This window comes from Polaromonas sp. OV174 (genome assembly GCF_900112285.1).
GTDB lineage: Bacteria > Pseudomonadota > Gammaproteobacteria > Burkholderiales > Burkholderiaceae_C > Polaromonas.
Map to the genome: position 1 here is coordinate 1 of NZ_FOKZ01000026.1, position 50,733 is coordinate 50,733.

Sequence of the window (50,733 nt, forward strand, 5' to 3'; positions counted from 1 at the left end):
CTGGTCGACAAACTCAAAAACGAAGCGAAGGTGATCTAAATGACTGCACTGGTAATTGCCGAACACGACAACAAGGCCATCAAGCCCGCCACCCTGAACACCGTGACCGCCGCCGCTCAGTGCGGTGGTGAGGTGCATGTGCTGGTGGCCGGCCTGAATGCCGCAGCCGCGGCCCAGGCCGCCGCGCAAATCGCCGGCGTGGCCAAAGTCATCCACGTCGATGGCGCGCACTTTGAACATGGCCTGGCCGAAAACATGGCCGCCCAGGTGCTGGCCTTATGTGGCGATGGGGCCAGCAACTACTCGCACATCCTGTTCCCGGCCACCGCCTCCGGCAAAAACATCGCGCCGCGCGTGGCCGCCACGCTGGATGTGGGCCAGATCTCGGACATCACCAAGGTGGATAGCCCCGACACCTTCGAGCGCCCCATCTATGCCGGCAACGCCATTGCCATCGTGCAAAGCCTGGATGCCACCAAGGTCATCACCGTGCGCACCACCGGCTTTGACGCGGCAGCGGCCAGCGGCGGCTCGGCCGCCGTTGAAACCCTGGCCGGCGTGGCCGACAGCGGCAAGTCCACCTTCCTGGGCGCCGAGATCGCCAAGAGCGACCGCCCCGAACTGACGGCGGCCAAGATCATCGTCTCCGGTGGCCGTGCCCTGGGCAGCGCCGAGAAGTTCATGGAAGTGCTGACGCCGCTGGCCGACAAGCTGGGCGCCGCCCTGGGCGCCAGCCGCGCCGCGGTCGATGCGGGCTACGCGCCCAACGACTGGCAAGTGGGCCAGACCGGCAAGATCGTCGCGCCCCAGCTCTATGTGGCCGTGGGCATCTCGGGGGCCATCCAGCACCTGGCCGGCATGAAGGACTCCAAGGTCATCGTGGCCATCAACAAGGATGCCGAAGCGCCCATCTTCGGCGTGGCCGACTACGGCCTGGAGGCCGATTTGTTCACGGCTGTGCCGGAGCTGCTGGCGATCATTTAGACCAGGTCTCGCGACTGGACTTCACCCGCTCCCGTAGGCTGATCAGGCGCCATCGCGCCTGTAGCCGTGATCCTCCTGGATTGAGGGGCGGCTAATGATTTTCGCGCCCCTGATAAAATTCGAGTCTGCAGCAACACGGCAGACCGAGAAAACCTGCCTGTACTGGCTCCGCATTTCATCCGATGAAATGCCCGGCAGGGTGGAATGCAGCATCTCAATGAAGATATGTCCCTCCTGTTGGCGAATTTAATTGCTCGCAATAGCAGTCAGCGGCCTGCTCCAATCCCCCATAACTCAGCCAGTCAATGCCATTTGAATGAAAGATAAGAAGCAGAGTGGGCCTCAAGCCTTGTCGCGTATTAACTTCAACAGTTCAAGGCTCATTCGGTTTCTCGCTGATCTGGCCATTGCGGATGGAGCCGAATCAAAGCAAACTTTTCCACAGAGACTCGGCCAATGGGTGAGTTTTACTGACGCCAATACGCTCTACACCGCGCTTGGCTCCAAAGCGGCGCAAGCTACTGTTAAGCCCTCAAAGGCTCAAGCCGGGGCAAAATCGGCGGCCTATCTCGTCGTTAACGAAGAATTGACGCGGGTACGTACTGCTTTGGTGGATTTGATCAAACGCAGCTGTTCGCCCGCGCTTGGTACGGCTCGAATAAACTTTCCCACTCCCACGTCTGACACACCGCCGGAAATTGCGGCTTCCTATTTGCCGTTTCATAGGTTCTACCTGGCGCTGCAAAGGGATATGGATGCAAGGGTCGCGCCCTTGCGCGTCATGGTGCGGGATACGCTGATGACAGCCAGCCCCGCGCTCAAGCAGCTTGCCGCACTGGACACAGCGCTTGACGGGATTCTGGGTGATCGCGAGCGCCGCCTGTTCGGGGCAGTGCCTCTGTTGCTCGAAAAGCGCTTCGAGCAATTGCGCAAGGTTCACCAGCAGCAGCTTGTTGGTAGCGGGAAAACCGATGACCCTGCGACCTGGATGGAGCCCAGAGCCTGGCTGGCTGATTTTCGTGATGAATTAGTCGAAATTTTGCTCGCGGAACTGGACGTCAGGCTGCAACCCACAATGGGACTTATTGAAGCGTTTAGCAACGAGGTTAATTGATATTCATGAATAGAATTTTTTTCGCAGCAGCCTTTTTTCTAGGCGCAATAGCGATAGCGTGGGTAGGCGTTGGCTTTTTCGGTACCAATTCGCTGGCGCTGGTAATGACATTGCTGATTGGTGTGGTGTATGGGGTCGGTGCGCTGGAATTACTAAAGTTCCGCCGGGCAACCACCACCTTGACCCATGCGCTGGCGGATATCCCCGGCAACCTGTCGCCTGGTTTCGGCGCCGGGTCACCCCCTGACGAAACCAGTCCCCCTGAAGGGCTAAGAGGAGCGCCAAGCGACGAGCGCGGGGGCCTGGATGCTTGGCTGGGCAAACTGCATTCCTCACTGCAAGACGTCGTGCGCTTGCGTGTTGAAGGCGAGCGCATAGGTCTGCCCGGCCCCGCACTGACGCCCTATTTGGTGGGGCTGCTGGTGATGCTGGGGATGTTGGGTACCTTCCTGGGCATGGTGGTGACGCTCAATGGTGCAGTCTTTGCGCTGGAGGGCACCACCGATCTGCAAACGATCCGTTCCTCCATGGCGGCACCGATCAAGGGCTTGGGGCTGGCATTTGGCACATCCTTGGCAGGCGTGGCTTCGTCCGCCATGCTGGGTTTGATCTCGGCGCTGGTGCGCCGTGAGCGCCTGCAAGCGGGACAACTGCTGGATCGCAAGATTGCGACGGTATTGCGTGGTTTCTCCCTCACCCACCAGCGTCAGGAAACCTTCAAAGCCCTGCAGCTTCAAGCCCAGGCCTTGCCCAGCGTGGTTGACAAGTTGCAGACCATGATGACGATGATGGAGCACCAGAGCAAGCAACTCAATGAGCGATTGCTGACCAATCAGGAAAGCTTTCATGGTCACATCAAGGGCGTCTATACCGAGCTGGCTGGCTCCGTGGACAAGTCGCTCAAAGACAGCCTGACAAGCAGCGCGCGCGTGGCCGGCGAGACCATCAAGCCGCTGGCTGAAGCCACGATGACGGGCATGGCGCGGGAAGCCACGCTGATGCACGAACGCATGATCAGCACCACGCAGACACAACTGGACGAGCTCTCAACCCGGATAGGCGCCAGCGCGATCGGCATGGCACAGTCATGGAGTGCCGCGCTGTCCCAGCAAGAAGGCAGCAACGACAAGCTGCTCAGTCGTGTGGGCCAGGCTCTGCACGCCTTTGGCGAAACTTTCGAGCAACGCTCTGCTTCGCTGGTGAGCTCTATCGGAGAGTCTTACGCGTCCTTGCAGGCGGAGCAGGCCACGGGTAATCAACAGCAGCTGGCAACCTGGACGCAATCGCTGGAATCCATTGGGGCCACGCTCCAGCGCGAATGGCAACAGGCCGGCGTGCAAACGCTAGCCCAGCAGCAACAGATCTGCACTGCGCTGGACCAGACCGCGCGCCAGATGACCGAGCAGGCACAGACGCAGGAAAAGGGCAGCGCCGAACTGCTGGGCCGTGTCGACCAGTCCCTGCAGGGTTTCAGCGCAACCTTCGAGCAACGTTCCGCGTCGCTGGTGACCACGGTCAGCGAGGCCTATGCGACTTTGCAGGCGAATCAGGCCACGGATAGTCAACAAAGGTTGGCAACCTGGACGCAATCGCTGGAATCCATGGCGGCCACGCTCCAGCGCGAATGGCAACAGGCCGGCGTGCAAACGCTAGCCCAGCAGCAGCAAATCTGCACTGCGCTGGAGCAGACCGCGCGCCAGATGACCGAGCAGGCGCAGACGCAGGAGAAGGGCAGCGTCGAACTGCTGGGCCGTGTCGACCAGACCCTGCAGGCCTTCAGCGAAAACTTCGAGCAACGTTCTGCTTCGCTGGTGAGCTCGGTCAGCGAGACCTACGCGACTTTGCAGGCAAATCAGGACACGGATAGTCAACAAAAGTTGGCAACCTGGACGCATTCGCTGGAATCCATGGCGGCCACGCTCCAGAGCGAATGGCAACAGGCCGGCGCGCAAACCCTGGCCCAGCAGCAACAGATCTGCACCACACTGGAAAAAACCGTGCAGCAGGTCATTGAGCAAACTCAAACCCATTCCAGCCATACGCTGACCGAGATCACGCACTTACTGGACACAGCTGCCCAAGCGCCACGCGCCGCTGCGGAAGTGATAGCTCAATTGCGTCAGGAACTATCGAGCAGCATGGCGCGTGACAACGCCATGCTGGAAGAGCGCAGCCACATTCTTGAAACGCTCAGCGCCCTGCTGAACACCATCAACCATGCGTCTACCGAACAGCGCTCGACGATTGATGCGCTGGTCGCCTCCTCGGAGGAACTGCTGAGCCGCGTCGGTAATCAGTTTGCCGAAAAGCTAGACGCCGAATCGGCGCGCTTGTCAGACTCGGCTGCGCATGTCATCAGCAGTGCGGTCGAGGTATCGAGTCTCAGCGAATCATTCAATTTCGCGGTGCAACTCTTCAACGAGTCGAATGAGAAACTCATTGCCAACCTGCAGCGCATTGAAGCCTCAATGGACAAGTCCATGGCGCGAAGCGACGATCAGCTCGCCTATTACGTGGCGCAAGCCCGCGAAATCATTGATCTGAGCATCATGTCGCAAAAAGAAGTTTTTGAAGATATGCGCCAGCTCAGCGGTCAACAAGCATCGCTGGGTGAAAAGGTGAACTGATGGAGGACATGGACTGCACAGTTGAGCAAAGCGCGCCGATATGGGCTGTATTTGGCGACCTGATGTCAGGCGTGCTGGGCGCATTTGTTCTGATCTTGGTCGGCGTGCTGGGCGTGCAACTGGAGCTCGCGACCAAGCTCGAAACCGAGATCAATAAGCGCCAAATCGAAGAGAAACGTCGCATGGCCCTGGAAGTGGCCCTGGCCATACCGCTAGCGTCTGGACGGGTCACTTTGAGCAATGGACGCATTGGCATCAGCGGCAGCGTCCTGTTTGCCACCAATTCCGCTGCGTTGCAGCCCGAAGGTCGGCAACTCCTGAAGAGCCTGGTAACACCGCTGCGCGCCTACCTCAGTGCGCGCGAAGAATTGTTGATGGTGAGTGGTTTTACCGACGACAAAAATATAGTGGGTGGCAAGGACAGCTTTGCAGACAACTGGGAGCTTTCAGCGCAGCGGGCCTTAACCGTGACACGCACCTTGATCGAAGAAGGCATGCCCGCCTCGTCGGTCTTCGCCGCTGCCTTTGGTGCAGAACAGCCGGTGGCATCCAACGCCGATGCCAAGGGACGCTCGAAAAACAGGCGCGTTGAAATGGCACCCGTGCCCAAATCCACCAATGCAAACGTCGGGCAATGAGCCACGAGCCTGACCCCGTAACAGCCATCGCATCATTGCGCGATGGCGGCGCCGACCAGTTCGACCCCGTTCGCCTGCATTTTCTTGAAGCATTGGCCAGACGCACGCGAGATCGCGAAGGCGCAGTCAAACGCATTCTTGAAGACAAGCTGAACCATGCCTTGGCGGCCTACCAAAAGCGCTTTGAGCAGACGAACAAGGCGCTCCATGACGCCGCCCTGCGCCTGATTGAGCAGCGCCCGGATGCATCAAGCGATTTGAGGCGCTTGTTGGAGTCCGGAAACTTTGGAGAGTTGCGGCAGTGCGTAGCGCGAGTGGAAAGCGCCCCCCAGCAGACCACCTTGGCTCAGTTGACCCGCGATCTGTCGCAACACATGCCAAATAGTGTGCGGACAAATGTGGCTGCAAGCGATGCAGGCATAGGCTCCCGACTTGAACTCAAATCCATACGTTATTTCAGGGATACGTGGTCCAAGCTCAGTGTTGAAAAACAGCTGGCGCAAGCCAATGAGCAAGGTCCGGAGAATGCAGGGCCACTTAATTCGCACCAATTGTTGCTGCGCGCATTTTCAGTGATGCGTGACATCTCGCCGGATTATCTGAACCGCTTCGTCTCCTATGTAGATACCTTGCTCTGGCTTGATCATGTGGATAGCAAACCCATCGCGAAAAACGCCGCCGATGATGAGAGCGGAAAAAAACGAAAAACCAGCCGCACTCGCTAAGGCGTACGCACCAGTCAATTTCGGTTCGGCCGCAAAAAAACAGCGGGCATTGCATGCTCTACCCCGCCTGGCTTTAGCTCACATCTTGGGCGGCCAATGGTGCGTCTCCCCTTGGCAGTTTTTGCACCAAGCGTAGAGCGCGTCATACATCACCATGCCGTGCGCCAGCATCTCGTGGTCATCACTGAAGTTTTGCGACAGGCCGAGCGACAAGGCGTATAGACCCGCCGACTGCGGCGTCAGCTCGAGCCGCGATGTGTCCGCGCCGCGAACAATCAGGGCCAATTGCTGCAATGCTGGTTCCCGCAGGTCGTACTTCAAAAGAAAGGCGTCGAAGCTGCACAGCTCCCCAACGTGCGTCATTTCAACGCCCGGAATGTCGTAGGGAGTTGCCCCCGTCTGTTTGGCCGTCTCCAGCACCTTGTCGGCCGGGACATACAGAAACTCCGGAGCCTTGTCGATGAAACGCACGACCAGCCACGGGCAGGCAATGCGGTCAATCTTGGGACGTTCGCGTGTGACCCATTTCATGATGTACCTCCTTTCGATTCAAGGGCACGGCCAGCCGCTTGCCACCCGGCTAAGCCGCCGCGCAGATAGCGCGCGCGCAGTCCCGCAGCCCTCAGCCGCAGTGCCGTTGCGCGTCCAACCTCATGCCCATAGACACAGTAGACGACGATGTCGCGGTCGGCCGGCAAGGTGCTGGCCCAGCTGTCGACGGTGGCGGGGTCGTGCCAGCGGGCACCGGCAAGTTGCGTTGCTGCCTCCTCGAAAACGCCTGCGCGGCGCACATCCAGCAGCAGCGCACCGGCGACTTCATCCTGCGTCGCCCCATAGGGCTCGCTGGCCCCGTGCACGGCGAGTTGATAGCGTTCATAGACGGCCTCCCAATGGATGTTCTCCATGAAGGCATCGACGTAATTGCCCGCCGCTGCGCCAAAGTCCATGTGGTAGGAATGTTCGTACATGTCCAGCGCAAGGATGGGAAGGCCGCCAGCCAGCGCATGCGTGTGGTCTGCCGCCCATTGGTTCACCAGTGTTCCGTCACGCGGCTGGAACACCAGCAACACCCAGCCGGAACCACCACCGAGCGCCTTGCCCATGGCGACGAACTCCTCGCGCCAGCGGTCCAGGCTGCCGAAGCTGGCCTGCAGCGCCAGTGCCATGGCTGGCTGCATCGTGTGTCCGTCACCGCCTAGGCTGCCGAAATACAGCTCATGAAGCAGCATGGAGTTGCTGGCGATTAGTTCCTCACGCTTCAAGCCATTGAGCAGGAAGCCGGGCGTGCTCGCCGGGGACAGCGCGCCCCACTGCGCGCGAATGGCGTTGAGGCGTTTGACGGCGCCGCCATAGTTGTTCTGATGGTGACTGCGCAGCAGTTTTTCGGACAAGCCGCGCAAGGCGGCAGGGTCAAAGGGCAGATCCTGGATGCGATTTTCCATAGCAATCTCCTCAAGAGAAAACAGGCCGCAGAAACGTCAGCGCCAGCCCGGCCAAGCCAGCAACCAGCACGACCGGAATGACACCCACCTTGAAACGGAATAGCACCACGGCCGCCGCCGCGCCTATAAATGCAGACGCCCACTCAAAATGCCCCGAGAGGCCTTGCGGCCAGAGCACGTGGTAGGCGAAGAAGACGGCCAGGTTCACGATGACGCCGACCACGGCGGCCGTGATGCCGGTCAGCGGCGCCGTGAATTTGAGATTGCCATGCGTGGACTCGATAAAGGGCGCGCCCAGCAGTATGAAAAAGAAGGATGGCAGAAAAGTGAAGAAGGTCACCACCGACGCCGCCACAGCGCCCGACAGGAACAGTGAATCCACGCCAAAGATCGCCTTGGTCCAGCCGCCGACAAAGCCGACGAAGGACACCACCATGATGAGCGGCCCGGGCGTGGTTTCGCCGAGCGCCAGGCCATCAATCATCTGCGGAGCGCTTAGCCATTGGTAATGCTCGACCGCGCCCTGGAACACGTAGGGCAGCACGGCATAAGCGCCGCCGAAGGTCATCAGTGCGGCCTTGGTGAAGAACCAGCCCATTTGCGTCAACACCGCATCCCAGCCGTATAGCGCCATCAAAGTCCCCATGGCCGCCGACCACAGGGCAATACAGGTCACCAGAACCCGGCTGAAACGCCGCCAGCTAAACAAGGCGTGCTCAGGTGTCGGGGTGTCGTCGTCTATGAGCGCTGGGCCTAGCGACTTGGCCGCCTTGCCATGAGCGCCGCCCGAGGAGAACTTGTCGGGCGCATAACGGCCCCCCAGGTAGCCGATGATGCCGGCGGCCAGCACGATGACCGGGAACGGCAGTTGCAGCGCAAAAATGGCGATGAAGGCAGCCACCGCGATGCCCCACAACCAGGCATTCTTCAAGGTCCGGGAACCGATCCGATAGGCCGCATGCATGACCAAGGCCGTGACGGCCGGCTTGATGCCGTAGAAAACCCCGGCGATGGCCGGCACGTTGCCATAGGCCATGTAGACCCACGACAGGCCAATCAGGATGAACAGCGAGGGCAGCACGAACAGCACGCCCGCGACGATGCCGCCCCAGGTGCGGTGCATCAGCCATCCGATATAGGTGGCCAATTGCTGGGCTTCCGGGCCTGGCAGCAGCATGCAGTAGTTCAAGGCATGCAGGAAGCGGCTCTCGGAAATCCAGCGGCGGCGCTCCACCAACTCCTCATGCATGATGGCAATCTGCCCGGCGGGTCCGCCAAAGCTGATGAAGCCCAGCTTGAGCCAGTAGGCAAAGGCTTCGCCGAAGCTCAGGCGCTCGGGCGCCCCTGTGACAGTGTTCGTGATCATGGGCGTACCTTCATCGCGGCATACAAGGTGTCAAAAAGGGAAAGTGAGGCGGCCAGCAAAGCATCGTCCTCCTTGTGCTGGGCTTGCAGGCCGCGCACTAAAGTTTCTACGCCGGCCGCCTCATCAACGGGGATGCCGCCCACGTCGATGTAGTGCACCAACTCGCCCAAGCGCTGAAGGCCTTCGTCGGCGTCCAGACCAAACGTTTGCGCCACGACCTCGAATGTCACCTTGTCGCCCACGTGGGTGAAGCGGGCATGGTCGAAATCGAAGCCCAGCGCCGTCTTCGGGCATTTTTTCGGGTCATCCAGCCAAATAAATTGCGGTGATTTGTCGACAAAGCGCTGAATCAGCCAGGCGCTCGCCAGGCGGTCTACCCAGGGGCGTTTGCGCGTCGCCCAGGTCCGGCCCTGGAAGTCTGCAACGGCTTGGCGTTCGATCGCCTCGGCGCGCGGTATGGGCTCGCCGGGGGACAAATGCCGTTCGATCTCGTGCCGCAACGCCGTCAGCGCGGCGCTGGCCTTTTCGGCGGGCTTTCCCGGAAAGAAATCACTGGCCAGGACGGCATGAAGCTGTTGTTCCAGCCCTCGCAGTGTCTTGTGGAGTTCGGCCTCGCTGGCGCTTTTGAGGGTGCCACGGGCTTCCTTGATGGACTGAAGCAGCTCGGCATAGAGCTCAGAGCGGTCGAACAGCCCTCGAAACGTCTTCTCCTGCACTTCGTCGCGTGCGGCGACGACCAGCATGTGTGCCGCGGCGCCACTCTCCTGGATCAGCCGCTCGATGTCCCACAGCGACTGGGCCGTAGGCGCTGTGGATGGCAGCAGGTACACCCCATCCCGCAGCGTTCCGGCACCAGTTGCCTTGAGGGCTCGCCAGACCCTCACGCGCAGCGCGCTGGGATGGGTCGGGAGGGTTGCAGTCAGGATCAGCCATGAAGTCATGTAGCAAATATCTCACTATGTGATGATAGATACAAGAGGTGATTTGGTTATTTTTTGTACACGCCCGGCGCAAGAATTTGCAGCTGTGCTTTACTTTCACCATGTCCATTCGTTCCGCCGCTCCCGCCCTGGCTGCCGCCCTGTTGTTTGGCGCCAGTACGCCGCTGGCCAAGCTGCTGGTTGGCAATGTCACCCCTTTGCTGCTGGCCGGGCTGCTCTACCTGGGCAGCGGGCTCGGCCTGTGCCTATTGCTGGCGCTGCGCCGGCTGAGACAAAAAGGCGGCGAGCATGCCCCCGAGGCTCTGCGCATTCCCCGGGCCGAACTTCCCTGGCTGCTGGGCGCCATCGTGTTTGGCGGCGTACTCGGCCCAGCGCTGCTGATGCTCGGGCTGACCCAGACCAGCGGCGCGTCGGCGTCGCTACTGCTGAACGTTGAGGGCGTGCTGACTGCGGTCATCGCCTGGTGGGTGTTCAAGGAAAATGCGGATCGCCAAATCGTGCTGGGCATGGTGGTCATTGTCCTGGGCGGCCTCCTGCTGTCCTGGGAGCCTGGCGGCGCAACCTTTTCGCCAGGCGCATTGCTCATCGTGGGGGCATGCCTGTGTTGGGCGGTGGACAACAACCTGACCCGCAAGGTCTCGACCAACGATGCCATGCTGGTCGCCGGGCTGAAGGGATTGCTGGCCGGGGTCAGCAATACCGCCCTTGCGCTGACGGGCGGCGCGGCCTTGCCATCGATGACAACTCTGGGCGCCAGCCTGGTCGTGGGATTTTTTGGCTATGGACTGAGTTTGACGCTGTTCGTGGTGGCACTGCGGACGCTGGGCACGGCCAGGACCGGGGCTTATTTCTCGGTGGCGCCGCTGTTTGGTGTGGCCATTTCTTTGGTGCTATGGCCGGACCTGCCCGGTCCGCTGTTCTGGATGGCCGCCGCGCTGATGACCCTGGGTGTCTGGTTCCATGTTCGCGAGCGCCATGAGCATGAACACACCCATGAACCGCTGGAGCACAGCCACAGGCATGTGCATGACGAGCATCACCAGCACGAGCATGCCTTTGCCTGGAATGCTGCGGAGCCACACACGCATACCCACCGGCATGAGGTGTTGACGCACAAGCATCCGCATTACCCGGACATCCATCATCGGCATGGACATGCCCATCCGCACTGAGAGGGTCTCAAAGAAGGAGCTGGTGCTGTGCTTTGATGTGGTCTTGGTCTGCGCCGCCGAAATAACGGGGTGAGCACGCATTCGGAGTGGTCAAGCGACTGTGGGGCTTTGGCAAGGCGCGCTATCGGGGCTTGGCCAAGATCGCCACGCGCGCGTTCACGGCGCTGGACCTGGTCAAGCTCTACGCAGCCGACAACGCTTGACGGCACAGATGCACCCATAAAGGCGACAAACGGCCCCTCAGGCCCGAAAAACGGCTCCTGTTGACCATCAAACAGATCGATTGACGAGCTTGCAATAGGGTTCACATCAATCACAGTGCGCACTCTGGCGGGACGAGTTCAGCATTGCCTTAGGCTGAGTCCCGCAAAAAACTCATCGGCGCCAGGGCGTCAAGTAACGCTCAGCCCAGGCCAGCGCGCCATAAAGACCCAGGCCCATGAAAGCCAGGACGGCCACCGCTGCAAAAACACGGGGCGTATCAAACGTGCCTTGGGCGCTCAGAATGACGTAGCCAAGGCCGCGTTGGGAAGCCACGAATTCGCCGACGATGGCACCCACCAAGGCCAGAGAGATGGCCACCTTCATGCCGGCAAGAATGGACGGAAGTGCCCCTGGCAAGCGAACCTTGAAAAAGAAATCCATCTTGGAGCCTTTGAGCACACGCCCAAGATCGAGCACATCGTTAGGCACCGATCGCAGACCGTGCATCGCATCAACGATGACGGCAAAAACAGCGATAAGAAACGCGATGGCAATCTTGGGTTCTGAGCCCGTCCCAAGCCAGATCACGAACAGCGGCGCAATTGCCACCTTAGGAACGCTATTGAGGCCAATGATCAAGGGGTAAACCGTGTGCTCAAACAGTTTTGAGCCCACCAGCATCGTCGCCAGCAACACCCCAATGACGGCGGCCAGGACGAATCCGACAAGCGTCGTGAGCAGGGTATAGGCGGCATGATCAAGGTAGAAGCTCCACTCGCCGAATAGCTCGTTGATGACAGCGCTGGGCGGCGGGAGCGTGACTGGGCGCACATGCAGAACACGTACCAGGACCTCCCACACAACCAGAAAGCCGATCAGCGAGAGTGAGCCCAGTATCCACTGCTGAGCTGCGTGTGTTTTTTTCGTGTTCATGCTGCGACCGCCTCGTTGACTTGGCCTGGCTCTTCGTTGATGAGTCCCATCTCATGAAACAGCGCGCGTATGCGGTTGGTATATTTGCCGAACTCGGGCGTCTCGCGCACCGCCAGCTTTCGAGGCCTCGGAAGGTCGATTTCAATGATGTCCGCAATTCGACCCGGTCTAGGCGAAAACACAACGACGCGGTCTGCCAGGTAGACGGCTTCCGCGATGCCATGCGTCACGAACACCACGGTATTGCGTGTCTCAAGCCATATGCGCTGCAGCTCCGCATTCATCTGGTCACGCGTCAGCGCGTCAAGCGCCCCAAAAGGCTCGTCCATCAGCAGCAAGCTGGGTTGATCAATCAAGGCCCGGCAGATCGCAGCGCGCTGCCGCATGCCGCCGGACAGTTCCCGGGGGTATTTGGAACCGAAGTCTGTCAGGCCCACCAGCTTCAGCAGATCGCGCATGGGCTGCTGGTAGTTCGCGACCGGCTTCCCCGCGAACTCGATGGGAAGCATGATGTTGCGCTCTATGGTTCTCCATTCGAGCAGGGCGTCGCGCTGGAAAACCATGCCGACGTGATCCGGTGGGCCGGAAATCTCCCGGCTGTCAGCCTTGAGGCTACCGGATGAAATTTCTTCAAGGCCCGCAATGCAGCGCAGAAAGGTACTCTTTCCGCAGCCGCTGGGGCCAAGAATGCTGACGAATTCGCCAGGCCGGATATCGAGTGAAATTCCGTCCAGGGCCGTCAGAGGCGTGTCGCCCCCGTAAACCTTGCGGACGTCGACTGAGGTGATCGTCGATGCGCTCACTTCGGCACCCCTGCCGCAGCACGCACCAGGCCAGGTGCAAAGAATTCGTTGCTGTCCTTGATCGATTTGATCAACCCGACGTTTGTCAGTGTCTTGAGCGCGACGCTAAAGTCCGCTGCAACAGGCGCGCCCAGCATTTGGCCGGCAGGAACGGGAAGCTGGAAGAAGCCCTTGAGCGCATCGATCTGTGCCCGCAGAATCTCCTTGTTCAGCTTGGCTTGCGGCCGCTGCGCGACGATGGCGTCGACGGCCTCGGACTCGTGGCCGTTGTAGATGTATTGCCAGGAGGCGGCAACAATGCTGGCAAACTTGGCGATAGATTCGCGTTTGGCCGCCAGCTTTGACTCCGTTGCAAAAAGTCCGAAGCTTGGCATGTTCAAGTTGTAGTCTGCAAATCGGATCGCATCGGAGGCACGCGTTTGCGACACCACAGGCAGAAAGAAGGGAATGGTTGAAAACGCAGCGTCCGCTCGTCCGGCGGAATAAGTGGCGGCCTTGCCTGCCGCGTCGACGTTAACCAACTCCAGGTCGCTACGCTTCAGTCCACCCGACGCAAGGAATGCATCGATGAAAGGCGCTTCGAGGGAGCCCGCGGTGTAGGCAACCTTCTTGCCCTTGAGATCTTTCGGTCCCTTGATGCCGGCGTCTTTCGGGACCAGCAAGCCGATGTCGCTCAAACGCGCGAAAACGGCGACGGCCTTGACCGGCAGACCCTTATCACGCGCAATCATCATGGACGCCAGGGCCGCATGCCCCACATCAAACTGGTCGCCGCCGCCAACGATCTGGACCGTCGTCACGGATCCGTTGCCGTCTTCAAGCGTGACATCAAGGCCAGAAGCGGCGAACCATCCCTTCTGCTGGGCGAGGTGCATGGCGGCCTGAACGCCCCAAGGTGTCCAGTCCATACGAACTTTGAGCTTCTCGGTGCCCTGGGCCAGCACGCCCATTGAGAGAGTGAGACCAAGACAGCCGACGATAAGACTGCTGAGCAGGCGAGAAAGAAAGCGGTTCATAGCAATTCTCCAGCAAAAAATAAGAAAAGAAGCCAGGCTTGACCCCAGACGATCTCACCAAGCCGGAACAGGAACGACCTCGTTTGCTTCAGTTACCTCGGCCAAAAAACCGCTTGATACGGGACCACATCACGCTCATGCCAAGGCTGAAAGCATTGAGCTGTGCCGGTGGCAAAGGCAGGTCTGACGAGCGATTCGGATTCATGCGAAGCGTGACGTTCTTGCCGAACTCCTGAATCAGGCGGCCGACAAAGTCCTTAACCAGACCAGAGCGCGAGAACTGCGCCAAGGGGCCCTGCAGCGAATAGAGAAGATCGACCTCAACCTTGGTGGTGTTCGCGTCGATCTCGACCATGCGGTAGGACACATCGCCATTTGCGCGGGACTTGCTGATGGAGTCCTGGCCAGCGCCCTTGAGAACGGCGGAACGCGCCTGCTCGTTGCGATCCAGACGTGCGGCACCGTTGAAACTGGCCGACATCGGGCCGAACTTGATGGCCACGCGGCCTTTGACGCGATCACCCACGTGCTCCGTCAGTTCCGCCCCGGGCAGGCAGCCGGCCACGGCAGGCAGGTCTGCCATGAACTTCCAGACGGCGTCGGCGGGATAGGGAACCTTGAAGCTGCCTTGTATGCTGGTGCCGCCCTTGATCGCCGTGGCGTTCTCGTCGGCTGCTGCCTGTTTTTCTGCGACTACGGCCACCTTGCCGATATCCGTTGCCTTGAAGGTTTGAAAGCCGGCCGCCCCCCCTGCCAAAACCGTGACATCCTTGAAGATCTGGTTGCTTGCGGCCCGAAGTTTCGACACCGCGGGAACAGCGTCATCGCGGCATTGCGCCAGGACATCCATGACGGCATTCACGATGCCCATGTAGCCCGTGCAACGGCAAAGGTTGCCGGAAAGCTCCACGCGAATCAGGTCTTCGTCGGCATTAGGAAAGCGCAGCACGATGTCACGCGCGGTCGCCAACATGCCGGGTGTGCAAAAGCCACACTGCAAGCCATGGTGACGCGAGAAGGCGGGCCGCAGCAGCGCCATGATCGCATCGTCGTCGTAACCTTCGACCGTGGTGACTTTCTTGCCGTCGCAGGCCACTGCAAACGTGATGCAGGAGCGAACCGGCTGACCATCGACCAGGACGGTGCAGGCGCCGCATACGCCATGCTCGCAGCCCAGGTGGGTTCCGGTCTGACGGCCTTCGTCGCGAACGAAGTCCGCCAGGTGCATGCGCGACGGCACGTCGCGGCTGACCGTTTTATTGTTGATCTTGATGGCGATGACCGTCATAACGTTTTCTCCTTGCCCAACACTTGTTCCAGACAGCGCAGAACCGCGGCCGTCATCAGTTTCCGGTCTATGGCGTCTTTACCCGGCGCAGCGGCCTCCAGGGCCTTGCCGATGTCGGCACGCGTCGGCATGGCACCCGACTCGGCGACCGCAGCGGCGATAGCCGGCAGTGCCTGGGGCGCCCCGTCCAGCGCGCCGACTACCACGCGAGCGAATCCGCGACGCGGATCAAAAACAGCGCAGCAGCTGGCTTCGGCGAATTCGCCCGTCTTGCGGCAGAACTTCGCATAGCCCCAGCGGGCGTTGTCCCCCAGCTCGGGCACATGGATGGCGCTGATCAGTTCACCTTCGGCGACATCGGTGGTGTAGGCACCAAGCATGAAGCGCTCCATATGCACCATGCGCTTGTTTCCAGACGACACCAGCTCCAATTGCGCTGCCAGCGCCGTCATGGTCAGCACCCAGTCCGCAGCCGGATCGGCATGCGCCAGACTGCCGGCCACGGTGCCGCGGTTGCGGATCGCGCGGTAGGCAATGCCTGCCGCCACGGTCTGAAGAAGGCTTCCACGCAGCAGCGGAAACACGCCATCTTCGATCTCGGCATGGGTCACGGCACCCCCGATACGGATCACCCCGTCGGCCATCGTGACATCACGCATCTCGGGCAGTGCCGTGCAATCCACGACCACCTTGGGTCTGGCGAGCCGGAGGTTGAGCATGGGGCCCAGTGACTGGCTCCCCCCCATGACCTTGACCGTGCCTTGCCCCTCGGCCAGACGCTGGAGTCCGTCCTTCAGCGTCGAAGGACGGACATACTCAAATAAAGCAGCTTTCATATTTATTCCTTAAGCGGCCTTGAGAACCTGAGCCGCCTCTGCCCTGGCAATGGCCTCGAGCAGACGCCGGGGCGTCAGCGGGGTATGAGCAACTTCCGCGCCCAGCCCTTGCAGCGCGTCGTTTACCGCGTTGAAAATGGCGGCCGGCGGCGCAATCGCACCGCCTTCACCCATTCCCTTGGCGCCGAACTCGGTGTGCGGTGAGGGGGTCTCAAAATGATGAATGCGCATGCGCGGAACTTCCGTGGCGCCCGGCAACATGTAATCCGCCAAGGTCGATGCCAGCGGCTGGCCGTTGGCGTCATACGGCGTCTCCTCGTACAGGGCGGTGCCTATGCCCTGCGCGACCCCGCCATAGGTCTGACCTTCGACGATCAAGGGGTTGATCATGGTGCCGCAGTCTTCGACGATGACGTAATCGAGAATTTCAACGTGCCCCGTTTCGGGATCTACGGCAACCGTGACCGCATGGCTGGCGTAAGTGAAGGCACCGGTGTCTACCTTCGGCTTGAATCCGGTGGTGGTCTCCAGGCCACCCTGATCAACGTCGGCAGGCAGCCTGTCAGGGCGCAGATACCAGGCCTCGGCGATTTCGGAGATGGCTACGCTGCCAGCGGGGCCGACAACCCGGCCATTCACCAGCGCCACATCCTCTGGTTTGGCGCCCAACAAATGAGCGCCGATTCGCTTGATACGCGGGGCCAGAACTTTACAGGCACGCGACACCGCGCCTCCCGACATCACCAGCGAGCGTGAAGCGTAGGTTCCCGTGGAGTAAGGTGTCTGTGCCGTATCCCCGTGGACCAAGCGCATGCGAGAGATATCGATCCCCAGGATTTCGTGAGCGATCTGCGCGAAGCTGGTTTCCATGCCCTGGCCGTGCGAATGCACGCCAACGCGCATCTCCAGCCCACCGTCGGGCGTAACGCGCACGGTGGCGGAGTCGAAACCCGGGATGACCGGCGTGCCCCAAGCGGCAAAAACGGAGGTGCCATGGGCCGACTGCTCGGTGTAGGTGGCAAAGCCCATGCCGATAAGCCGGCCGTCCGGCTCCACCTGGCGCTGCCGCTCACGCACCGCTTCGAAGTCGATCATCTCGCGAGCCTTCAAAAGGCTGGCGGGATAGTCACCGCTGTCCAGATGTTTGTTGGTGACATTGACGTAGGGCATGAGCTCTGCCGGCACCAGATTTTCCAGCCGTACTTCCCAGGGCTCACGGCCGACCGCGCGGGCCACCGCGTCTATCGTCAGCTCCATGGCGAAACAAACGCCTGTGCGCGCCACGCCGCGGTAGGGCACGAAGCCGGGTTTGTTGGTTGCCACGCATTCCGTCACGCAGCGATAACCGCGGAAGGCATAGGGACCAGGAAGGTTGCCTATCGCCTGCCCTGGTTCCAGGCCAATGGTGAAAGGCCAGACAGAATATGCGCCGCCGTCGATGACGATGTGCGCGTCTAGCGCCAGTATCTTGCCGCGCTCGTCGGCATAGGCCGTCATGTCGTAGTGATGCTCCCGCGTATTGGCACCAGCGATCAGATGTTCGCGGCGATCTTCCAGGTAGCGAAAGGGTTTACGATGGGTCTTGGCAAGCCAGGCGACGCACAATTCCTCTTGTTGCAGCACGCATTTATAGCCAAACGCGCCGCCCACATCTGGCGCGACGACGCGAACCTGCCCCTGGTCCATGCCAAGGCACTTGGCCAGGATGGTGCGTATCATGTGCGGCACCTGGGTGGCGGTGTAGACCACCAGCATGTCGGCCTGATGATCCCAGTACGCCAGCACGGCCTTGCCTTCCATAGGCACCATGCAATGGCGCGCTAGGTCGATGGAGCGCCTGACGACCAGTTTTGCCTGGCTGGCAAGTTCGTCGAACTTCGTGTCGGCCTTCAGCGTCAGGAAGTTGTGATGTGTCCAGTCCTCATGGATGAAGTCCGCGGTGGCCGCTTTCGCCGTGGTTGCGTCGGCATAGACCGGCAGATCCTCGAATTCGAGTTCTATGGTCTCGGCAATGTCTTCGGCCTCTGCGCGGGTAGGTGCAAAAGCCAGAGCGACCGGCTCGCCCACGAAACGCACTTTGCCCGAGGCCAGCGGGGGCTGGGCTGACGACTGGTAGGTCGGAAGCGCTGATTCGGCGACGATGTCGAGGACATCGCCCATGGACTCGCGCAGCACGACGCGGCTGGCGGTTTCGGGCGCCAGCGTGGTGCTGATGATGCGGGCATGAGCGAACGGGCTACGCAGGAAGGCGACCTCACTCAGCTCCGGCATGTGCATATCGGCCACGAACTGACCACGACCGTTCAGATGCCGACCGTCTTCCTTGCGCTCCACTCGCGCGCCCACACCCTGGCTCGCCGGCTTGGCAGGATCGGTTTGACTGTGTTGCATTTTTTTGTCTCCGGTGAGCTATTTGGGATCGCTGGCGGCGCCGCCGCCGAACATCTTGGACGGATCCTCACGTTCAGTGGGTGTGTCTTCCGAGCGCTCGGGACTATTTTGGAAGTTGAGCTGCACCTTGTCGGTGTCCACCACCACCTCCTTGTCGAGGAAAAAGGTGACCGTCTGCGGCACGAAGATTACTACGGCAACGAGTATCAGCTGCATGAAGACCCACGGAATGGCTCCGAGGTAGATGTCCCTTGATTGCACCTTGTGCGGCAGCTTTCCTTCCTTGTGCAGCGTGTCGGAAATGCCACGTAGGTAGAAAAGGGAAAATCCGAACGGTGGATGCATGAAGCTGGTTTGCATGTTCACGCAGATAAGCACGCCAAACCAGACCAGGTCTATGCCGAGCTTTTGCGCGACCGGGCCCAACAAGGGCAGGATGATGAAGGCAATCTCGAAAAAGTCGAGAAAAAATGCCAGGAAGAAAATGAACACGTTGACCGCGATCAGGAAGCCCACCTGGCCGCCAGGCAAATCGGCCAGCATGTGTTCTATCCATACACCGCCGCTGACACCTTGAAACACCAGGGAAAAGGCGCGTGATCCAATCAGGATGAACACCACCATCGCTGTCATGCGCATGGTCGAGGTCATGGCACTTTGCAGCAGCGGCCAGGACAGGCGGCCATGCACCGCCGCCAGCAGGAACGCACCAAGCGCTCCCATGGCGCCGGCCTCGGTTGGCGTGGCGATGGCTTCGTCAATACCCGGCAGGCCGCCCATAGACCCCAGCACGGCGAAGATAAGGAAGGCTGAAGGGATGATGCCGCGCAGGCATTTGGACCATAGCGCCCAGCCATTGAGCGTGCGCGCCTCTTTTGGTATGCCCGGCACATCCTGCGGCCGGAAGCGGCCAAGAAGAAATGTGTAAAGAACGAAGAGGAAAACCTGGATGATGGCAGGTCCCCACGCGCCCTTGTACATGTCGCCCACAGAGCGGCCGAGCTGGTCGGCCAACACAATCAGACACAGTGAGGGAGGAACAATCTGCGTGATCGTTCCAGATGCCGCCAACACGCCGGTGGCGTAACGCATGTTGTAGCCATAGCGCATCATCACCGGCAGCGAAATCATCGCCATGGCAATCACCTGGCCGGCCACGGTACCCGTGATCGCGCCCAGAATGAAGCCCACAATAATGACTGAATAGCCCAGACCACCGCGCACAGGACCGAAGAGTTGGCCCATCGAATCGAGCATGTCCTCGGCCAGGCCGCAGCGTTCAAGAACGCATCCCATCAGGGTGAAAAAGGGAATCGCCAGCAAAAGGTCGTTCGACAAGATGCCGAAGACGTTCAGAGGAAGGGCCGAAATGAATCCGGCCGGAAACCATCCCATGTAGATGGCAACACCGCCGCTGGCAACGCCAAGCGCGGCCAGCGAAAACGCCACTGGGAAGCCAAGCAGCAAAATGGCCACCAGGGCCGCGAACATCATCGGTGGAAATACTTCGAGGCTCATTGCAGGGGCTTTTCGTAGTGAAGGTTCATCTCATAGCGGTTCTGTAACCACAGAACCCGTTTCGCGATCTCGCTGACCGCCTGAAGCACCAAAAGACCGAACCCCAAGGGCAGCAGTGCCATCGCGGGCCAGCGAATCAATCCTCCGGCATTGGGTGAGGACTCACCCGAACTGAGCATGTCAACAAACAGCGGCCAGGACAGGTAGGTGAGAAGGGCCATGATCGGCAACAAGAAGACGATCAGACCAAAAATGTCCATATAAACCTGGCGGCGCGCCGACCAGCGTCCATAGAAAAGGTCGACTCGAACATGTTCGTTGAGTCGGAGCACTTGCGCGGCGCCAAGCATCACGCCCGCGCCAAAGAGATACCACTGGATCTCAAGCCATCCGTTGGAGCTGATGCCAATACCGTAGCGGACCAGCGCGTTGCCACCGCTGATCACGCAAGCCAGCAGTAAAGCCCACTTTGCGATGACACCGGCAAAGTCGGTCAAATGGTCTATGCCGCGCACCCAGCCAGGCAGCGCGCGGTCATTGGGGGTTATCGTTTTCATGTGGGGCGATCAATCATTCAAGGGGCGCCTGCGAATGGGCGCCCCTTGCGGCACTTGGCCGTTTTTTTACTTGGTGACGTTTGCGAACGTGTAGTTGTCCAGCTCGGCCTCTGCAACGCGGAACCAACTGGCCTGATCACGGCGGTACTTGAGCCAGCTCGGCAACATTGCCTTGAAGTCAGGGTTGGCTTCCGAAAGTTCGTTCATCAGTTCGTTGGAAGCCTTGAAGGCGGCGTCCATCACGGGCTTGGGGAAGTAGGACAGCTTGGCACCTTGGCCGACCAGCTTTTTGATCGCCTCGGGATTGCGGTTGTCGTAGTCAGCAATCATCTTCATGGTCTGTTCGTTGCAGGCACATTCGAAGGCGGCTTTGTACGAAGGCGGCAACGCGTCCCAGGCCTTGCTATTGACCATCGCGGTGATCGAAGCGCTGCCTTCCCACCAGCCGGGCGAGTAGTAAAAGGGAGCAACCTTGTTCAGGCCAAGCTTGGCATCGTCATAGGGGCCGATCCATTCGGCTGCATCGATGGTGCCCTTTTCGAGCGAAGGGTAGATATCGGCCGCTGGAATCTGCTGCGGGACGGCGCCAAGCTTTGACAGCACCATGCCGCCTATCCCGCCGATGCGCATCTTCAGTCCCTTGAGGTCCGCCAAAGTCTTAATTTGTTTGCGGTACCAGCCACCCATTTGGACGCCAACGTTGCCGCACACAAAGTTGGTGATGCCCATCTTCTTGTACATCTCCCGCACCAGCGGCATGCCACCGCCGAACTGCATCCAGGCGTTGTGCTGGCGAGCGTTCAAGCCGAAAGGCAAGCCGGTGTCGAAAGCCACAGCCGTGTTCTTGCCCACAAAAGCCGATGCCAGTACGTGGTTCACCTCGATGGTCCCGTTACTCACAGCTTCCATGTTTTGTGCCGGGGGAACGACCTCGCCGCCAGCAAAGCACTGAATCTGAAACTTGCCGTCAGTCAACTCGGAGACCCGTTTGCACAGATGTTCGGCCGAACCGTACATTGTGTCCAGGCTTTTAGGCCAGCTGGTGGACATGCGCCACTTGATGCTGGGCGTGGATTGCGCCATGGCCGGGGCTGCGATAGCGCCCAGAACGCCAACCATGGCGGTTTTATCGAGGAAGGCACGTCGCTGCATGTGAACTCCAGAAAAAGTATGGATTGACGGCTTGCCCAAGGCCGTTTTATCTGTAGTTTTGGGCTATTTACCGTCAGCATACTGAGTGTATTGAGTCATGTCAACAGGGTTTTTACACAGGGACTCACCTGATTTCCGAATGCACCAACTCAGGAATCTAAAAATCAAAATTTGCACCACTACAGAGCGCAAATTGATGATTCAATGAGAATTTTTTAACTCCTGACTGAATCAGCCCCCGAGAAAACCCTAATACTTAATGGAAGCACAATCTGTTGACGATCGTCAGTATAGTGATGATAATTCAAACTCCTTCAACACAAAGACTCACCATGACTTGGACCAAGATTGCAACCGCCGATCAGGTCGGCGAAGACGAAGTGGTCGCCGTTGTAATCGGCGATCTGAAGCTCGCGCTGTTTAACAGTGGCGGCGGCTTCCACGTCACCGACAACATCTGCACCCATCAATACGCGCTGCTCTCCGAGGGCTATGTAGAAGATGGTTGTGTTGAATGCCCGCTGCACCAGGCACGCTTCGATCTGAAGACGGGCGTCGCCATGTGCGCCCCCGCCACCCAGCCGATCCGCGTGTATCCGGTGAAGGTCGAGGGCGCTGACATCCTGGTGGACGCGTGATGGATACCGATCACACTGGCGTTCTGATCATCGGCGCCGGCCAGGCCGGCGCGACGGCTGCAGCAGCGCTTCGAGACTTCGGCTACCAGGATCGAATTCTTGTTGTGGGATCAGAGCAGCCGCTACCCTATGAACGCCCACCCTTGTCCAAAACCATGCTTTCGGGTTCGGGCGCGGTTGCAGACATCCTGGTCCATCCGACAGGATTCCACAAAGAAAAATCTATCGAGACCCTGCTTGAGGCGGAGGTTGCCTCCCTGGACGTTCAGGGGCACACCGCTCTGCTGAAAAGCGGGAAGACGATCACCTGGCAGCAGTGTCTGATCGCCACCGGCGGCAAGGCCAGGACCATCGCCGGCCTGACGCCTGGCACGGCCCACATTCATTACCTGCGCACCATCGCAGACGCCCTACGCCTGCGCGAAGAGATGCGCCAATGCCGTTCGGTACTGATCGTAGGCGGAGGATTCCTGGGGCTGGAAGTGGCCTCAACCGCCCGCTCCATGGGCTTGTCAGCCACCGTGCTTGAGGGCGCCGACCGCGTGCTCGGTCGAGCCGTGCCGCCAGACATGTCAGCCTGGCTGCGCCAATCCATCACAGACGCTGGCGTGGACCTGCAACTCAACGCCCGCTGCGAATCCTTTGATGTTCGCGCCGACGGTGTCAGCATTGGCCTAGCTGGCGGCGAGACCTTATCCGCGGACATGATGGTCGTAGCCATTGGGCTGGAGCCCGAGGTGGCGATGGCAAGTCGCGCGGGTCTTTCCATTCATTCGGGCAACGGCGGCATCTGTGTCGACGCGCAATGCATGACCAGCGCCCCGGACGTCTATGCGGCAGGCGATTGCAGCAGTCAGACCCACCCCTTCATCGGATCTGAGATACGCCTGGAGTCCTGGCAAAACGCCAACGAGCAGGCTAGGCTGGCTGCTGCCGCGATCGCTGGCGTGCCTACCGCCCCCCTGAACGCACCCTGGTTCTGGAGCGACCAGTTTGGCAACAACCTCCAGATCCTGGGCATGCCTGTGGCCGGCCTGCGGTATCACCGCCGCGGAGAGTTCAGCAACCCCGACACGGCGCCGAAATTCATGCTGCTGGGCACCAATGAAGCAGACCAGATCCTGCACGCCATCGCCCTCAACGCCGGCGGCGACCTACGTCAGCTCAAGCCACTGATAGACAGCAAGACGCCTTGCGATCCGATTTCTCTTTGCGACGCCACGGCGCCGCTTCGCCCCCTTGTCCGCGCCGCCTTGGCACGAACACCCACTCTCACCGTTTCCTGAACCGGAGCCAGGTATGCACAGCACCCACGCCGTCCTCAACCGCACCGTCCGATCCAAGGACGCAGACCTCTCGGCCTGCGTTTGGCCAGAAGACGCGATGCATTTCATTCCAGACTGGGTCTACACCAATGAAGCGGTGTATGGCAAAGAGATGGAGCTCATCTTCCGGGGTCGCACCTGGAACTACGTCGCTTTGGAGGCAGAGATCCCCGATTCCGGCGATTACAAACGCTCCTATGTCGGAGACACCCCGGTCGTCGTCTCGCGCGCAGAGGACGGATCTATCAACGTGTTCGAGAACCGATGCGCACATCGAGGCGCAGAGTTCTGCCGTCACGGTCAGGGCAATGTCAAAGAATTTGTCTGCCCCTACCACCAATGGTCTTACGACCTGAAGGGCAACCTGCAGGGCGTACCGTTCAAACGCGGCGTCAACAAGACCGGCGGCATGCCCAAGGACTTCAAGAACGAAGAGCACGGCCTCAAAAAATTGTTCGTCACCAGCCATCGCGGCGTGGTTTTCGCATCCTACTCGGCGGACGTCGAGCCTATCGAGGAATACCTCGGCCCGGAGATGCTGAAGGACTTCGACGTCGTCTTCAACGGCCGGAAGCTGAAGATTCTTGGCTACTACAAAAATGAGTTGCCATGCAACTGGAAGATGTACCACGAGAACCTGAAGGACCCGTATCACGCGACGCTGCTGCACTCCTTTTTGGTGGTTTTTGGCCTGCTGGTTGCGGGCAACAAGTCGGCCATGATTGCCGACAGCAAACACTGCCGCCACGGCACCATGGCTTCGGCCAAATCCGAAGACAAATATGCCGTTGTCAGCAGCGAGAACAAAAAAGAGATGCGCTCCTTCCACGAAGGCATGCACCTGCGCGACGACCGCTTTCTCGAGTTCGTGAAGGAGTTCGATTCCGAGTGGTCGGTGACCATGCAAACCGTTTGGCCGAATCTGGTGGTCCAGCGCGAAATGAACACGCTGGGCGTTCGCCAGATTGTTCCCAACGGCCCCAACAGCATGCTGATGCAGTGGACCATGTTCGGCTATGAAGACGACACCGAGGAGATGACGCAGCACCGCCTGCGCCAGGGTAATCTGATGGGGCCGGCCGGTTTCCTCGGCCTTGAGGACAACGAGGCCATGAAGTTTGTGCAGGAAGGCGTGCGCCGCTCCAGCAGCAACACCAACGTCATCAAGCTGGACGCCGACCGTGTCGGCACTTCCGAAACACTCATTTCCGAGGCATGCATACGCGGGATGTACCAGTACTACCGCCAAGTGATGGGATTCTGACCATGATCGAGCAAGCATCCATTCTTTTTCGTCCGCGCAAGATTTCGCTAGAGCGCTCCGCCGCGCTAGCGCGTGAGGTAGAAGCCTTCAACGCCGAGTACTGCGCTGTTCTGGACGCCGGCCTGGTCGAACAGTGGCCTGATTTTTTCACCGAGAACGGGATTTACCGCATCACGGCGCGTGAGAACGCCGAGCTCAACATGCCGGTTGGCCTGGTCTACGCACACGGTCGGAACATGATGATCGATAGAGCCATCGCGATCTCGCGCACCCAGATGTTCGCCCCTCGCTACAACCTCCACCTGGTCAGCAACACGCGGGTGACCGACGAAGCACAAGACGGCAGCATCGAGGCGCAGGCCAACTTTGTGCTGCTGCAAACCCTGGTCGAAGGCCCCAGCACCATTCACATGGCCGGCACCTTTTATGACCACCTGGTACGCAAGGAAGGTGGCCTGCTGCTCAAGGAGCGCCAGGCCATCTACGACACCACGATCATTGCCAACGACCTGGTCTACCCCTTGTGATGTCTAGCCTGCCCAGCCCATCAGATGCCGCGCAGGATGGTGCGGCTGTACTGGTTGTTGGCTTCGACGAGGCGGCGCAAGAGGTCCAGGAGGATGGCTTTCTCCGCCGGTCGCAACGGTTCGAGCAGACGCTCCTGGGCGCGCGTCATATCGCCATGCAATTCGGCAACACGGGCTTGACCCTGGGCTGTCAGCTGCACATGACGCGTACGGCGGTCAGAGGGATTGGGTCGGCGCTCCAGCAGCCCACGCTCCTCGAGCCGCTTGACGACATCGGCGGTGGTGGTGCGATCAAGTCCCACCTCCTGCCCCAGCGCCGTCTGGTCCAGACCAGGCAGCGCCGCCACGGCACTCATCAAACCGTACTGCACCGGTGTGATGTTCGTCGACTTGAACTCCTCCATAAACATGGCGACGTGGATCTGGTGGAGTCGGCGGATCAAAAAGCCCGGTCGCGCGAAAAGCGCCTCCTTGGCTGGATCGATATCCCGTTCAGGTTTGGAAATCACCGCAAGCCCTCCAATATGTTAGTACGCTGACGATTGTATCTGTAACAAAATTCTAGGTCGACCTATTTTCTCTTGATAAATATCAATGAACTATCAAATTCACAGAAAAAAACATGCGTAGTTCATACATAACATCTTCGTAATTTCCAGGAGCCTTCATGAACAGAATCAAAAAAATTGCCTTTGAAGAACACTTCATGGCACCCGGCTTTGAACGCTATTCAAAAGCGTTTCTGCAGTTCATCGATCCGGCCACCGCCGCCGATCTGGGGCGGCGCTTGACGGACATCGACACGCTGCGCTTGGAAGAAATGGACAAGGCCGGCATTGCACTGACCATCCTTTCCCAGACCGGACCGGGCGTCCAGGGTGAGGCGGACACAGCAACAGCCATCCGGGGTGCAACGGAGAACAACGACTATCTGGCGTCCCGCATTGCCAAACATCCGACCCGTTTTGCAGGCTTTGCCGCCTTGCCCATGCAGGACCCTCAACAAGCCGCCAAGGAGCTGGAACGCGCGGTAGTCCAGCTGGGGTTCAAGGGCGCATTGGTCAACGGTCATAGCCAAGGCCGTTACTACGATGACCCTGCCTACGATGTTGTCTGGGAGCGCCTGGAGGCACTCGACGTACCACTGTATCTGCACCCGATCGACTTCCCGCAAGTGCCGCAGACACTCGCGGGCTTTCCCGTGATCCAGGGCGCGGCATGGGGCTGGGGAGTCGAAACCGGCTCTCACGCCCTGCGACTCCTTTTCTCCGGCGTCTTCGATCGCTTCCCCAAGCTAAAGCTGATCATCGGCCACATGGGCGAAGGCCTGCCCTTCCAGCGCTGGCGCTTCGACAGCCGCTTTTCCGCCTACCCGTTCGGCGTGAAGCTCCAGCGCAAGCCGTCGGAATACATCGGCAGCAACATCCTCATCACCACCTCAGGCGTTTGCTCCGAAGCCGCACTGAAGGGCGCCATCGCCGAGATGGGCGCCGAAGCGGTGATGTTCTCTGTTGACTATCCCTACGAATCCACGGCGATCGCGGCCGACTTTATCGAAAAGTCCGACCTCGACGACGCCACGCGCGCATTGGTCTGCCACGGCAATGCAGAGCGGATTTTCAAGCTCACCTCCAACTAAAACCGACACCCCCAAGGAGTAACTCAAATGAATCGCAACTACCGCATTGGTCAGATCGTGCCCAGCTCGAACACCACCATGGAAACGGAGATCCCGGCCATGCTACGTCTGCGCGAGCAGATCCGGCCCGAGCGTTTTACCTTCCATTCCAGCCGCATGCGCATGAAGACCGTGCAAAAGGACGAGCTGGCCGCCATGGACGGTGAATCCGACCGCTGCGCCCTCGAGCTCAGCGATGCACGCGTCGATGTTTTGGGCTATGCCTGCCTAGTGGCCATCATGGCCATGGGCCATGGCTATCACCGCCGCTCGCAAGAGCGACTGACGGCGCATACGGAAAAGAACGATGGCAAGGCGCCTGTCATCACCAGCGCCGGCGCGCTGATCGACGGCCTGAAAGTTCTCGGGGCCAAGCGTGTCGCCCTGGTGGCGCCCTACATGCTGCCCCTAACCGAACTCGTCGTGGACTACATCCGGAACGAAGGCTTCGAGGTCTCGGACTGGACCGCGCTGCAAATTCCCGACAACCTCGAAGTGGGTCGCCACGATCCCTCACGCCTGCCGGCCATCGTGCAAAAACTCAAGACCGACGACGTTGACGTCATCGTGCTGTCCGCCTGCGTGCAGATGCCCTCGCTCCCGGTGATCGCCCAGGTCGAGGCGATGACGGGCAAGCCGGTCATCACCGCCGCCGTCGCCACCACTTACGCGATGCTAAAGGCGCTCAAGCTCGAGCCTATCGTCCCCGGCGCAGGTGCCCTGCTCTCCGGCGCTTACTGAGAACAGCGCCCCAATGCCTAATACCTCCCACTTCCTCTATGGCGCCAACGTGCGCGCCAACGGCATTCGTCAGCACTACTTGCGTTATGGTGGCCAGGGGCCGACGGTGGTCATCGTGCCGGGCATCACCAGCCCGGCCGTGACCTGGGGCTTTGTCGCCGAACGCTTTGGCCGGCACTTTGACACCTACGTGCTTGACGTGCGTGGGCGCGGTCTTTCGGAAGCCTCCGCTTCGCTGAACTACGGCCTCGACGCCTGCGCGGCCGATGTGGCGGCATTTACCGAAGCCCTCGGCTTGGGCTCCTACCAGCTCGTCGGGCACTCCATGGGCGCACGCATAGGCATCCGCTTGGCCCACAAGCATCCGCAAGGGCTGGATAAGCTTGTCCTCATCGACCCACCGGTCTCCGGTCCGGGTCGCCGTCGTTACCCTTCGCAACTGCCTTGGTACATCGATTCGATCCGCCTCGCACAAGGCGGCATCACGATAGAGCAGATGCGCCAGTTTTGCCCGACCTGGACAGAAGAGCAGCTTCGCTTGCGCGCCGAATGGCTTCAGACTTGCGACGAACGCGCCATCGTCACGACATTTGACGGCTTCCACCAGGACGACATCCATGCCGATGTACCGCATGTCAAGGTACCTACGCTGCTGATGGTGGCGGGTCGCGGCGGCGTGATTCAAGCCGAGGACCAAAAGGAACTTGAGCAGCTGTTGCCCGGGCTTCAGCTCGCCCACGTGCCGAACGCCGGCCACATGATTCCCTGGGACGATGAAGAAGGCTTTTATGCGGCTTTCGGCAACTTCCTTGGGCACGCCCTGACGCCGGCCAACGCGGCCTGAACGCCCCTTTACTCTCTCCCACTCCAAGGAGTACACATGCCCGTCAGCAACTACCAATTGGTCACCGCCTGGAAGCAGGTCTTGACCCTCTCCAAGCTAGAACCCGGCCAGACCGTGACCATTCTGACCGGGGCCGCGACGCATCCACAGACCCTGGAATGCGCCTTGATCGCCACTCAGGAGATGGGCGCGATTGTCAACCGGCTGGACTTGCCGCCCGTCAATGGCGAGAAAGCCCATAGCCGCGACAGTCTCGCCTATCTCGGCACCACGCCTCTCACGGGCAACCCGGCCGCCATCGCTGCGCTAACCGCCAGCGACCTGGTGCTCGATTTGATGACGCTGTTGTTCTCCCCCGAGCAGCACGCCATTCTGTCGACCGGCACCAAGATCCTGCTGGCCGTAGAGCCGCCCGAAGTACTGGTACGCCTGGTGCCCACCGAGGCGGACCGGACCCGTGTGAAAACGGCTGCCGCCCGCATCGACAAATCCAGGGAAATGCACATCACCTCTGCCGCGGGTACAGACCTGCGCTGCAAGCTGGGTGAATTCCCCGTGATCAGCGAGTATGGATTCGTGGATGAACCTGGCCGATGGGACCACTGGCCGAGTGGTTTTGCCCTGACCTTCCCCGATGAGGGCGGAAGCAATGGCTCCATCGTGATCGACAAGGGTGACATCCTGCTTCCGCAAAAGCGGTATTGCAGTGAGCGCATTGTCCTGACCGTGGAGAACGGCTACGCCACCAAGATAGAAGGCGGCATTGATGCCGAGTTGCTGAACGACTACATGGCCGCTTTCAACGATCCGGAGTCTTTTGCCATCTCCCACATTGGCTGGGGTCTGCAATCACGCGCGCGCTGGTCCACGCTGGGGCTGTATGACCGCGAGGCCACGATTGGCATGGACGCTCGCGCCTTCGAAGGCAACTTCCTGTTCTCGCTTGGGCCTAACAACGAGGCCGGTGGTAGCCGCACCACCACTTGCCACATCGATATTCCCCTGCGCAAGTGCACGGTTCGCCTCGACGGCGAAGACGTCGTGCGCGAAGGTAAGGTTTTGGACCAATGAAAGGCGCTTCAAATATGCACGTCGACCTCCCCACCTACGCGAAACAGGGCTTTGGCGCTGAGCTTCCGCTGCAAGCGCCCTACGGCCTGCTGATCGTCGATTTCGTCAATGGCTTTGCCGATCCTGCAATTTTTGGCGGCGGCAATATTCCCGCGGCCATCTCCAATACGGTACCGCTGTTGCAGGCCGCACGCGAACGCGGCTGGGCCATTGCCCACAGCCGTATCGTCTATGCGGACGACGGAGCCGACCACAACATCTTCTCTCTGAAGGTACCTGCCATGTTGACGCTGAAGGAGCAGGAACACCGCAGCGCCATCGTGCCCGAACTGGCGCCGGCCGCTGGTGAACTGGTGGTGCGCAAGACGGTGCCCTCCGCCTTCTTCGGCACACCACTCGCACAATGGCTGACCCAGCGGGGGGTGCAAACCTTGGTGGTGGCGGGTGCGGTGACAAGCGGTTGTGTGCGTGCCAGCGTGGTGGATGCAATGTCCTGGGGTTTCCGACCGGTCGTCCTCAGCGACTGTGTGGGCGATCGGGCCATCGCACCGCACGATGCCAGCATCTTCGACATGGGGCAGAAGTACGCCGCCGTGATGACGCGTGACGAGGCGCTGACAAGATGTCAGCCAACGGAATCGCGCGTCGCCTGAACCAAGCTTCGGAATGCTCAAACTCAACTTGAAGAGCCTCCTCGCGCTGCTTCGCTCCCCGGCTCACACCGGGGGTGAAGCAAGCGAAACAGCTGAAACGGCGCCCACGGCATCGGCCCAGGTTCGAGTCTGCTGTCTGGCCGCGCTATTAAGCTGTGCGATTGCCCCGCCTTGCAACGCTGGGGACGCTACCGATGCCGTTTTTGGTCAGATCGCCTCGGTCACCAATCCAGCCTCCAAGGCAAATGCCGAGGCACTCATCACCGGCATCCACGCTTATTTCGGGCAAGTCAATGCCAAGGGCGGAATCAGAGGACGACAACTGAAGTTGAAATTGCTCGACGACGGCCTTCAGGCCTCCAGAATGGCAGAGCTGACCGGCACCCTGGTTGCCGATCCATCCGTGCTGGGCCTGCTCGGCTACCTGAACACACCAGGCCTTCAAGCATTGGCGGACCAGCAGACTTTCGCCCGCGACAGCATCGCCCTTATCGCGCCACTTCAGGGCGATCGTCGCGTCGTGAGCGCGGAAAATGTCTTCCCGCTGAGAAGCGGCTACGCAGACGAGATCGAGGCATTGCTCAAGGAGCTCAAACGCTGGGACAAGGACCGCATCAGCATCGTCAATATGACGAGTTCATTCGCCCCTTCGGTCGCTGACCTGGCTGCCCAACGAGCGGAGCAGCGCGGCATCAAGGTGCTGGCGCGCCCTGTCGTGGACGCTGCCAATGCAGCCTCTGTGCAAGCGGCTGTAACTCAAGTCCGAGCCGTTGATCCCAAGGCGATTTTGCTCATCGCATCCGGCAAGCCAGCATTCGACTTTATCAACGCAGTGCGTAACGACACGGGAGCGCATATCCCGATTTATGGCTTGTCGGTCCTGCTGCATGGGGAACTTGTCAAAGCGGTAGGCTTGCAGAAGGCGCGCGGCATCGTCCTGAGCCAAGCAACACCTTACCCATTTATCCCCTATCAAGCCGTGGTCACCGAGTACCAAGCGGCAATGAAAACCTTTTCGCCGGACGTCCCCTTGTCCTTCGCCTCTCTAGAGGGCTACCTGGGAGCGAAGATAGCGGCGGAAGCCCTGCGGCGCGCCGGCGATCAACCCACACGCGCAAAAGTCCTTTCGGCGCTGCGCAACTTTGGCGAATACGACTTGGGCGGCTATTCAGTCAAGTACCTGCCAGGCGCGCGTCGCGGTTGGGAGTCTGTCGATCTCACCCTGATCGATGCACGCGGTGGATTGGCGCGATGAGCGGCCTGGCGAGCGTAAGCACATGAGCACGTCGGCAAGCTGCTGCGTCAGCTGCCGTTAAACTTGGACTGAACCCAGAAGGACACCGGCACCATGGAAGATCTCGACACTCTGGTCCTGCGCACTGCGCTGGGCTGGCAGGCCTCAGGCCTGCCCGTGGTGCTCGTCACCGTTGCGCGAACCTGGGGTTCCTCGCCCCGGCCGCCCGGCTCGCTCATGGCCATCAATGGCAGGGGCGAGACGGTCGGCTCAGTGTCGGGCGGCTGCATTGAGGATGACCTGATCCAGCGCATCCGGGAAGGCGGCGTGCAGGCGGCCTGCGCTACGCTCACGCCCGCCGTACTGCGTTATGGCATCTCGGCCGATGAGGCGCACCGCTTCGGTCTGCCCTGTGGCGGTACGGTAGAACTGGTGCTGGAGCCAGTATCAAGTCACAGCCGGCTGGACGAATTGCTACTGGCCTGTCAACAGCGGCGTAGCACCGAGCGGACACTGGACCTGCGCACGGGCCGGGTGGCTCTGCACGAAGGCCAGCGCGACGGTGTGCCCCGGCTGGACGACCGCCACCTCACCACCTACCTAGGGCCCCAGGCACGCCTCATCATGATCGGTGCTGGAGACCTTTCGCGCTTCATGTGCCAGATGGCGCTAAGCCTGGGTTTCGAGGTCATCGTCTGCGACCCGCGCGAGGAACACCGCGCCAATTGGCAGATGGACGGCGTGGTGCTCAGCCATGAGATGCCCGACGACCTGATCCTGCGGCTGCGGCCCGACGCGCGAACCGCTGTCGTGGCCCTGACGCACGACCCAAAACTGGACGACTTGGCCCTGATTGATGCGCTGCAGTCCGAGGCCTTCTATGTCGGCGCAATCGGTTCACGCCGTAACAGCGCGCATCGCCGCGAGCGACTGCACACACATTTCGACCTGCCGGAAGCAACATTGCAGGCTCTGCACGGACCGGCAGGCCTGTACATCGGCAGCAAGACACCCGCCGAGATCGCCTTGTCTATCATGGCCGAGGTGGTGGCGGCGAAGAACGGTATCTGCAGGCCTTCACCCACGGCCGTTGCGGCAGGCAAGTCACTGCACGCCTCCAGCGACCATCAGGCCTTGACGGCTTCCAGCTGCGCTTTCTAGGTATGGGCCAGGAAGACGATGCCATCCGCAGTCGGCCCGGCGAAGCAAGTTCCCCGGCATCGTCGGCGCCAACGGCGGCCACCATCCTGGCAGCAGGCCTTGGCCGCCGACTTGGCGGTCGTCCCAAGGCTGCGCTGCAAATCGACGGCACAAGCCTGCTGGAACGGTTGGTCAGAACGCTACGCGATGCAGGAATCCAAGACATCAATGTCGTGATTGGCCCCTACCAAAATACCCTTTTGCCTTTGGTGAAGCGCTGCGACGCTCAGGCCCTGATACATGACCGGCCCGACACCTTGCTGGTCGAATCGCAACGCCTCGCAATACGGAGCCATGTGGACCGGAGTGACGGCCATGACTTGTTGGTGATGCTGGCCGACCTACCCTTGCTCACCGTGGAAGAAGTCCGATTACTACTGGACACCTGGCGGTCTCGCCCAGCCAACATCCAGGCACAGATGCCTATGGTTGACGGGGTGCGCGGGCACCCGCTGTTATTGTCTTGGTCTGCCGTTGAGCAGGTGGCCGCCACACCGCCATTGATGGGCATTCGCGACTGGCTGGCCAGCCATTCCGACCTTGTCAAGCCCCTGGTCACCAAGCAGCGTTCTTACATCACCGACCTGGACACCCCGGACGACCTGGTTGCGCTGCAGACTTTGCTCCATCCACAACGGGTAGACTGGCCTGCGCCGTGGGGATGAATCCATTTCGCTGCGTGCTCCAGACCCAAACAGCGGCTTACCCGCCTATTTACCCAAGAGCTATCTCAGCAAACGCTGGCTGCCTTTGAAGGCTGGTTCGCCCGCTCGGCTATCACAGTTGATTCGACTACCTGAACGATCTGCCAACCGCCGCACGTGTCGTCATTTCATATTCAACACGAGAAGTAATGCGCTCAAATTGCTTGCAAGCATCTGTCGAAGTCCATATCCAGTACGGGTCTCGGGCTCTGTCGTTAGAGGAGTCGGGGCCACCGGCCGCAATCGCGACTTAACGACTGCCCTGCATCACTCATTTACAGGTGTGTTTACGACTTTAAAAAGCCCGTGAAAAATTCACCTTCCCGCTAATCAGCATGGATGCTAGAGCCGTCTTTACGACTTTAGTTGCGCTGATCGCAATGAATAAAGTACGTCGAGCGTAAGCGGATTCAGTATGGGCAAGTGCAATACGCTGACGACCTGAACTGAGTCGGACTCCACCCCCGAGGTCTTGAGCCGCCGGATGTCGTCGCTCAGTTAGTGCCAGCACAGAACACCCAACGACGCCTGAACCCAGCTAGACATCCAGGGATTCGGTTGCTTAACCCTGCATCTTTCCCAGACCGCCTAGACTCCACTTATAAATCGGGGTTTGTTGTTCAAACAAGCTGGGCCAACTCTTTACGGTTTTCGGGGTTGGCCCAAAAACTTACCCCCTATGGCCCAATCGGATGGCTGGACATCCACAAACACTACATGCACAGATTCGGGTGTGCAAGCGCAGTGTTTGATCAGGGACTGGGTGACATCATCGGCCACCTTTTGCTTTTGTTCTTGGCTGCGGCCAGAAGAGAGTTCGATTTTGATGACGGGCATGGGGTAATAACTCGTAGTGGTTGGAAATCAGGCCTGCTGGAAATACAGGTGCGCGCCGCAGGCATCTTCGGGATTGACGGCCAGCTGGCCATCGACCTTGCGAAAACGGATGGCGTTGTCCTGAAACGTCTTTTCGGTGATCTGGATGTCTTTGACGAGGAGCGTGGCCGCGGCCATGTAAGCGTCGCCGCGTGCAGGCTGCGCATCGCCCCGACGCTCGACTTCCTCTGGCGAAATGAGCTCCACATCGGCGCCTTCACCAAAGTCCAGAAAAATGCGATTTTCTTCGCGCTTGACGTTTTCCCCGCCCAGCAGACGCGTGTAGGCGGCCTGTGCCGCGTCGAAATCACGCACCACCCCCACGAGCCGGCCAAAGGAAATCACGCCATTCGGGTGGTCGAGCCAACCTGGCTGGCGCAACTCGTTCGGCGTCAGGTGTTCGCAAAGATTGGCATGGGTCAGACCTGGATAAAGATCGTGGGCCAGCATCACCGTCTTGAAATGCAAGTCCAGTGTCTTGTCTTCCAAGGCCAGTTTGCGGTTCAGATGCTTGGGTGGCTCGATCCCGACACCCGTGGCAATAGCCTCGGCATAGCTTTCGTCTGCATTCTTGGAGTTGAACGCAACGCCACACAGGCCCTCACCATGCACCAGAAACTTATCCAAACCCGCCAAGAATTTGGTGGGATCGCCTACGCCGCGAATTTCCAAGTAGTCGTCGGAAAACATGATGCACACGTTTGCCGTCCCCCATTCACGGTGGCGACCAAGGGGCGGGACGATAAACCCCAATTTCTTGTATTGCTCACGGGTAGGTTCCAGGTTATTTACTGCCACCACCGGATGATCAACTCTTCCAACTTTTGCCGTCATGTCAAATACTCAATCGTTTAAAAAAATGAAATATTAAATTCTTGCCCCAAATCCTTGAATCACGGCATTGGTACAAGAATCCTAAAATCTTCTAGAAAATCAAATGAGGACTTTAGAAGGCATGCTTGATACCAAAATCCATCCCTTTGGATACCGTGCCATCCATCTGTGGGCCAGGCCCTACGACAAAGGTTGCTCCACCCTTATTCTTGATATACGCCACGTTGGTATACAACGAGGTACGCTTGGAAAGGTCATACGCATAACCAACCGCCAGCTTGTTGGCCTTATTAGTCAGGCCATCGACTTCATACTCACCCCCCTTGCCGATCGAATGGGCAAAGTTCACTTTCAGCGTCCCTTGGCCCATCGGAATCAGGCCGCCGACGTTGTAGCGGTTTTCGGATGCGCTCGTGTACTTCAGCTGAGACCAGCCCGCATAGAGCTTGAACACGCCAAAGTCATAGTTGCCCGCCAGTGCAGAGGTTTTTACCGAACCCTGTGCCACCTTGGTCTGACCGTAAGCCCCGCCCACATCGAGCGGGCCAGACTTGTAACCCACTAGGCCACCAGCGTGGCCACTACCATCCACGCCTTCAGGAGCGGCCCACGACACTTGTCCATAGACACCACCTAGGTTGTTCGGCAGAAAATAGGTGGCTGAATTGTCGAGACGATAGTGGGTGCTATAGGCCGCGCCATTGATCTTAGCCGTCGAGAAAATGGAGTCGATGGCAGGCATGCCGGAGTTTCCAAATGGATCCGCCAGCAGCGTCGCCACGCGGTACGCGGGTGTGAAATCACGACCCAAGCGGACTTCACCAAAGCCGCCCGTCAAGCTGACCGTGGAGCGACGCCCCCAGAACTTTCCGCTCACCTCGCCTGTATCGGAGTTGAACTGGTTTTCAAGCCAGAAGCTTGCCGCCAATCCCCCCCCTAAATCTTCAGAACCTTTGATGCCGAAGCGACTAGCTGCAAGACCCCCAGAGGCCACCTGCACCATTGAATTGGTGCCATTCTTGACATAGCGGACACCCGCATCAACGATACCGAACAAATTGACATTCGACTGGGCTGATGCCTCACCCACCAAAGCACACAAAACAGCCAGGCAAAGTACAGAGCGTTTCATCTTTATATCCTCAGAGCTTATTTACGAACAACAAAAGAAACAAAAAATAGTTCAATTTCAGTTAGGAATCCAAAAATGGATCCATAGAATAGAAAAATTTTGATACGAAATTGAATGACATTCAGACCAACGAAGCGTCCATGGGAAATGTGCTGCTATCGACCCGTGGAACAAACTTCACTTTGGCTTTGGTCGCCCAAGTGTTATTGGGGTAATACAAAGGAATAATCCCTTGATCGTCAACTATCGCGGTCTGCGTCGCCTGCTGCAGCAACCGCGCACGGGCGCCGGCATTCACGGTGCGAATCGCTTTTTGCAGCAGCGCATCCACCGCCTGGTTGCTGTAGCGGCCACGGTTCGATGAGCCAAAACCCGACTTCTTGTCCGACGTCGCCAACAGCCCCTTCAATGCGCCGGAAGGTTCGACCGAAGCCCAGCCCACCTGGATGACACTGAACTCCGGCTCGCCATTGCTGCCGCTTGAAGCGCGCGCAAAGAACTCGTTGGAAGACAGGGAGACCGGCACCGCATCAATACCTACCTTCTTCAGACCCGATGCAATCGCCTGGAGCACTGCTTCATCGTTGACGTAGCGCCCCTTGGTCCCGTGCATCACCAGGCGGAAACCGTCCGGATAGCCGGCCGCTTTCAGCAACTCCAAGGCCCCTGCCGGGTCATAAGGCGTGGCTTGCAAGTCTGGCAAAGTTCCTTCAAAGGACGCAGGCAGCAATTGCGCCGCAGCTGTTGCCGAGTCTTGCAATATGCTTTTCACGATGGATGCACGATCGATGGCCATAGACATGGCTTTGCGCACACGCACATCCCGCAATGGGTTTCCGATGGTTCCGCCTTGCTTGTCCGTGATGTAAGGGGTCACCGGCCGAGCCTGGTCCATGTGCAGAAAAAGCAGGAAATTGCTGGCAGTCTCCGACAAGGAAACGCCTGGCGCCGCACGCAATCCCGCGATGCTCGAAGGTGGAACCTGGTCGATAAGCTGCGCATTCCCCGTGAGCAAAGCGTTGACCCGGTCTTTACCATCCGCTTTCAAAACAACTTCGACGCTGCGCCAGGAAGAGCGGCCAGCCCAGTGACGGTCAAACGCTTCATAGCGAATGCTTTTACCCTTGGTCCAGGCCACGAAGCGGAAAGGACCGGTTCCCACCACGCCAACGCCAGCATTGAAACTTTCGGTCGTTGCCATGCCCGACACGCGCTTGGACAGAATGGGGATATTGGCCAGATCGTAGATCAGCAGCGGCGATGGGCCTTTGGTCTCCACGCGCAGCGTGAGATCGTCCACCGCCGTGATGGTCGCTATTGACTGGCTGTAGACCCCCATCGAAGACGGGCTGTTCGGCATGGCCGTGGCCCTTTCCAGCGAGAAGATCACATCCTGCGCAGTAAATGGCGTGCCATCGTGAAACAGCACCTGGGGTCGCAACTCGATTTCCCAGACATTTTCTGCCGTCGCGCGCCAGGCTTTTGCCAGCGCAGGCTGGAGATCCAGCTGAGGGCCATACATTGCCAGCGGCTCGAACACCGGCATATGGGCCTGCCGGTTGGGACCGAAGTATTGGAAATGCGGATCGAACGCGCTGGGCTCCGTTGCCGACGCGATTTGCAGGTGCTGCACATCGACCGACTGCGCACTGGCCCCGTGACCCCAGAGGGCGGCAAACGAAGCCATGGAAAGCAACATTCCCCGCCGCCCCATCCCCCCTGCACTTGTCTCCATGTTCTTATTATTTTTCATGGCTCACTCAGGCTTGATATTGGCGGACTTTGCCACTTCCTGCATGCTGGCACGTTCCTTGGCAATGAAGTCTTCCAACTCCTTGCCCGTCATCTTCTGCGGCACCAGTCCCAGGGCTTCAATTTTTTTCTGGTAGGAAGGATTGGCATAGAGGCTCTTCATTGCGTCGGTGAGCTTTTGGACAATGGCTTGCGGCGTTTTGTTGGACACTGCCAATACCGTCCAGCCAGACAGGTTGAAATTCGGATAACCCGATTCGGCAATCGTCGGCACACGCGGTAACTCCACCGTGCGCTTTTCGGTGGTGACAGCCAGCGGACGGATTTTCCCGGAATTGATCAGACCCATGGAAGCAATCGAGGTATAGAAAATACCTTCGACATCGCCGCTCATGGTGGCCGTCAATGCCATAGGGCCATCCTTGAATGGCACGTGCAGCAACTCCACGCCCGCTGCATGCGCCAGCAGCTTGCCGGCCATGTCGCCCGTCGAGCCCACGCCCGACGACGCGTAGGTCACAGAGCCGGGTTTTTCTTTGGCCGCCTTGACGAAATCTGCGAAAGTCTTGTACTTCGAAGTCGAAGACACCAACAGATAGCTAGGCATCGCTCCTGTGGCCGCGATATAGCTGAAAGAATTGGGGTCATAGGGTAGCTTCTGGTAGAGGATGCTGTTGAGCGAAAAAGTCGCGTTCGTTCCCAGCAAAATGGTATAGCCGTCGGCCGGGCTTTTTTCCACCGCCTGCGCCCCGAGCGAGGTTCCAGCACCTGGCTTGGGCTCAACAATCACGGGCTGCCCCAATTTTTCCGACAAACCTTGGGCCACCACGCGTCCCAGCAAATCCGTGGCGCTTCCTGGCGCAAACGGAACAATCACCCGTATGGGCTTGGTGGGATAGCTTTGCGCTACGGCATGTCCGCTGATGGCAAGTGCCAGCGCTGCCAAAACTGCTTTGATCATTGATGTCTCCTGTGTGGTTTTAAATAAGTCGACTTACTGAACATTCAGACTGGGCAAGCGCTTGAAAAATGCGCCCGCCTTCATCCCGGCGATGATCTTTGAATCAGAATCCACTAACACTGAAATATCTGAATATGGATCGCCGTCCACGATCAAGAGATCGGCATGCGCGCCTGGAACAATCTCTCCGAGCTTTTTTTCTTGGCGCAGGATTTTGGCGTTCACCACGGTGGCCGAGCGAATTACATCCGCGTTGGTCAAGACACTTGCGGTCAAACGCAATGCCTCTGTTTGGAAACTCTGCGTGTGCATGGACAGGTCGGTACCAAATCCAATCTGCACACCTGCGGCTTTGTAAACTTTCAACGCATTCAGACCAGCCACACGCACGCGCTCGTTTTTCTCCATGCTGGACGGCGACTTTCCAGAGGCAGCACCGAGCCGGTGGTTGGCCTCATGAACAATCGGTGTAGGTACCACAAAGGTTCCGCGCTCAGCCATCATGGCCGCGGTTTCTTCGCTCACAAAATTCCCGTGCTCAATGGTTCGAATGCCGTTGAGTACCGCGCGGCGGATCGCCACGTCGGAATAGGCGTGCGCACACACATACGAACCCCAGCGCTCCGCCTCTTCCACGCAAGCCAGTATTTCGTCATTCCGGTACTGGATGCTGTCCAGTGGATCATTCGGCGAGGCAACACCGCCGCTCAACATGATCTTGATGTGGTCCGCACCCAGGCGCAGTTGCTCGCGCGTGGCCTTGATGACTTCGGGCACGCCATCGGCCAAAGTGCTGAACAGCGCAAGACCGGTACAGCAGGCGCAGCCAAAATCCGATTCGGCCCGGCCGCGAAAATCACCGTGCCCGCCGGTTTGGCTGATAGCTTTTCCACCCACGAACAAACGCGGCGATTCGATATAGCCGGCTTGCTCCGCATCACGCATGCCGTAATCGCCGCCCGCCACATCGCGCACTGTCGTGAATCCGCGGTGGAGCATTTCCCGGATCACCTTGGTGGATTTGGCTGCTGCATAAGTTTGCGGCACACCGGCCAGCGCCGCGATGTTCATCTCGTTCATGAAAATATGAACGTGCGCATCAATCAGGCCTGGCATAACCGTCAAGCCTGTGGCGTCGATTTTTTCGGCATCCGGGCATTCGATGGTCGATTCGGAAACTTCCTGAATCAAACCATCCACCACCAGAATGTCCACCACCGGACCCAAGCTATCTTGATGGGGGTTCAGCAGCCGCCCGCCAGAGATCAGATATCTAGTGCTCATATTTTCTCCTTTTGTCATTGAAAGTTTCTTCAGCCAATCCACGCTATGTCTGGCTGTTCTGCAATCCCATCCACCCCATGCACGGTTTGCTGCAGGATCAAATTTATCCATTCCAAGTTAAAACCCAGCGCCCAAGGATTCAAAGGATTTCACGCGCCATTTCCTGCAAAGAAATGCGTATTTATTTAAAAATCCCAAATTGGATCCCATAAAATGCACAAATCAACAACCAAGGGGCTTGATTTCTTGTGCCTTTCACAGCTGCCGCCATCCCAGTGACCTTTTCCACCCGAACGACCAAGGCCAGTGCCGCGCCCCGCATAAAAACTATTACCTGACGCAGCTTTACGTCGGCAATGCCTGCCAGAGACGGCCGGTGAGAGATCTTGAGGGCATTCACGGGATGGCTTGCAAAAGTATTGGCTGTGATTTTATTGGCAAGAAATAAGTTACTTATTTCGTATTTCATAGAAATTTCAGTATCTTCCACTACAAAGAACCTCTTCAACTTTGTCATCTACAAAAGCACAGGGAAAAGCACTTTATGACGGCCGCTGTCCCTGGGGAAATGCCGATGAAAGAGACAGCAGGCACCGTCCTCCTCAACTCGACCGTGATTTGTCGATCCGATCGCGCAGGCCGTGGTAGCGGGTCGCCACGGCCACACCCAGCGCCCGAAAAGCGTGAAAGGCAAAGGGCTCCATGGGAATGGGTTTGAGCGGCATGGCACGCACATCTGCGCCCATCAGTCGCTCAGCCAGAAGCTTGCCCATTGCTGTGGAGAGACCGATACCGCGACCATTGCAGCCCAGCGCGCAGATCACGCCGTCGGCGGTCTCGTGGATGTGCGGCATGTGGTCGTTGGTGACGGCAAAGAAACCGCTCCACGCATACTCCCATTGCAGTGAACCCAGATGGCCCCACATCTCAGCGGCGGCGGCGTGAAGCCGCGGAACAATGGACGAATGGTCCAGCGTGGCGGTTGCACCCGAGCCGCCCATGACCAGGCGATTGTCTGGCGAGATCCGGAACGAGGTGAGCAGACGGCGCGTATCAGATGCGCACTGGCGCTGGGGCAAGATGGTCTTGAGCATCTGCGCGTTCAGCGGGGCCGTCGCCACCTGGGCAGTGCGCACCGGGACCATGGACTTGGCCAGGCCGGGGACCATATCATTGGCATAGGCAGCCGTGGCCACAATCACCTGCCTGGCCGCGATGCGCGCCCCGCCCGTGCATTCCACGGTCCATTGGGCTCCGTCCTTGTGCAGGGATAAGGCTGTGGTGTGGGCATGCACGCGGGCGCCCAATCCAGTCGCCACTTTTGCCAGTCCCCGTGCATAGGCCAGTGGATTGATGCTGCCGCCGCGGTGGTCGATCCAACCCGCCTGAAAAATCGGCGTGCCAAGCATCTGCGGCAGTTGGGCCGCATCGAGCATTTCCACTGCAGCGCCGCGGCGATCCCACTGCGCGCAACGCCGCGCAATCTGCTGGGCGCCGATGTCCGTATACGCAGGCTGGATCCAGCCTTTTTGCACAGCACTGCAATCCATCCCATAGCGGGAAATGGTCTCGAAAACCAGGCCGGGTGCGCCGCCGCCCCAGGCGACGAGCGACTCGGCATCCGGGCCATAGCGGGCGATGATCTCGTCAGGGTTCCACTTGAAGCCCGGAATCACCTGTCCATTGTTGCGCCCCGAGGCGCCCCAGCCAGGCTCGGCCGCATCCACCAGCACCACGCTGCGCCCAGCTTCGCGCAAGGTGATGGCCGCCATCTGGCCAGTGAAGCCACCGCCGATGATGGCCACATCGGCTTCGACGCGGCCTTGCAGCGACAGGCAAGGCACCAGCGGCGGCGACGACAGACGCCAGACAGTTTCCGGGAATTGGGGATTTTCACCCGCAAGATGTAGTGTCACGGTCAGCCTCGCACGAAAGGGTAGGCAATGCCAGAGTAGGAAGGGGCGGCGGCGGCGGCCCGGCGGTGCAGCAGCGCTGCGGGTATGGCCTGGACGCGCAAGCGGTCCATCCCGAATGGAATAGGTTTTGTCATGTGGCGGTTGGTGCGAGGCTTATGCCAGCAAAATAATGTCCAATTATGGATCCAATTTAAACCAAAGATTTTTCTGTCCCAGACTTCTGGGGCTATGCGATCGGCGCCGAAAGCTCTAGCGCCAGTGCGCCAGCACGGTCATAGGCCGCGAGCACGGCATCGTGGACCGCCTGCGGTGTCCCCTGCGCATTGAGCAGATTCAAGGCGGCTTCCGTCGTGCCGTGCCTGGATGTCACGCGCGAACGCAGCGTGCTAAAAGGCTCGCCCCGTTTGGCCTGTTCGATCGCCCCGACCGCTGTCCTGAGAACCAGTTCACGCGCCATTTCGGGATCGAAACCGACGGCCTCTGCTGCGGCCTGGAAAGCTTCCAGAAAGTGAAACACATAGGCCGGGCCGCTGCCGCTCACGGCGGTGACCGCATCGATGCGTTCATCGCTGTCAACCCAGAAGCAATGGCCGGTGGCAGCTAGCACCGCCGCCGCTAATCGGCGGTCCGCCTCGGACACGCCCTCGGCCGCCGCCATGCCCGTGACGCCAGCGCCCACCAGCGCCGCCGTGTTCGGCATGGCACGCACCACCCGCTGGCTTTGCAGCCACTGGCTCAGCGTTTTCAAGGGTAATCCGGCGGCGATGCTGACATGCAATGCCGCCCCCAGATGTGCCTGCACCGTATCCAGTGCCTGGTGCAGAACCTGCGGCTTGACGGCCCAGACCACCACGTCGGCGGCTGACAGACGCTCGTCGGCACAGGCTGCGGTGGTGACTTGAAGCGTCTGTTCCAGATGCTCGCGTTGCGCCAACATGGGCTCGACAACCAAGATGGAGGAACTATCCTGCCCGGCCCGAACCAAACCGGCAATCATGGCCGATGCCATTTGCCCGCCACCGATGAAGGCCAGGCGGGGGTGAGACTTCGCTGTCAATGGAGAACTCATGGCATTATTTCCTTGGGACTGGTGTCAATAGACTGCATTTTGGGGCGAGTCCAACCGAATGATTGTTCGAAGTTTGACAAAGTTAATGAATAATTCACCAAGACCCCTCAGGCAATTGTCATCAGACTCGCGTTACCACCGGCTGCCGCAGTATTCGTGCTGACAGCGCGCTCTATCACCAAAGCCTCGAGCGGCGCTTCTTCGCCATCTATGGCAAAGCAGCGCAGGTTCACGATAGGCCCTTCGCGTTGGGCCAGCAGGGCCGCAGTGGCCAGAAGGTCGGCGCGGCTGCCCTGGTGCAGGGCTATATCGAACTCGACGCCGGGCGCCAGCCAATTGGTCGCCAGCGCAATCGCCTCCTGGACATCCAAGGGCAGGCTGGCGCGCAGTGCCTGCCTCTCGGGACACGACAACCAGATCACGCGGCAGCCCACGGCCAGTGCGCCTGCCAGTTGGAAAAGCAGCGAATCTTCCGATTCCGCCAGGCACAGGGCGGCCTCACGGGGATGCAGCGAATAGACGTTGCGCTCCCCGGTGGGGCCGACCAGCAGCCGCGCGCGGCGCTCCCCGGCCATCCGGGCCAAGCGCTGGCACTGGGCTGCAGTCCGACGGTCCCGGTGCAGGATCATCCACGACACGAGCGAGTCCAAGGCGCTCGCCACGGGCACTGCCCCCTCCTCCTCCACCGATCCTGGCAGGCCACTTTCAGCCGCACGCGCGAGCACATCATGGGGGCTGCGCGCAAGCAGGCGGTACATGTACAACGGCCCGCCCGCCTTCGGCCCCGTGCCCGACAGGCCTTCGCCGCCGAAAGGCTGGACTCCGACCACTGCCCCCACCATGTTGCGGTTGACGTAGACATTGCCCACGCGGGCACTTGCGACCACCTGGTCTATGGTCTCGTCGATGCGGGTGTGCAAGCCCATGGTCAGGCCGTAGCCGGTGGCGTTGATCTGCGCCATCAGGGCGGCAAGATCCTGGCGTGCGTAGCGCACCACGTGCAGCACTGGTCCGAAGACTTCCCGCTGCAATTCACTGATGCTGTTCAGCTCGATCAGCGTGGGTACGACGTAGGTGCCGTTGTCGGGCACGTCGTGCGCGCAGCGGCCCAGGCGCTGAACGCGCCGGCCACGCCCCTGCATCGCGGCTACGTGCGCCTCGATCCGGTCGCGCGCAGCGGCGTCGATCACCGGGCCCACGTCCGTGCACAGCCACGCCGGGTTGCCCATGGTCAACTCCGCCATGGCACCGCGCAGCATGTGCAGCAGGCGGTCCGCCACATCCTCCTGCACGCACAACACGCGCAGTGCCGAGCAGCGCTGGCCCGCGCTGTCAAAAGCCGAAGCCAGCACGTCGGTCACCACCTGCTCCACCAGCGCCGACGAGTCCACCACCATCGCGTTCTGGCCACCCGTCTCGGCAATCAGCGGCACCGGAGCGCCGTTCGCGCCCAGCCGCTGCGCCAGCGTACGTTGCAGCAGGCGTGCCACTTCCGTCGAGCCGGTGAACATCACGGCCTGCACGCGGGCATCGGCGACCAGGCGTGCGCCCACGGTGGCGCCGCGCCCGGGCAGCAGTTGCAGCGCGGCCGCGGGCACGCCGCCTTGGTGCAGCAGGCGCACCGCTTCGGCCGCGACCAGGGGCGTCTGTTCTGCTGGCTTGGCCAGCACGGTGTTGCCCGCGGCTAGGGCGGCGCCAATCTGGCCGATGAAAATCGCCAGCGGAAAATTCCACGGGCTGATGCAGGCCACCGGCCCTAGCGGCAGGTGTGTGCGGCTATCAAAGTCGGCGCGCGCGTGGCTGGCATAAAAGCGCAAAAAGTCGATGGCCTCGCGCACTTCGGCCACGCCGTTGGCATAGGTCTTGCCGGCTTCACGGGCCAGCAAGCCCAGCAACTGGGGCAGACGCGCTTGCAGCAAATCGGCTGAGCGCTCCAGGGCACTCGCGCGTTCCTCTGCAGAGGTGTCGGCCCAGACCGGCGCGAACGCCGCGGCCGAGCGCAATGCGGCTTCGATCTCGGCTTCATCGGCTGCCCGTACTTCACCCACCACATCCTGGTGATGGGCCGGATTGCGCACCAGTTGCCAGTCCGCCGTCGCGGCTACGGGCGGTTGTGCCAGCAGCGACTCGGCCGTCCAGTGGAAATCCGCGCCTTGCACCAGGCTAGCCTCCAGTTCGCGCAGTTGGTGTTCGTTCGACAGATCCAGGCCTTGCGAATTGCGCCGGGCTGAGCCATAAAGCGCCGCCGGCTGGGCAATCACCGGATGGGGCAGGCCCAGCTGGCCCTCTTGCTGGGCCATGCGCGCTACGGCGGCTACCGGGTCCTCCACCAGCGAGGCGATGGAAATATTGGGGTCGGCAATGCGGTTGACGAAGGAGGTATTGGCGCCGTTTTCCAACAGGCGCCGTACCAGGTAGGCGAGCAGCGTTTCGTGTGTGCCGACAGGCGCATAAATACGGCAGGGGCGCCCGAGCTTGCCCGCCTCGGTGCGGCCGACAACCTGCTCATACAGCGGCTCGCCCATGCCGTGCAGGCACTGGAATTCGTACTGTCCGCTCTGGTAAGAGGCAGGGTCGGCGAGGATGTAGATCGCCGCCATGGTGTGGGCGTTGTGGGTGGCGAACTGTGGATAGATCTGCGCCGGCGCCGCGAGCAGCTTGCGGGCGCAGGCCAGGTAAGACAAGTCGGTATAGACCTTGCGCGTATAGACCGGACAGCCGTCCTGGCCATCGACCTGAGCGCGCTTGATCTCGCTATCCCAGTAAGCGCCTTTGACCAGCCGCACCATCAGGCGGTGGCGGCTGCGCTGGGCCAGGTCGATGACATGGTCGATCACGTAAGGGCATCGCTTCTGATATGCCTGGATCACGAAACCGATGCCATTCCAGCCGGCCAGCGCCGGCTCGAAACACAGCTTTTCCAGCAGATCCAGGGACAGCTCCAACCTGTCCGCTTCTTCCGCGTCGATGTTCAGCCCGATGTCGTAGCGCTGGGCCAGCATCACCAGGCTGCGCACCACCGGGTACAGCTCGTCCATGACGCGGCTGTGCTGCGCGCGGCTGTAGCGCGGGTGCAAGGCCGACAGCTTGATCGAGATTCCCGGGCCCGCGTAGACGCCGCGCCCCTGGGACGCTTTACCGATGGCATGGATGGCCTGCTCATAGGACTGGCGGTAGCGGTCCGCATCTTCGGCCGTCATGGCCGCTTCGCCCAGCATGTCGTAGGAATAGCCAAAGCCCTGGGCCTCCATGTCGCGGGCATTGTCCAGTGCGGCCTCAATGGTTTCGCCGGTGACGAACTGCTCACCCATCATGCGCATGGCCAGGTCCACGCCTTTGCGGATCATGGGTTCGCCGCCCTTGGCGATCAGGCGCGTGAGCAGCGTCGCCAGTGAAGTTTCGCTGTGGGTGGATACCAGCTTGCCGGTCAGCAGCAAGCCCCAGGTGGCAGCGTTGACAAACAGCGAGGGACTGCGGCCCGCATGCGCCTGCCACTGGCCGCGCGCGATCTTGTCACGGATCAGCGCATCGCGCGTCGCAGCGTCTGGAATGCGAAGCAGTGCCTCCGCCAGACACATCAGCGCCACTCCCTCTTGCGAGGACAACGCATATTCCTGCAGCAGGCCTTGCACGAGGCCCGCCCGACCGGTGGAGTTCTTGCGATCGCGCAGGCGCTGGGCGATCTGCAGCGCAAGCGCCTGCACGCGCTGGCCGGCGTCCGCGTCCATGGGCGTCTGCGCCAGCAGGTCCGACACGGCCTCTGGCTCTGGCCGCCGGTAGGCGCGCGTAATGCGGCTGCGAAGTTCGGAAGACTCTGGCAAACCGCCGGCAAGGCCGCGGAAAGACGTGACGGTATGGTTCTGCGTGCGCATGTTCATGGAAATTTCTGCATTGGCTGGAGATATCTCGCATAATGCCGGATACTTTTCCGAATTTTTGTTCTAAATTCAATCAACATGCAGAACAAATCACTAGATGAATCGACCGCATCCCTGGACCTAGACAGGCTGGACTTGCGCATCCTGTCGGCGCTGCAGGCAGATGGCCGCATCACCAACCTGAAGCTGGCCGATACCATCGGGCTGTCGCCTACCGCCGTTCTCGCGCGCGTGCAGCGCCTGTCGCGGGACGGCTTCATCCTGGGCTATGAAGCGCGCTTGAATCCCGTCAAGCTAGGCGCAGGCATGCTGGTTTTCGTCGAAGTCTTACTCGACAGGACGACGCCCAATGTCTTTGAGCAGTTCAAGGCAGCGGTTCAGGTACGCCCAGAGATCATGGAGTGCCACATGGTGGCCGGCGGATTCGATTACCTGATCAAGACACGCAGTGCGGACATGAACGATTACCGCCACTTCGCGGGCACCGTCCTGTGGCAGTTGCCAGGGGTGCGCGAAACACGCACCTACGCCGTCATGGAAGAGGTCAAGAACTCAACGCACCTGGCCTTGCCAGGCGTATGAGCCGTCGACGAACCCGAGCCGCAACGCCCGTTTCACAAAGCGGATCCGACTTTGGATTCCCATAAAATATCCACATGCACGCCAACGACCCAAAGGCCCATCCATGAGCAGCCTAGCACCCGCCGGCGAACCCATTCTCTCCGCAGATTCGATCACCGACGCCTTGCGGGATCTGATTCTCAACGGGGAGCTTGGCATCGGCGTGCAACTCAAGCAGCAGGCCCTGGCCGAGCGCTTCGGTGTCAGCCGCATTCCCGTCAGGGAAGCGCTCAAGCGACTCCAGGCCGAAGGGCTGATCGAGCACCGCCCCCACCAGGGCTCCATCGTCGCGTCCCAATCGGTGCAGGATCTCATTGAAGCGCTTGATATCAGGATCGGACTCGAAACCCGAGCACTTAGGCTGGCAATCCCGCTCATGCAACCTTCAGACCACTTGGCTGCAAAGAATATCTTGGCTCGATATGACGGAAGCGAGTCACCCCAGGAGTGGGCAGATCTGAATCTCAAGTTTCACATGACGTTGTACCGTCCCTGCGGTCGAGCCAAGTTGCTGAAAATGATCGAAGAAAGTGTACGGGGAATTGGCCGCCATCTACGTGCGATGCAGTCATACAAAGTGGGACGCAAGACGCCGCAGGCCGAACACAATCTTATCCTCAAGGCGTGCATCGCCAAGGACATCACGCTCGCTGTGGATCTGCTGGAAAAGCACATCGAGCATACACAGGTGGCCCTGCAAAGTTAAGAGAAATGATCCCGGTAGTTTGAAAACCAAACTGGTTTCTATAAGAAAAAATTATCGCAATAGCAGGGTGTTGTCGCCGACCGAAAGTGATCACTTGGGGGTGCGGACAAAATCTTGGACTGGTTTATGCCGTAAGTCCGAGGCTTGCTCGGTATTCGAGAGGACTGAGTGAGCCAAGGGAGATCTTGATGCGCTTTTCGTTGTACCAATGGATGTACGCGTCAACGACCTCGATGAATTGCTCAATGGTTGTAGCCTGCCAGTTCCGAGGATAGAACAGCTCCGTTTTGAGCCGCCCGAAGAAGCCCTCGCAGGCTGAATTATCTGGTGTGCTCGATGATAGAAGTAGGAGCTGCGCGCCAGGTCAAGTTCGGCCAGGAGCTCCGGCAGCGCATACATTTGTCTCAGGGCGTCAACCAGCAACGTCTTCTCCCGGTTACTCAGGAGTGGCAGGTCGACGCCCAGGCTTTTTTTAACAGTTCGTTCGCCTTCTTCAAAAGATCGTGTTCAAGCTGCAATTGCCGGATGTCACGTCGAAGCGATTCGACTTGCCGCTCCAAGTCCGTTCGCTGAGGATCGGGCGGTGAATCGTTGTGGAGTTTCATGGATGTAGGCACCTCTGGCCGGTTGCAGGCTCTGGTCCCCGTGAATTCATCGCCATGTTTCCGGCGATCAAGATGCCGAAGTCAATGTCTGGTTTGGAGTTGGCCGTTTAAATAGTTGTATGTCCGCAGCCAGTCTGGGGCCGGCGGTCAACGTTCTCCGAACCCGACATTCAGATTGAAAGTCTGCAATGGAGCGGGATGCACTTCGGCAATGCAAGACGGATTCAACTGGTCGATGCAACACACTATGACCCGCCCTAGGCGGAAGGAGTGTGGCATCGACCAGTTGAATCCACCCTGCACAGGAGCCGTTCGCAGGGCGTAGTTGGAATGTGTTTACGACTTTAAAAACCGTCTCAAAAATCCAACGCCCCGCAAACCCGCATGGATGCTAGAGCCGTGTTTACGACTTTATTAACCTGTTTACGACTTTAATTGCGCGGAATACAAGCTATTCCGAGCAATTAAAGTCGTAAACAGCCATCTAACATCCATGCGGGTTTGCGGCGTACCAAATCTACAACAGACCAAGTTAAAGTCGTAAACACATTTCCGTGTCCATTCAGATGGTGAACCTCAGGTAAACAACCCGAATCCCTAGAGGTCTAGCTGGGTTCAGATGTCGTGGAGGTAGGGTTGAGTTCCTCGACCGTGGAGCTCACGACGGCCAGACACCCTCACGACTTAAGCGTTCTCGCATGTGCAGAGCGCGTGGAGCACTTACTTGGCAGCAGCCTTCGCAGCTTTGCGAGCAGCAGCTTTTGGGTCCACCGCGGCCTTGAACTTGGCACCTGGCGTGAACTTGGGCACGGTGGTCGCTGGAATTTTGAGTGAAGCACCGGTACTCGGGTTCTTGCCGGTGCGGGCTGCCCGCTTGACGGACTTGAAGGTGCCAAAGCCCACCAAGGTCACCGAATCTCCCTTTTTGACCGCAACCTGAATGGATTCAATGAGGGTGTCCAGGATTCGTCCTGCAGCGGCCTTGGTCAGCTCGTTCTTGGATATCAGTTTTTCGATGAGTTCGATGCGGTTCATTTTTTACAGTAGAAAAAGGAATTGATAAGCCTCTCATCTTACTGTGCGCATGTAACGGCATTCAATCGACCAATTGCAGACGCACACACAGCATTGCCAAACTAAGCCAGCAGAAGTGTCTGTTTTGGGAGATCCGAAAGGCGGCTTTGGTTAAGGGTTGTCCGATACCTGCCCGAGCGACACGACAGCGCCAGACACGACAACGGCCTGAGGGCAGGTGTTGGACAAGCCTCTAAGGAGGAAACCGCGGAATGCACCTCGGCGGCGCGAGAAGCGCTATGAAGCTATGGGGATTCGGGCAACAGCGCTTGAGTTGAAGATGTCGGCGCTGCCAATGAAGCGGTCGATGACATCGATGGGACACATTGGATTGAAGCCGACACATTGAGTCGTTCCTTGACGTGTCGGGTGCCGAGGGCCCGCAGCGAGCGCGCGTGCAGGAGCGTCCCACATCGACTCAGAAAGGTGAAGAGTCGAA

46 protein-coding genes and 1 pseudogene are annotated in these 50,733 nt (G+C 59.7%); 20 read left to right on the forward strand and 27 right to left on the reverse strand.

Annotated features, from left to right (window positions below; all coding sequences use genetic code 11):
* Positions 1-39 precede the first annotated feature (39 nt).
* From BM160_RS18570 to BM160_RS18590, 5 genes are all read left to right on the forward strand, one after another.
* Positions 40-984, forward strand: a complete 945-nt coding sequence (locus tag BM160_RS18570) for an electron transfer flavoprotein subunit alpha/FixB family protein (protein WP_092007663.1) — start codon at positions 40-42, stop codon at positions 982-984.
* 316 nt (positions 985-1,300) lie between these two features.
* Positions 1,301-2,098 carry a DUF3348 domain-containing protein gene (locus tag BM160_RS18575; protein ID WP_092007664.1) on the forward strand — a complete coding sequence of 266 codons (798 nt, stop codon included), beginning with the start codon at positions 1,301-1,303 and terminating at the stop codon, positions 2,096-2,098.
* Positions 2,099-2,202: 104 nt separating this feature from the next.
* The gene (locus tag BM160_RS18580; RefSeq protein WP_369821805.1) at positions 2,203-4,725 is read left to right on the forward strand and encodes a DUF802 domain-containing protein; all 2,523 of its coding nucleotides are present in this window, start codon (positions 2,203-2,205) and stop codon (positions 4,723-4,725) included.
* On the forward strand, positions 4,725-5,363 hold the full coding sequence (locus BM160_RS18585) for an OmpA family protein (protein ID WP_177219072.1): 639 nt from the start codon (positions 4,725-4,727) through the stop codon (positions 5,361-5,363). Before BM160_RS18580 ends, BM160_RS18585 begins: the two co-directional genes overlap by 1 nt.
* On the forward strand, positions 5,360-6,088 hold the full coding sequence (locus BM160_RS18590) for a DUF2894 domain-containing protein (RefSeq protein ID WP_092007667.1): 729 nt from the start codon (positions 5,360-5,362) through the stop codon (positions 6,086-6,088). Before BM160_RS18585 ends, BM160_RS18590 begins: the two co-directional genes overlap by 4 nt.
* Positions 6,089-6,166: 78 nt before the next feature.
* Here the strand turns inward: BM160_RS18590 and BM160_RS18595 are convergent, their stop codons facing one another.
* From BM160_RS18595 to BM160_RS18610, 4 genes are read right to left on the reverse strand one after another with little or no spacing between them, the layout of a single operon-like run.
* A complete protein-coding gene (locus tag BM160_RS18595; protein WP_092007668.1) occupies positions 6,167-6,619 on the reverse strand; it encodes a chromate resistance protein ChrB domain-containing protein in 453 nt (150 codons plus the stop codon).
* Positions 6,616-7,530: a Fe-Mn family superoxide dismutase gene (locus BM160_RS18600; protein ID WP_092007669.1), complete on the reverse strand. Its 915-nt coding sequence runs from the start codon at positions 7,528-7,530 to the stop codon at positions 6,616-6,618. Before BM160_RS18600 ends, BM160_RS18595 begins: the two co-directional genes overlap by 4 nt.
* Positions 7,531-7,540: 10 nt before the next feature.
* Complete coding sequence (chrA, locus tag BM160_RS18605) at positions 7,541-8,896, reverse strand: chromate efflux transporter (protein ID WP_092007670.1); 1,356 nt, start codon at positions 8,894-8,896, stop codon at positions 7,541-7,543.
* Positions 8,893-9,837: a chromate resistance protein ChrB domain-containing protein gene (locus BM160_RS18610; RefSeq protein ID WP_092007671.1), complete on the reverse strand. Its 945-nt coding sequence runs from the start codon at positions 9,835-9,837 to the stop codon at positions 8,893-8,895. Before BM160_RS18610 ends, chrA begins: the two co-directional genes overlap by 4 nt.
* A 101-nt stretch (positions 9,838-9,938) precedes the next feature.
* Here BM160_RS18610 and BM160_RS18615 point away from each other — a divergent pair, with 101 nt between their 5' ends.
* A complete protein-coding gene (locus BM160_RS18615; protein WP_092007706.1) occupies positions 9,939-11,009 on the forward strand; it encodes a DMT family transporter in 1,071 nt (356 codons plus the stop codon).
* A gap of 375 nt (positions 11,010-11,384) precedes the next feature.
* Here BM160_RS18615 and BM160_RS18620 read toward each other — a convergent pair whose 3' ends face one another.
* The 9 genes from BM160_RS18620 to BM160_RS18660 all read right to left on the reverse strand — a co-directional run bounded on the left by BM160_RS18620 (position 11,385) and on the right by BM160_RS18660 (position 21,707).
* Complete coding sequence (locus BM160_RS18620) at positions 11,385-12,146, reverse strand: ABC transporter permease (protein ID WP_092007672.1); 762 nt, start codon at positions 12,144-12,146, stop codon at positions 11,385-11,387.
* Complete coding sequence (locus BM160_RS18625) at positions 12,143-12,949, reverse strand: ABC transporter ATP-binding protein (RefSeq protein WP_092007673.1); 807 nt, start codon at positions 12,947-12,949, stop codon at positions 12,143-12,145. Before BM160_RS18625 ends, BM160_RS18620 begins: the two co-directional genes overlap by 4 nt.
* Positions 12,946-13,965: an ABC transporter substrate-binding protein gene (locus BM160_RS18630; protein ID WP_092007674.1), complete on the reverse strand. Its 1,020-nt coding sequence runs from the start codon at positions 13,963-13,965 to the stop codon at positions 12,946-12,948. The genes BM160_RS18625 and BM160_RS18630 overlap by 4 nt, the downstream gene beginning before the upstream one ends.
* Positions 13,966-14,053: 88 nt before the next feature.
* Entirely contained in the window at positions 14,054-15,253 is a 1,200-nt protein-coding gene (locus tag BM160_RS18635) for a xanthine dehydrogenase family Fe-S subunit (protein ID WP_092007675.1), read from the reverse strand.
* On the reverse strand, positions 15,250-16,089 hold the full coding sequence (locus BM160_RS18640) for an FAD binding domain-containing protein (RefSeq protein WP_092007676.1): 840 nt from the start codon (positions 16,087-16,089) through the stop codon (positions 15,250-15,252). Before BM160_RS18640 ends, BM160_RS18635 begins: the two co-directional genes overlap by 4 nt.
* 9 nt (positions 16,090-16,098) lie before the next feature.
* Positions 16,099-18,480, reverse strand: a complete 2,382-nt coding sequence (locus tag BM160_RS18645) for a xanthine dehydrogenase family protein molybdopterin-binding subunit (protein ID WP_092007677.1) — start codon at positions 18,478-18,480, stop codon at positions 16,099-16,101.
* An 18-nt stretch (positions 18,481-18,498) separates the two neighbouring features.
* Positions 18,499-19,998, reverse strand: coding sequence for a TRAP transporter large permease (locus BM160_RS18650; protein ID WP_092007678.1), 1,500 nt, complete (start codon positions 19,996-19,998; stop codon positions 18,499-18,501).
* Positions 19,995-20,555: a TRAP transporter small permease subunit gene (locus BM160_RS18655; RefSeq protein WP_092007679.1), complete on the reverse strand. Its 561-nt coding sequence runs from the start codon at positions 20,553-20,555 to the stop codon at positions 19,995-19,997. The genes BM160_RS18650 and BM160_RS18655 overlap by 4 nt, the downstream gene beginning before the upstream one ends.
* A 66-nt stretch (positions 20,556-20,621) precedes the next feature.
* Entirely contained in the window at positions 20,622-21,707 is a 1,086-nt protein-coding gene (locus BM160_RS18660; RefSeq protein WP_092007680.1) for a TRAP transporter substrate-binding protein, read from the reverse strand.
* A gap of 332 nt (positions 21,708-22,039) precedes the next feature.
* Between BM160_RS18660 and BM160_RS18665 the strand changes: the two genes are divergently transcribed.
* Genes BM160_RS18665 through BM160_RS18680 form a run of 4 tightly spaced genes read left to right on the forward strand, consistent with a single transcriptional unit; the run spans position 22,040 to position 25,461 of the window.
* Positions 22,040-22,345 carry a non-heme iron oxygenase ferredoxin subunit gene (locus tag BM160_RS18665; protein WP_092007681.1) on the forward strand — a complete coding sequence of 102 codons (306 nt, stop codon included), beginning with the start codon at positions 22,040-22,042 and terminating at the stop codon, positions 22,343-22,345.
* Positions 22,345-23,631 (forward strand): NAD(P)/FAD-dependent oxidoreductase, encoded by a 1,287-nt coding sequence (locus BM160_RS18670; RefSeq protein ID WP_092007682.1) that lies wholly within the window; start codon positions 22,345-22,347, stop codon positions 23,629-23,631. The genes BM160_RS18665 and BM160_RS18670 overlap by 1 nt, the downstream gene beginning before the upstream one ends.
* 13 nt (positions 23,632-23,644) lie before the next feature.
* A complete protein-coding gene (locus BM160_RS18675) occupies positions 23,645-24,934 on the forward strand; it encodes an aromatic ring-hydroxylating dioxygenase subunit alpha (protein WP_092007683.1) in 1,290 nt (429 codons plus the stop codon).
* Between the two features lie 2 nt (positions 24,935-24,936).
* On the forward strand, positions 24,937-25,461 hold the full coding sequence (locus BM160_RS18680; RefSeq protein ID WP_092007684.1) for an aromatic-ring-hydroxylating dioxygenase subunit beta: 525 nt from the start codon (positions 24,937-24,939) through the stop codon (positions 25,459-25,461).
* A gap of 20 nt (positions 25,462-25,481) precedes the next feature.
* Here the strand turns inward: BM160_RS18680 and BM160_RS18685 are convergent, their stop codons facing one another.
* Positions 25,482-25,970, reverse strand: a complete 489-nt coding sequence (locus BM160_RS18685) for a MarR family winged helix-turn-helix transcriptional regulator (RefSeq protein ID WP_255369000.1) — start codon at positions 25,968-25,970, stop codon at positions 25,482-25,484.
* A 158-nt stretch (positions 25,971-26,128) separates the two neighbouring features.
* Here BM160_RS18685 and BM160_RS18690 point away from each other — a divergent pair, with 158 nt between their 5' ends.
* The 8 genes from BM160_RS18690 (at position 26,129) to BM160_RS18725 (ending at position 33,547) form a co-directional block, all read left to right on the forward strand.
* Positions 26,129-27,100, forward strand: coding sequence for an amidohydrolase family protein (locus BM160_RS18690; RefSeq protein WP_092007685.1), 972 nt, complete (start codon positions 26,129-26,131; stop codon positions 27,098-27,100).
* Between the two features lie 27 nt (positions 27,101-27,127).
* The gene (locus BM160_RS18695; RefSeq protein ID WP_092007686.1) at positions 27,128-27,880 is read left to right on the forward strand and encodes a maleate cis-trans isomerase family protein; all 753 of its coding nucleotides are present in this window, start codon (positions 27,128-27,130) and stop codon (positions 27,878-27,880) included.
* A 13-nt stretch (positions 27,881-27,893) separates the two neighbouring features.
* Positions 27,894-28,724, forward strand: coding sequence for an alpha/beta fold hydrolase (locus BM160_RS18700; protein ID WP_092007687.1), 831 nt, complete (start codon positions 27,894-27,896; stop codon positions 28,722-28,724).
* Between the two features lie 36 nt (positions 28,725-28,760).
* On the forward strand, positions 28,761-29,795 hold the full coding sequence (locus tag BM160_RS18705; RefSeq protein ID WP_092007688.1) for a 2,5-dihydroxypyridine 5,6-dioxygenase NicX family protein: 1,035 nt from the start codon (positions 28,761-28,763) through the stop codon (positions 29,793-29,795).
* Positions 29,796-29,809: 14 nt separating this feature from the next.
* Complete coding sequence (locus BM160_RS18710; RefSeq protein ID WP_092007689.1) at positions 29,810-30,448, forward strand: N-carbamoylsarcosine amidohydrolase; 639 nt, start codon at positions 29,810-29,812, stop codon at positions 30,446-30,448.
* 13 nt (positions 30,449-30,461) lie between these two features.
* Complete coding sequence (locus tag BM160_RS18715) at positions 30,462-31,703, forward strand: ABC transporter substrate-binding protein (RefSeq protein ID WP_092007690.1); 1,242 nt, start codon at positions 30,462-30,464, stop codon at positions 31,701-31,703.
* A gap of 93 nt (positions 31,704-31,796) precedes the next feature.
* On the forward strand, positions 31,797-32,843 hold the full coding sequence (locus tag BM160_RS18720) for an XdhC family protein (RefSeq protein ID WP_092007691.1): 1,047 nt from the start codon (positions 31,797-31,799) through the stop codon (positions 32,841-32,843).
* 2 nt (positions 32,844-32,845) lie between these two features.
* Positions 32,846-33,547, forward strand: a complete 702-nt coding sequence (locus tag BM160_RS18725; protein ID WP_092007692.1) for a nucleotidyltransferase family protein — start codon at positions 32,846-32,848, stop codon at positions 33,545-33,547.
* 681 nt (positions 33,548-34,228) lie between these two features.
* Here BM160_RS18725 and BM160_RS23175 read toward each other — a convergent pair.
* The 11 genes from BM160_RS23175 to putA all read right to left on the reverse strand — a co-directional run bounded on the left by BM160_RS23175 (position 34,229) and on the right by putA (position 47,288).
* Positions 34,229-34,423 (reverse strand): tautomerase family protein, encoded by a 195-nt coding sequence (locus BM160_RS23175; RefSeq protein ID WP_092007693.1) that lies wholly within the window; start codon positions 34,421-34,423, stop codon positions 34,229-34,231.
* A 27-nt stretch (positions 34,424-34,450) separates the two neighbouring features.
* Complete coding sequence (locus BM160_RS18735) at positions 34,451-35,296, reverse strand: VOC family protein (RefSeq protein WP_092007694.1); 846 nt, start codon at positions 35,294-35,296, stop codon at positions 34,451-34,453.
* 112 nt (positions 35,297-35,408) lie between these two features.
* Positions 35,409-36,428 carry a porin gene (locus BM160_RS18740; RefSeq protein ID WP_092007695.1) on the reverse strand — a complete coding sequence of 340 codons (1,020 nt, stop codon included), beginning with the start codon at positions 36,426-36,428 and terminating at the stop codon, positions 35,409-35,411.
* 121 nt (positions 36,429-36,549) lie between these two features.
* Positions 36,550-38,181 carry an ABC transporter substrate-binding protein gene (locus BM160_RS18745; protein ID WP_092007696.1) on the reverse strand — a complete coding sequence of 544 codons (1,632 nt, stop codon included), beginning with the start codon at positions 38,179-38,181 and terminating at the stop codon, positions 36,550-36,552.
* A 3-nt stretch (positions 38,182-38,184) separates the two neighbouring features.
* Positions 38,185-39,141: a Bug family tripartite tricarboxylate transporter substrate binding protein gene (locus BM160_RS18750; RefSeq protein ID WP_092007697.1), complete on the reverse strand. Its 957-nt coding sequence runs from the start codon at positions 39,139-39,141 to the stop codon at positions 38,185-38,187.
* Between the two features lie 33 nt (positions 39,142-39,174).
* On the reverse strand, positions 39,175-40,425 hold the full coding sequence (locus BM160_RS18755) for a metal-dependent hydrolase family protein (protein WP_177219073.1): 1,251 nt from the start codon (positions 40,423-40,425) through the stop codon (positions 39,175-39,177).
* Between the two features lie 181 nt (positions 40,426-40,606).
* Complete coding sequence (locus BM160_RS18760) at positions 40,607-40,915, reverse strand: hypothetical protein (protein WP_143093288.1); 309 nt, start codon at positions 40,913-40,915, stop codon at positions 40,607-40,609.
* Between the two features lie 112 nt (positions 40,916-41,027).
* Positions 41,028-42,341, reverse strand: a complete 1,314-nt coding sequence (locus tag BM160_RS18765; protein WP_143093289.1) for an NAD(P)/FAD-dependent oxidoreductase — start codon at positions 42,339-42,341, stop codon at positions 41,028-41,030.
* 2 nt (positions 42,342-42,343) lie between these two features.
* Positions 42,344-42,475 (reverse strand): hypothetical protein, encoded by a 132-nt coding sequence (locus BM160_RS23000; protein ID WP_255369001.1) that lies wholly within the window; start codon positions 42,473-42,475, stop codon positions 42,344-42,346.
* A 92-nt stretch (positions 42,476-42,567) separates the two neighbouring features.
* Positions 42,568-43,410, reverse strand: a complete 843-nt coding sequence (gene proC, locus BM160_RS18770; RefSeq protein WP_092007701.1) for a pyrroline-5-carboxylate reductase — start codon at positions 43,408-43,410, stop codon at positions 42,568-42,570.
* 107 nt (positions 43,411-43,517) lie between these two features.
* Positions 43,518-47,288: a trifunctional transcriptional regulator/proline dehydrogenase/L-glutamate gamma-semialdehyde dehydrogenase gene (putA, locus tag BM160_RS18775; protein ID WP_092007702.1), complete on the reverse strand. Its 3,771-nt coding sequence runs from the start codon at positions 47,286-47,288 to the stop codon at positions 43,518-43,520.
* A gap of 78 nt (positions 47,289-47,366) precedes the next feature.
* On the opposite strand from putA, the gene BM160_RS18780 reads away from it, so the two are divergent.
* Both BM160_RS18780 and BM160_RS18785 read left to right on the forward strand, forming a co-directional pair.
* Positions 47,367-47,870, forward strand: a complete 504-nt coding sequence (locus BM160_RS18780; protein WP_092007703.1) for an Lrp/AsnC ligand binding domain-containing protein — start codon at positions 47,367-47,369, stop codon at positions 47,868-47,870.
* Between the two features lie 103 nt (positions 47,871-47,973).
* Positions 47,974-48,615, forward strand: coding sequence for a GntR family transcriptional regulator (locus tag BM160_RS18785; protein WP_092007704.1), 642 nt, complete (start codon positions 47,974-47,976; stop codon positions 48,613-48,615).
* Between the two features lie 124 nt (positions 48,616-48,739).
* On the opposite strand, the pseudogene BM160_RS18790 reads toward BM160_RS18785, so the two are convergent.
* Positions 48,740-49,235: pseudogene (locus BM160_RS18790) on the reverse strand (IS3 family transposase); the annotation flags it as partial.
* A 705-nt stretch (positions 49,236-49,940) separates the two neighbouring features.
* Positions 49,941-50,255, reverse strand: a complete 315-nt coding sequence (locus BM160_RS18795) for an HU family DNA-binding protein (RefSeq protein ID WP_092007705.1) — start codon at positions 50,253-50,255, stop codon at positions 49,941-49,943.
* Positions 50,256-50,733 lie beyond the last annotated feature (478 nt).

What these genes read in the sequence shown, in the direction of transcription:
- BM160_RS18570 (WP_092007663.1), top strand. Translation starts at nt 40, where the DNA reads ATGACTGCACTGGTAATTGCCGAACACGACAACAAGGCCATCAAGCCC.
- BM160_RS18575 (WP_092007664.1), top strand. Translation starts at nt 1,301, where the DNA reads ATGAAAGATAAGAAGCAGAGTGGGCCTCAAGCCTTGTCGCGTATTAAC.
- BM160_RS18580 (WP_369821805.1), top strand. Translation starts at nt 2,203, where the DNA reads ATGACATTGCTGATTGGTGTGGTGTATGGGGTCGGTGCGCTGGAATTA.
- BM160_RS18585 (WP_177219072.1), top strand. Translation starts at nt 4,725, where the DNA reads ATGGAGGACATGGACTGCACAGTTGAGCAAAGCGCGCCGATATGGGCT.
- BM160_RS18590 (WP_092007667.1), top strand. Translation starts at nt 5,360, where the DNA reads ATGAGCCACGAGCCTGACCCCGTAACAGCCATCGCATCATTGCGCGAT.
- BM160_RS18595 (WP_092007668.1), bottom strand. Translation starts at nt 6,619, where the DNA reads ATGAAATGGGTCACACGCGAACGTCCCAAGATTGACCGCATTGCCTGC.
- BM160_RS18600 (WP_092007669.1), bottom strand. Translation starts at nt 7,530, where the DNA reads ATGGAAAATCGCATCCAGGATCTGCCCTTTGACCCTGCCGCCTTGCGC.
- chrA (WP_092007670.1), bottom strand. Translation starts at nt 8,896, where the DNA reads ATGATCACGAACACTGTCACAGGGGCGCCCGAGCGCCTGAGCTTCGGC.
- BM160_RS18610 (WP_092007671.1), bottom strand. Translation starts at nt 9,837, where the DNA reads ATGACTTCATGGCTGATCCTGACTGCAACCCTCCCGACCCATCCCAGC.
- BM160_RS18615 (WP_092007706.1), top strand. Translation starts at nt 9,939, where the DNA reads ATGTCCATTCGTTCCGCCGCTCCCGCCCTGGCTGCCGCCCTGTTGTTT.
- BM160_RS18620 (WP_092007672.1), bottom strand. Translation starts at nt 12,146, where the DNA reads ATGAACACGAAAAAAACACACGCAGCTCAGCAGTGGATACTGGGCTCA.
- BM160_RS18630 (WP_092007674.1), bottom strand. Translation starts at nt 13,965, where the DNA reads ATGAACCGCTTTCTTTCTCGCCTGCTCAGCAGTCTTATCGTCGGCTGT.
- BM160_RS18635 (WP_092007675.1), bottom strand. Translation starts at nt 15,253, where the DNA reads ATGACGGTCATCGCCATCAAGATCAACAATAAAACGGTCAGCCGCGAC.
- BM160_RS18640 (WP_092007676.1), bottom strand. Translation starts at nt 16,089, where the DNA reads ATGAAAGCTGCTTTATTTGAGTATGTCCGTCCTTCGACGCTGAAGGAC.
- BM160_RS18645 (WP_092007677.1), bottom strand. Translation starts at nt 18,480, where the DNA reads ATGCAACACAGTCAAACCGATCCTGCCAAGCCGGCGAGCCAGGGTGTG.
- BM160_RS18650 (WP_092007678.1), bottom strand. Translation starts at nt 19,998, where the DNA reads ATGAGCCTCGAAGTATTTCCACCGATGATGTTCGCGGCCCTGGTGGCC.
- BM160_RS18655 (WP_092007679.1), bottom strand. Translation starts at nt 20,555, where the DNA reads ATGAAAACGATAACCCCCAATGACCGCGCGCTGCCTGGCTGGGTGCGC.
- BM160_RS18660 (WP_092007680.1), bottom strand. Translation starts at nt 21,707, where the DNA reads ATGCAGCGACGTGCCTTCCTCGATAAAACCGCCATGGTTGGCGTTCTG.
- BM160_RS18665 (WP_092007681.1), top strand. Translation starts at nt 22,040, where the DNA reads ATGACTTGGACCAAGATTGCAACCGCCGATCAGGTCGGCGAAGACGAA.
- BM160_RS18670 (WP_092007682.1), top strand. Translation starts at nt 22,345, where the DNA reads ATGGATACCGATCACACTGGCGTTCTGATCATCGGCGCCGGCCAGGCC.
- BM160_RS18675 (WP_092007683.1), top strand. Translation starts at nt 23,645, where the DNA reads ATGCACAGCACCCACGCCGTCCTCAACCGCACCGTCCGATCCAAGGAC.
- BM160_RS18680 (WP_092007684.1), top strand. Translation starts at nt 24,937, where the DNA reads ATGATCGAGCAAGCATCCATTCTTTTTCGTCCGCGCAAGATTTCGCTA.
- BM160_RS18690 (WP_092007685.1), top strand. Translation starts at nt 26,129, where the DNA reads ATGAACAGAATCAAAAAAATTGCCTTTGAAGAACACTTCATGGCACCC.
- BM160_RS18695 (WP_092007686.1), top strand. Translation starts at nt 27,128, where the DNA reads ATGAATCGCAACTACCGCATTGGTCAGATCGTGCCCAGCTCGAACACC.
- BM160_RS18700 (WP_092007687.1), top strand. Translation starts at nt 27,894, where the DNA reads ATGCCTAATACCTCCCACTTCCTCTATGGCGCCAACGTGCGCGCCAAC.
- BM160_RS18705 (WP_092007688.1), top strand. Translation starts at nt 28,761, where the DNA reads ATGCCCGTCAGCAACTACCAATTGGTCACCGCCTGGAAGCAGGTCTTG.
- BM160_RS18710 (WP_092007689.1), top strand. Translation starts at nt 29,810, where the DNA reads ATGCACGTCGACCTCCCCACCTACGCGAAACAGGGCTTTGGCGCTGAG.
- BM160_RS18715 (WP_092007690.1), top strand. Translation starts at nt 30,462, where the DNA reads ATGCTCAAACTCAACTTGAAGAGCCTCCTCGCGCTGCTTCGCTCCCCG.
- BM160_RS18720 (WP_092007691.1), top strand. Translation starts at nt 31,797, where the DNA reads ATGGAAGATCTCGACACTCTGGTCCTGCGCACTGCGCTGGGCTGGCAG.
- BM160_RS18725 (WP_092007692.1), top strand. Translation starts at nt 32,846, where the DNA reads ATGGGCCAGGAAGACGATGCCATCCGCAGTCGGCCCGGCGAAGCAAGT.
- BM160_RS23175 (WP_092007693.1), bottom strand. Translation starts at nt 34,423, where the DNA reads ATGCCCGTCATCAAAATCGAACTCTCTTCTGGCCGCAGCCAAGAACAA.
- BM160_RS18735 (WP_092007694.1), bottom strand. Translation starts at nt 35,296, where the DNA reads ATGACGGCAAAAGTTGGAAGAGTTGATCATCCGGTGGTGGCAGTAAAT.
- BM160_RS18740 (WP_092007695.1), bottom strand. Translation starts at nt 36,428, where the DNA reads ATGAAACGCTCTGTACTTTGCCTGGCTGTTTTGTGTGCTTTGGTGGGT.
- BM160_RS18745 (WP_092007696.1), bottom strand. Translation starts at nt 38,181, where the DNA reads ATGAAAAATAATAAGAACATGGAGACAAGTGCAGGGGGGATGGGGCGG.
- BM160_RS18750 (WP_092007697.1), bottom strand. Translation starts at nt 39,141, where the DNA reads ATGATCAAAGCAGTTTTGGCAGCGCTGGCACTTGCCATCAGCGGACAT.
- BM160_RS18755 (WP_177219073.1), bottom strand. Translation starts at nt 40,425, where the DNA reads ATGAGCACTAGATATCTGATCTCTGGCGGGCGGCTGCTGAACCCCCAT.
- BM160_RS23000 (WP_255369001.1), bottom strand. Translation starts at nt 42,475, where the DNA reads ATGACAAAACCTATTCCATTCGGGATGGACCGCTTGCGCGTCCAGGCC.
- proC (WP_092007701.1), bottom strand. Translation starts at nt 43,410, where the DNA reads ATGAGTTCTCCATTGACAGCGAAGTCTCACCCCCGCCTGGCCTTCATC.
- putA (WP_092007702.1), bottom strand. Translation starts at nt 47,288, where the DNA reads ATGAACATGCGCACGCAGAACCATACCGTCACGTCTTTCCGCGGCCTT.
- BM160_RS18780 (WP_092007703.1), top strand. Translation starts at nt 47,367, where the DNA reads ATGCAGAACAAATCACTAGATGAATCGACCGCATCCCTGGACCTAGAC.
- BM160_RS18785 (WP_092007704.1), top strand. Translation starts at nt 47,974, where the DNA reads ATGAGCAGCCTAGCACCCGCCGGCGAACCCATTCTCTCCGCAGATTCG.
- BM160_RS18795 (WP_092007705.1), bottom strand. Translation starts at nt 50,255, where the DNA reads ATGAACCGCATCGAACTCATCGAAAAACTGATATCCAAGAACGAGCTG.